Raw genomic sequence first — 56,634 nt, forward strand, 5'->3', positions numbered from 1 at the left:
CGTTAAAACAGAGCTTATGAGCAGCTTAACGTGCGGATAATGCTTTTGTTTTAACTCTAGGAGGGCAGCAAAGTTTTCAATTACTTTTTGGAAGTCATCTTTACCATGCACGGCATTGTAATTTGTAGAATCTAAAGCATTAATAGAAAATTTTATAGAATCTAAGCCATTTTGCAGCAGAGACTCTGCCCTTGTCTTATCCATAAGTGCTCCATTAGAGCTTATATACACATAAGGAATTTTATAGATATTTTTGTAATGCCAAATAATAGCCTCTAGGTCTTTGTTTAATAATACTTCACCTTTAGCACTCAAACCTAATTCATCTGTTTGCACATATTTTAAGACATTATCCATAGATTTTACAAAGTCCTCATAGCTTGTTTTATTTTTTTTGGTGCGTTTGTCTGGGTTTGAGCAAAAATTACACTTATGATTGCAGAAAGTGCAAACATCAAAATTAATCTTTCGTTTTATTTTATCCATACTTTTTCTCCTTAAAGTTTTAAGATTAGCTCAACCATTTTTGGGCTATTTTTGTAAGCATTGCGGGATTATCACTTGCATAAAATTGCAAAGATTTAAGTGAATCGCCTGAAGTGAGGTGCAAGCGGGATTCTAAATATTCTACAATCGCCTCGCCTGAATGGATTAGAATACTTTGGTGTTTAAAATATTTATCAAGCGCGGGGGCGATAAGCGGGAAGTGCGTGCAGCCTAGAATAATAGCCTTAGGAGGATTACTAAGGGAGCTAAAATAGTATTCAAAAATATCCTCTACTATTGCCCCCTCTAGCAGCCCCTCTTCCACGATAGGCACAAAAAGCCCTGTGGCAAGACTTTTGAGATTCCAAAAGCCAATTTTGCGTAATCGCATTTCGTATTCACCGGAATTGATTGTCGCACGTGTGGCGATGATAAGGATTTGAGAATCTGTATTTGAAAGCTTATTTTGTACGGCAAGGACACCGGGCTCAATCACCCCAACAATAGGAATTTTGCTCTTTGCCTGCATTTCGGCTAAAGCGTAAGCACTCACAGTATTGCACGCCACAATAAGAATATCGATATGATGTGGAGCAAAGAAATCAAGGGCTTCAAGGGAAAAGCGCACAATTGTTTGCTTATCTTTGACACCATAAGGCACACGCGCGGTATCGCCATAGTAGATAATCTCATCAAAAAGTTTAGCATTAATGAGGCTTTTTAACACACTTAAGCCGCCAACACCGCTATCAAAGACACCCGCACGCATTAAAATCCTATTCTTGAGAGTTCATCATATTTAAAAACTCTGCATTATCCTGCGTTTGTTTCATTTTTGAGTAAATAAATGTAAGTGCCTCGACATCATCCATCGTGTGCATTACATTACGTAGCATCCATATTTTTGTAAGATTATCTTTGCCAAGGAGTAAATCATCTTTGCGTGTGCCGCTTTTTAATACATCAAAGGCAGGGTAGATTCTGCGGTCAGCGATGGAACGTGCAAGGACGATTTCGCTATTGCCCGTGCCTTTAAATTCTTCAAAAATCACTTCGTCCATTCTTGAGCCTGTTTCAATGAGGGCGGTAGCAATGATAGTAAGGCTGCCGCCTTGCTCGATATTACGTGCTGCACCAAAAAAGCGTTTGGGCTTATGCAGAGCATTTGCATCAACCCCTCCACTTAGCACCTTGCCACTTGATGGCGTAGCGGCATTATAGGCACGAGCTAGACGCGTGATAGAATCTAGCAGTATCACCACATCTTTACCCATTTCTACCTTACGTTTGGCACTTTCAATAACCAAATCTGCCACGCGGATATGGTTTGTCGCTGGCATATCAAAAGTAGAGCTAAAGACTTGTCCTCGCACGCTTCGCTCCATATCTGTAACTTCCTCTGGGCGCTCATCGACTAAAAGCACCATTAGCTCTACTTCAGGGTGATTTTTGGCGATGCCGTGGGCTAATTCCTTCATTAATTCTGTTTTACCCGTGCGCGGAGGAGCGACAATAAGAGCACGCTGCCCCTTGCCAATAGGGCTAAATAAATCTAGCATTCTGCCTGTAACTTTGCTTTGCTCATATTCGAGTTTGAGCTGTTCGTGTGGGAAAAGAGGCGTGAGATTATCAAAAAGCGGACGATTCTTAATCTCTTCAAGCGACATATAATTAATCGCTTCAATCTTTAAAAGTGCATAATATCGCTCTTGGTCTTTAGGGGGGCGCACTTGCCCGGTTACAATATCGCCATTACGTAGGGCGAAACGGCGGATTTGGGATTGCGATACATAGGTGTCATTTTGACTATCTGCGAGACTTTCGGTCAATGCCCGTAAGAATCCATAGCCCTCATTGGTGATTTCTAAAATACCTGAAAAGAGTATATAGCCGCCTTGATTGACTTGGGCTTTGAGAATCTCAAAAATCAAATCCTGTCTACGATAATCGCTAGGATTCTCTACTCCTACCTCTTCGGCAATACTGATAAGCTGTTTAATGCTTTTGGTGCGTAATTCTTCAAGCTGGTAACCTTCCACAGGCGTGTGAGTTCGTTTATTATCTGCCATAAAATTCCTTAGTTCAAATGAAGATTTAAGAAAGTTAAGAAGATAAAATCTGTGCTATAAGATCTTATCTTCTCTAAGAAGTCTTTTGTGAAAAAGTGAAAGTCGATTTTATAGAAAAGTTCCTTGTGTGTCAATATCTTACATGCTTTAAACAATATTGTTTTTAACATTTTTGTTCAAATCAGGGTGAATCTTATATACTTTGTTTTTAATCTTAATCAAAATGCCCGTGTCAATAAGTTGCTTAAATGTCTTTACAATCGTGGGCTTGCTGACATTAAGATGAGCGATAATGTTTTCATAAGAGCCATAAAAGATATTATCCTCATCGCAATTCGCGAGTAAAAATTGAATAATGGCAATTTTTTTGCCTCCTACAAAGGTGGAGATAGCATTAATGAGTAGATTCTTTGAGGCAATCTCATCAGCTTGCAAAAATGGCAAAATAGCCTTATTGAGCGTATGGAGTAATTCTTCAATATTGATAGGCTTTAAGATATAGCCATCTACGCGCAAACGTATCGCATCAAGGAGGTATTTTGTCTCTGTGTGCGCAGTAGTGATGACTACAGGGATATCAGGGTGGGTGCTTGAGTTGTGTATGGCATTAATGAGCTCAATTCCATTCATTTTAGGCATAAGAATATCTGTCAATATTAAATCAATTTTATGTCGTTTAAAAAGATCAAGCGCTTCTTGTCCATTTTTAGCCACAAATAGACGCCCTACATAATCTTCAAGCACCATACTTGTGAGGTTAGCGGTATCTATATCATCTTCTACATAAAGAATAGTAAGTTTATTAAGAGTATCAAATTTCATTATCGCTGCCTTGTGTTGGTATGTGAATGTTAAATTCTGCTCCAAAAAAGTGTTCTTTCCATTGTGTATTTGATACATCAATGCTACCATTAAAATGTCTCTCAATGATTTGCTTTGCCATATATAACCCAACACCTGTGCCTACAGATTTATGCTTAGTGGTAAAATAAGGCTCAAACACCTTTGTCTTGTCCTCTAAGCCAATGCCTCCTGCATTATCCTTGATACAAAGGACAATATTATATCCTACCTTATCTAATAAAATTTCTATATGTGCTTTAAAGTCCTCATTGCTTTGTGCTTTGAGTTTTAGGGCGTCAATGGCGTTATTAATAAGGATTAAAATCACTTGCATAAAAGAGTTTTGATAGCCATTTACACTAAGATTTGCTTTTTTGATTAATACATCAATATATATATGATTTTCTTTAATCTGTTCTTTAAGGAGTTCTAGAGAATCCCAAATGCTTGTAGCAGGTTCAAACACTTCGGTGCTTGTCTCTGGGCGGAAGAAATTGCGGAAATTTTCAATCGTATTTGACATTTCAGTGGCGATTTTCATACCATATTGCGTTTGCTGCAGGACAAATTCATTATCAAGCTTATTTTGCATAGCCTTGCTTTTAAAGCTCTGTATCAGCATCATTAGAGAATTAAGTGGTTGCCGCCATTGATGAGCGATATTTTGTATCATCTCCCCCATAGAGGCAAGTCTAGCCTGTTGATACATAATCAAATCTTTCTTGCGATTCTGCTCTACCTCGTATTCAATGGACTTTTGTAAATTGGCATTAAGTGCTTGAAGCTCTTTTGTCTTAGATTGCACAAGTTGTTCTAAAAGCAAGTGATTGGTATTGATAGAATGCCCGATAGATAGGGCAAGGATAATAATCGTAGCAATCACGATAAACATAAAAATAGCTAAGATAATATAAGTATTTTTGTAAAGAGAATCTGTAATCTTTTTCCCATAAAAAGCAATGTCAAAAGAGAGTAAAACCTGCTCTTTAAGTAAAGAGGGCATCGAGAGGGTATCACTATTGATAAAGGCTCTATCAATAGATTCTATAAGAGCGCTCTCTGCTTGTAAAAGAGTTTGAATCTGCCAATATTCATTAGGCATAAAGGTTTTGGCATACCATCGGCGTAAATGCACAATAGCAGATTCTATATTTCTACTCGTATCGTGAATCTTGTGTTGCTCCCACATTTCAAGCAAATACGGGAGATTCTGCTTATTGCGTGCATCACTTTCTGTAAGGAGCATAAGCGTGTGGATATTGTGATTATGTAGTGAGTTTATATCAAACTCACTTTTTAGCCCCATTAGTGCAAGTATCCCCACACTTGCCACAAGTGCAAATCCTATGACAATAATCCACATTAAAATTGTAGTTTTTGCGCGAAAGGAGATATTATTCATTAAAGAAGACATTATATGTTTCATACAAGCTCTTTTCCATTAGCAATTGCATCGCCTAAAGCACGCAAAAGTAAATCATATTGCAAAAATCGTTCTTTATGTTTCTTAAGGGAATAGCTAATCTGCTCTTGCAGCGTTTTTTGTGAGCTAAGGAGTGTATTATGCTCTTTATGTAGGGTAGCGATATTTTTTTGTGTTTCTTCTAGAGTATTGAGCGTATGAGATTTATCCACTATCAGCTTATTAATCTCACTGCCTAGAGCGATAATCTCTACTTTAGGGGCTTTTTTATCCACAAGTAATCGCAATGTCTTATTTTTATTTTCCAATATATCATTGTAGGTTTGTGCGTCTGCTTCATATCCCTTTTGTCGCAATTTATCTTGTGCGATTTGATTTGTGAGGTTATGAATGCGCTCCTCAAGCTTATTGGCTTGTTTTTGCATACTTTGTATGTCAAATTCTACACTGATTTTATTATGTAAGGCTTCTTTGATGAGTGCTAGTGTCCAAGGTTTGCCATTTTTATCAATAATAAGGGGCTTTGTGTAGATTTTCCCCCCTAGCTCAATCGAACCACCATTATAAAATTCAATAAAGCTAATCGCATTGGCATTATCCTTTATGCAGAGGTCTAGGAGCTCTTTTGCCACTATTTCAAACATCACCCACGAATATTGCTGAACTAATGTCAAGCAATACATACTTTTTGCAATAGAATCAACACGTTTAAGCGGCAGCTTTTCTAAAAATAGTCGTAACTTCTGTATGGCAAAAAACCCAAATCGCTGGTTAAAAAGAATATTATCAATATGTGTGAGGTCAATATCATTTTGCAATATCTGTGAGGTGTTTTGCATAATCACATCTTGAATATTGACTGATTGCAGCATATCATCAATACTTTGTTTATCGGCATTGCTTAGAACATTGATGTGCATTCTATTGTTGATTTGCCGTATTTCATTGCTGATTTGCACCATTTCATTATCAAATTTACGCAGCTTTATATTCCCATCTTTGAAAAATAGCCCATCACGCGGCTGTATGCCAAAGACATTTCTCAAAGCCACTTTTATCATATCTCTTTTTGTGCTTTGATTTTGCAAATCAAGCATAGAATTTACAAAGCTAAATAGCTCATCAAAATCCGCTTTTGAAGGCTCTTGCGTGTAGAGAGTGCTTTTATGCATTTTAAGAAAATCGCAGATTCTCTGCACATAAAGATTATGCGTGTAGTTTTTAATCCGCGTGATGATTTGAAGCTGCTTTTTATCATAATGCACGAAGCAGCCTAAGCCTTTTTGATCATAAAAATGCAAAATCGCTAAGCGAATATCATTTTCCGCGCTAGGATTATCCTGTAAAAGTGTAAAAAGCGCCTTTTCACTCTTCATTTTAGCCTCTGTAATATTCACAGATTCACTAAAATATTTTTGCAGTATTTGCAAGGCTTCATCATAGAGCGTATGGCTATTCATAGGGATTCTTTAGTGTGGAATTGTCTGCTTTTAGCACGGATTGAATCTGCTCTTGTGAGGCATTTTGCAATGTTTGAAATGAGCCAAAATATTCTAAAAGTCGCTTTATCTGTGCCTTGCTGTATTGCTTCTCTCCCATTATTTGCACCTTATTTGTGTCTTTTGTTTTCCTATAGCGATGATAGGTAATAGCATATTTATGCGCCTCATCACGTAGCTTCTGGCAGAATTGTAGTCTTTTGTCATTTGCTTTTAGTTTAAATTCCGCTTGGTTTGTGCGCAATATATCAAGTGCATTGCCCTTTGCCCGATAGGCTTTAGCATTATGTTTCATTTTTGCAATCGCCACCACATCGACATTTGCACCCACACTTTGGAGAATCTCACACGCGATATGAATTTGTGCCTTTCCGCCATCAAGCAGCCATAAATCCGGCGGAGGATTAGATTCAAACTTAGCTGCCCTACGTTCAAGCATTTGCCGCATTTGCGTGTATTCATCGCTACCTTCGAGGGTATATCGCCGATAATGCGATGAGAGAAAGGCATTATTTTCATACACAATCATACCGCCTACATTATGCACCCCGCTATGATGAGAGGTATCAAACACCTCAATTCTGTAGGGCACTCTTTGGAGGGCGCAGAGTTCTTTTAAGGCTATGAGAGTTGGCTCATCGCTATGCTGCTGCTTATGGAGGCGCAATATCTCAAGGGCATTTTGATAGGCAAGGGTAAGAAGCTCTCTTTTCTTGCCTTTTTGGGGCTGGATAATCTTAATATGGCTTTGGGTTTGGCTACTAATGAGCTGCTGCAAATGCACTAAGTCTGCAAATGCAAAATGGGGGATAAGAATCTCATCAGGCATTAGAGGCGTTATATTTTTATAATGATTAAGCAGGGCTTGTGTGTAGAGTTCAGGGAGATTATCATCATAAATATCTTGGTGGAGCAGTGAAAAATCGCTAGAGACAATGCGTCCATTGCGGATAAAGAGCACCATAAGAATGTGCGTATTAAGGCTCTCATCATCTTTAACAAGGGTAAATACATCATAATTTCCGCTTCGTATGTCGATTATGGATTGATTTTTCATCTGTGTGATTTTGCGGATTCTATCGCGGATTTTAGCAGCTTCTTCAAACTGCAAGGAAGTAGAGAGTTTTTGCATTTTTGATTCTAAAATACGTGCGAGTTCTTTTTTATTTTCAAGTAATGCAATGCCCTGCGTGATGAGCTTAGCATATTCTATTGTGGAGATTTTGCCCTCACAGGGGGCGAGACATTTATTAATCGCATAAAACATACAAGCTTTTTTGCCTTTCACACAGGATTTTTTCTGCACAAGCGGTAGCACATCATAAAGGCTATCAAGCAATTCTCTAGCCCCACTTGCAAATGGTCCAAAATACTGAATCTTAGGCGATTTTAGCACTTGTCTTGTGATGTCAAAGCGGGGGTAGGGGAGGGATTTATCAATATAAATATACGGATAGGTTTTATCATCGCGCAGAAGGATATTGTATTTAGGCTTTAGGCTTTTGATAAGGGAGTTTTCAAGTATAAGTGCGTCTTGTTCGTTATTGGTTAAAAGCGTGTGAATCTGCGCTATTTGGGATACCATAAGCGCGATTCTGGGGCTAAGATTGGGCTTTGGGGAGATAGATTCGTTATGAATGCTAAAATAGCTTTTAATGCGATTTTTAAGATGCTTTGCCTTGCCTATATAGAGGAGATTTCCCGCATTATCAAAGTATTGATAAATGCCTGATTGTGTAGGCAAATGCTTTAATGTGAAAAGGAGAGAGGGATTTTCAGGTGGCATTTTGAGCTTCCCATTGTCGCTTAATGCTTAAACGTAAGGCTTCGATTTTGTCATAAATCTCTTTATTGGTGGCGCGATTTTCAAACTCTCCATTGGAATGCTCATAAAAGGCGGGATTGGTGCTTGGTGGTAATGGTGGAGTAAGAATGTGGCTTGGCACATAAGCGTGTATTTTTTGGATAGAACTAAGCCTAGGGAAAAGTGCTTTGTGGCTTTTTAAACTCTCTGTTATGTGTTTATGCTTATAATGATTAAATTCTACGCACAAAGCCTTGTGTTTAAAGGCAAAAAGCAATCGATTATTTTTAATGGTAATAAAGAGAATCTGATCTCTTTCAAGTGGCGTAAGAAAGGTATTTTTAAAGCGCGTGATTTCACTTTGCTGCTGCAGTCTGTGAGCCAGAGATGGAAATTCCCGCCCGATATGGGAGAGTATATGAGCCATAGTAGTTGTTTTCATAGGCATATTTTAGCATATTTAGCGTTTATTTTTGCCATCGTTGGTATGGGGATAAATACCGGTTGTGGCTATAAGGCAGACCCATTTTATAAGCCCTCAAATCAAGTTGATACAAGCTCAAGTGTAAATGCAGCCCAAAATCAAAAGAAAAAAGTGCTTTTTGAAGAGATAGATTCTAAACCCACAGCGAGTTATGAGGCAGATGGGGAGTAGGGTATGAGGCAATATGATGTGATAATTATCGGTGCGGGAGTGGCAGGGCTGTATTGTGCGGCTGCCTTACCTCCGCATTTAAAGGTGTTGATTTTGTGCAAGGCTCAACCTTGGGAGTGTAATACATTCTACGCGCAAGGGGGCATTAGCGTGGCAAGAGATGAGAGCGATATATCCTCACATACGCAAGATACTCTTTCAGCCGGAGCAGAGTTAAATAATAAAGAATGTGTAGAGACGCTTACAAACAATAGCATTTTAGTGCTAAATGAATTGATAGAGGGCGGCTTTATGCTGGATAGAGATGAAAATGGCGCATTACTCTATGCTAAAGAGGGAGGGCATAGTAAGGCTCGTATCGTGCATTCAGGAGGGGACGCCACAGGGAGAAGTCTGCATACATATCTTATAGGCAAACTCCGCGCGAGGCTGTGGAAAAATGCAGAGGTAGTGGATTTACTCATTGAGGAGGATAAATGCTATGGTGTGTGTGTGCAGACAAAGCTAGGCACACATAATCTTTATGCCCATCATATCGTTATTGCAAGTGGAGGCGTGGGAGGATTGTTTAAATACCATACCAACGCCTATACGATTAGTAGCGACCTACACGGAATCATCTTAGAGCATCATCTTGCCTTGCAGGATATGGAAATGTTGCAATTCCACCCTACTGCCTATGTGGATAATCCACAGGCTAGGAAATATCTTATTTCTGAAGCTGTGAGGGGAGAGGGAGGCGTGATAGTCGATGATTTGGGGAAGCGATTTTTGTTTGATTATGATAGTCGTGGAGAGCTTGCCCCGCGTGATATTGTGGCACGTGGGATTATGGATTATTGCGCTAAACATCAAAGAAAGGCATTTTTAGATGTGAGTGCCTTTGATGGTGGATTCAAAAATCGTTTTCCTAATATTTATCGTGATTTAAGCCCTTATCTTAACATTCCTTTTGAGCCTATTCCCATTTCACCGGCTTTTCATTATTCAATGGGCGGTATTGCGGTGGATACAAATGGGCTTGTGAAAGGTATGAGTAATCTCTATGCTGTGGGAGAATGTGCTTGTAATGGTTTGCACGGGGCTAATCGCCTTGCATCTAACTCACTTTTAGAGGGTCTTGTATTTGGAAGGAGTGTCGCACATCATATTGTGGAAAATCCCACACGCACACGTATAGCGCATTTCCCATTATGTGATGAGGTACTTGAAAAAGATGGCGATAGTAAGCTTAAGAATGTGTTGCGTGATATTATGTGGGACAAGGTGGGGACTATCCGCTCTAAAAGTGGCTTAGATTCTGCGTTGGGTGGGATTGAAGTAATGCTGGAATCTAATATCGGGCGTATGCTGCGATTGAGGCTGCTTGTAGCGCGTAAAATCGTGCAATCAGCTTTAAATCGCACTCAAAGCAAGGGCGCACATTATCGAGTGGATTAGAGAATCTATTTATGCCTATGCTCTATTGTGGTTTCACCACCGCGTATCTTATACACTTAAGGTAAAGCCTCTCGTATGCACCTAAAGGACGCACTTATGAATAAAGCTAACGCTTTATTCATAAGTGAGTTTTAAGGTATAGAATCGCCAATCTAATCCCCACCCCCTCCGCAAGGGAGGAGGAAGCAATTATAGCCCCCCCCCTCGTGGGGAGGGGAAATAGCTATTAAAATCTTAAAAAGTTTAAAATTACACATATCCTACAAGTGAGGCATAACCTTGAGCGGTGGAAGGGCAGTCAAAACTGAAACTCTCCTTATAATTTAGGAACAATGGGATATAGATTCTCTATTCAAATTTCTTTCTTTTTTATAAAGGGGAAGGATTGAAAAAGTCGGTTCGAGGATATACCTCACTTGCTAGGAGAAAGATAGACTAGAGAATCTAACCCTTAAAAACTAACTTGATGAATAAGACAACGTCTTAGTCATAAGTGCGTCCTTTTGTCCTCAAGGGCTATCGCCCTTTGCGAGATTAAATCCCTTCGGGATTGAATGGTGCGAAGCAGATTTTATATCTGCAAAGCAAGACCCTTTGCAAGTGTGGATTAGCACTTCGTGCGAATACGGCGATTACATCGCAACAGCAAGGGCATAATAGACTAGAGAATCTCTACCTTAGAAGCTAACTTGATAACCAACCAAAGTGCGGTTTGGTGGAAGAGCAGTAGCGTAGGCATATAAATTAGTGCTTGATACAATGGCTTACAAATTTTGAAAAATTATCGATGATTAATCCTCCTTTGCGGAATCCCAAGCCACAAGATTCATAAGCAAAAAATACATTAGGTTGATAATATGCGCCATTATGGCTATTTAGCTCATAAAAGGCTTGATAGACACTTTTATGATTGCCATATATGCCACTCTTAGATTCTATAATACCGCCATTGGTATCTAAAATATCGATATTTGCACCTTCACGCCCAAATGCCCTTTTGCAGACTTGCTTAGTATTTGCCAAAGGTGTGTAAGAAGCAGGAAGTAATAAGGGGTGATTAGGAAACAAATCCCATAGAATCTTTAGCATTGCCTTGCTTTGAAAGAGTAGCGTATAAGCGGGGTTTAAAAAAATCGTATTATGATTTTGCATCATCTCACTCATTAAAAGCACAAGTTCAGGCTCATCAATAGCGATATTCTCCCATGGAATGAGCTTGAATAAAAATTCATAATTTACACCATTGTGGCTTAAACCCTCTGTGGGCGAGAAATGCACTTCATCAATAGGTGCAAAATCGCACGTAAAGCCAGATTCTCTAGCGAGATACTCTAAAAATCGCGTAGTAGTGAGATCTTCATTAGAGCTTGTGATACAAGAGAATAGAATCTTCCAGCCCTCATAGAGTTCATCAAATCGTGAAGTATCTGCCTCTAGCGTGATAAGACGTTTGAAATTTTCACTTAAGGCATTATGGATATTGTTAAATTGTGCTTCCTCATTAAGGTTATTGTATTTGAGTAAAGCCCATTGCACCAATGCACTTTCATAAAGCATAGTGGGCGTATCGGCGTTAAATTCAAGGAGCTTGATAGGCTTACCATCAAGTCCGCCGCTTAAATCAAATCGCCCATATAAGTGCCAATGTATATCTTCCTCCCAACTTTGCTTAATCGCACCAATGAGGCTTGGAGGAATATCAAGCTCGAAGAATAAATCATTTTCTATCACATATTCTCCGGCTTCTACAAACATATCATAAAGCGTATTTCCCGCCTCATAGTATGCCTCCGCCTCCGCCTCGCTAATGTGTATGAGCTCATCGCTTAGGTAAGAGGTATTATCCATATCGGTATGCCAAGTAAGCCCCATAGATTCTAGGGCATTTTTATCGGGCAGCGAAAGGCTAGTGATAGTCATCATATCTCCTTTATTTTTGTTTTTGTGAATGTGTTTTTTCAGCCGCCCGCGCTTCCCATACTTGTGCTAGGCTTAGAGGCATTGCCTGTATTGCCAAAGAATCCAGTTTTACCCGCGCTAGAGCCGCTCCTACTTGTCGTGGTGGATTTGTTAGTAAAGCTATTTTTACTTCGCTCATAAGCTTGAGGGGATTTGTAGTTGCGCTGCGCGTTAGCTTGATAGTTTGGGTTATTGAATAATTTATTGCCAATATAGCTCCCTAGAATCGCCCCTGCCGCACTCGCTAGAATCGCCCCACCAAGTCCTAATCCTCCGCCATTAGGATTAGTAAGCTCACTCTGCCCGGCATTAATTGCTATCTCCTCTTGTTTAATAAGTCCATCAATCTCGGCTTGAGAGAGCATTCTCTCCTGTCCATTAATATCTTTAAGCATTACGCGGGTTTGCTCACTAGGGTATTCTTCAAGCACTTTATAAGTGCCATCGGGCTGCTCTTCGATAACTACAAACGCACCATTTTTTTGACTATTTTGCAAGGTGGTGTTAAGCTCATTATCATTCTGATTACACGCATTGAGAGCAAAAACTGCCATCACGCCAAGCCCCCCAACCATCGCATAATTCTTAATTGTGTGGATATGTTTCATTGCTTTGCTCCTCTGTTTAAATGTTTAAAATTGTATCAAATCTTTGCCATTTTTTTATGGTGTAAATGGATATATAAATGCAGGACATCAAGACTTGCTGGTGTGATACCGCTAATCTCACTTGCTTCAAAAAGGCTTTTGGGGGTGAAAGTTTTCAGTTTTTCAATCACTTCAAGGCTTAGCCCCGGGATATTGTCAAAGATAAAATCCCTTGGAATCTCCACTTGCAGCATTTGCTCCATTTGTGCGATTTGCGCCTTTTGTTTGTGAATGTAGTCAAAATATTTAGATTCTATAAAAATTTGCATAAGTGCATAATCGCTCATTTCCTCTATATGCGGGATTTGACATTGCTTAAGCAATTCACGTAAAGTGTGTAAGGGCAGCTCCTCCCTACCAATGATATGTATAAGACGTGTTTTATCGCTAATGGGAGGGAGGTTTAGGGCTTGTAGCATAGTGAGATTTTCCATACTTGGCGTGATGTATCGATTTTGCAAATGCTCTAAAGTCTGCTCTATATGTGCCTTATCACGCATTATTTGCTTGTAATATGAATCTTCAATCAACCCAAAGGAATGCGCATAATGGCAAAGACGTAAAGGGGCATTATCCTCTCGCAAAAGGAGGCGGTATTCTGCACGTGAGGTAAAGAGACGATAAGGCTCTTTCGTGCCTTTTGTTACTAAGTCATCAATCATCACGCCAATGTAGCTTTCACTTCTTGAAAGACAAAAGGATTCACCCTTAAGCGAGAGTGCGGCATTAATACCCGCCATAATGCCTTGTGCTGCAGCTTCCTCATAGCCTGTTGTGCCATTGATTTGCCCGGCTAGAAAGAGATTAGCGCATTTTTTTGTCTCTAATGTATGATAAAGCTCGGTTGGTTCTACATAATCATATTCAATCGCATAGCCATATCGCGTAATACGGGCGTTTTCTAAGCCCTTAATCGTGTGGATTAGCTGCTCTTGCACATCAATTGGTAAAGAAGTAGAAAGTCCATTAATGTAGTATTCTACTGCTTCGCGTGTTTGTGGCTCTAGGAATAGCTGATGACGTTCTTTATCAGCAAAGCGATTGACTTTATCCTCGATACTTGGGCAATATCGTGGTCCCACACCCTCAATTTGCCCTGTGAAAAGTGGCGCACGATGGAAATTTTCACGTATAATGCGATGTGTGTTTTCATTGGTATAAGTAACAAAGCAGGGGAACTGCACGGGGGCAAAGGAGTGCGTCCTATGACTAAAATGCGGTGGATTGCTATCACCATTATGCACCTCAAGTGCGCTAAAATCAATGCTCCGCCCATCAATCCTCGCGCAAGTGCCTGTTTTTAACCGCCCCACCTTTAAGTCCATTTCTTTAAGCGATGTGCTTAAATGTTCTGCGCTCATCTCGCCAAAACGTCCATTGCTTAGCTTAGTCTCCCCGATATGCACTAAGCCCTTAAGAAATGTGCCGGTGGTGAGGATAATCTTTTTTGCAAAATAGGTTTTGCCAATGTTTGTTTTCACACCCTTTGCGATGTATCGCCCTTGTGAATCTTGCTCATAGATGAGGCTTTGGGCGCTTTCTTGCGAGAGGGTGAGATTAGGTGTGTGAAGAGCAATATCTTTAGCGATAATACTATATCTATCCATATCAATTTGTGCTCTAGTGCCACGCACAGCAGGACCTTTTGAGGCATTTAAGATTCTAAACTGAATCCCGCATTTATCGGTAATTTCTCCCATAACGCCCCCAAGCGCGTCTATCTCTTTGACGAGATGTCCCTTGCCTAGTCCGCCTACTGCTGGGTTACAACTTGCAAGGGCGAGATTCTGTATAAGGAGGGTGATAAGATGCGTTTTTGCGCCCATTTTTGCACTTGCGATACCTGCTTCTAATCCCGCGTGTCCGCCCCCAATGACTAAGACATCATATTCCATACCCTGCACTCCTTATTTGCTTTTGATATTGTAATTTTAAGAAAAGTGTTAAAAATCCCATAAGAGTGTTTTAGGAGAAAAACGAGCGCATTTTATTATTATTTGGTTATTTTTTTGCTACTATGACGGGGATAAAATAAAGGATAACCGATGAAAGAGAAAGCCTTGCGTTCCATTGGAGCATTTGCAAATATCAGTGAGGGGAGTTTAGAATCTTTAGAGGCTATCACGAAATTACGATATATCGAAAAAAATGGCATTTTGCATTATGAAGGCGAGTATATAGAATCTGCTTATTTTTTAGCACGAGGCAAGGTTGAAGTATATGAAATGGATAAGAATGATAATGAATTATTTTTGTGCTATGTGGATTCGCATTTAAGTGATGGTAGGCTTATTAATGCGTTTGGGACATTTGCCCCCTATGAAGCAAATGCAAGTGTGCGCGGGGTGGAGCCAAGCGAGATAGTTTTGCTTGATTTGCAGCAGCTCCATCAGCTTGTAACGAAAAATATTGAAATCAGTAATGCTATATTAAGCGAAGTAATGAATCGAATGATTACTTTTAAGAATTTTATTAATTTTAATGAGATTTATGATAGCACATCGCGTGTAGCATATATCCTTGGCACAAGTTTAAAGTATTTTAATCAAGTGCAGCGGCAAACAATCGCTCACGAGCTAAATATCAAGCTAGAAACGCTTAGCAGAATCTTGCAAAAAATGATGACACAGGGTTTGATTGCTAAAGATGAACACGGCGATGTGTATATTAAAGACAAACAAGCTTTTGAAGCACTCTATGGAGGTATAAAATCTTGTGATGTATCTTAAGACTTAGATTGTGCTAGAAGTTAGGATTTTCTAGCATATAAAATGCTTTCTTGAGATTAATTGTATTATTTTTAAGTGTAGATTCTATAATATCTGTGATGTGCTCTGTGGTTTTCCCTTCACCAAATGGGTGAGAGTGTGTCATCTGTGATAGAAAGGCATTATTTGTTACATAAGTAATAGTGTTTAAGATAGTCTGTGTGTATTGCTGTGGTTCTTGTTGGTTTGGTGTGATAGATACAACAGATTGAGGCATAAAACGACCTTTTTGTCTATCTCCTATATTTATCGTTGGTATGCCTAGAATCGGCGCTTCACTCAAGCCACTTGAGCTATTGCCAATCACAAAAGCAGCAAATTTAAGGCTTGAGAGATACATCACTCTGCCTAAACTCGCGCAAAGCGTAATTTTATCAGGATATTTTTTCGCATATTCTTCAAGAATAAGATTAATGCTATGCCCTTCTGCGTCGGCATTTGCTTTTGTGGCAAGGATATTAAAATTGCTTTGAAGTAGGCTTTGTAAGATAAGTGTTATTTCTTTAGATGGATTTGTGTTATCTAGGGTTGTAGAATGAAAAGTAAGGACGCAAAATCTATCTAAAAACGCTTTTTTTACCTGAATTTTTTGCGCTAAATTTGTTTTGCTCATAAAGGGGGCATTGTGGATATTTTCTACTGCTAGAGAACCTACGTTAAATACCCTTTGTGGATCCTCTCCTAATTGAATAATACGTTTAGCATAGAAATGAGTGCTAGGAAAGTGCAGATAACTCATTTTAGTGATACAATGCCGCATATACTCATCATTTGCACCTTGCGTGCTTTCTCCACCACTGATATGAGCAATAGGAATATTAAGATTAGCAGCACTTATAGCTACTCCAAATGCTTCATATCTATCTCCTAAAAGTATAACCATATCGGGTCTATTTTTTGAAAAATATTTGCTAAAGTTTATAATGGTATTTGCTAGAGTATGCGCTGTGTTAAGGGCATTTGTGTTGTCATTATGCAAGATAGGGATTTTTTTATTTATAGAAAATCCATCATTTTCTATTTCTTGATAAGTATTTCCAAGAGATGGGCTTAAATGTGCTCCGGTAACAATAAGATGGAGTTTCAAATATTGATGATTTTGTATCGCTTTTGCAAGAGGGTAGAGCAGCCCCCATTCTGCACGTGTACCTGTAACAATAGCTATGGTTTGAGAAACATTAGCATTTTTCTTTGAGGAGCATAAAGGCTTCAGCGTAGAGAGGAGTTTCACTTATGCCCCCCCCCCGCTACATATTTTTGCATCTTTTAAGCTAGAATCATCTGCACCGCGAGTGCTTCCGCGATAGATGGCTAAAGATTCTATATTTTTCAGGGAACGTGGAAAAGGGGAAAGTCCAACTTCGCTTTCATATAAGGACATAATGGCACATTTTTGTTTGAAAAACTCACTTATATCTACAAATACATTTGGCACAAAGCTTTGTATGTTTAAAGCAGGGGCAAATTCACTTTCACTTAATGTTTCCATCATTAAGATTTTTTCTATACTTGGATAGCGGAATGACTTTGTGCAGGCAAAAGCACATTCAAAAATAATGCGGTGGTCACTATGCACATCGTATGCAAAGGGGAGATAAAGAATCTGTGGAGAGATGTGCAAAAAGATTTTAGAGAATTGAGCAATAATCATACTTTTTGGATATTCATCGCATTTGGTTGTTTTTAAGCCTAGCCTATGGACACTATCAAAATTATATGCGGCACTTACAGCTTTTATTTCTTGCTCTCTTTTGGCAATTGTTTGAGGGGTGAATCCCTCCTCTTCAAATATATCAGTGCAAAAAATGCAATGGATTCTATCACCTTGTGCCTTGTGCTTTAAAAGTGTCCCACCAGCGCCCAATGTCTCATCATCGGGGTGAGTGGCAATCACTACAATATCTTTAGCAGAGCTGTGTTTTAACATACCACTTCCTTTGTGTCGTGTCTATATTTTTGACAAAATGAACAATGCGCTCACACGCATTTTCATCACCATAGGGATTGGGGAGATTGGCTATTTGTGTGCGGTAAGATTCATCAAAACACGCCTTTTGTAAAGCTTGTATAATGTCTTGCTTTTTATGCGGGACAAAGCATACATTTCCTGCATTGAGACGTCCCTTTTGACGATTGCCAATATTAACAACAGGGAGCTTGTAAAATGGGGCTTCTAAGATTCCCATACTTGAATTACCAGCAAGTGCAAGTGTATGACGGATAAGACTTATAAAGAATTCACGCGGGAGGGTTTTAAAGAATCTGATATGAGAATATTTCTGCTCTGCTTCTTGTATAGCTTCTAGAATTTTATAACTGCCCGGGTCTGTGTTAGGGTAAATACCTACGACTTTAAGGTTATGTGCTGTGGCAAATTCTGCGCAGGATTCTATGGCAACTTGCATTTGAGAATAGGCATCATATACCTCCGAGCTTAGTGGGTGTTTAAGTAGCACGATGTAGTTAGATGTAGCTATATCAAAATGTAAAAAATCGCTTAATTCTTTGCGTGATAAATGCGGAGTGTTGGCAATATTAGCATAAGAGGTATTACCACTGCATACAATCCTCCATTCATCTTCACCAATTTTAAGCAGATTCTGTGCGTATTGCTCGGTGGTAGTGCAATGAATATGGGCTAATTTAGAACAAGCAAAGCGGATAGGATCATCAGCATTCCCATATACGGGGTCGCCTCCACCACAATGAATCGTAAGAATATCCATATAATTGCCAACTACACAAGTAGCAATACTTTCCTCCCTATCGCCTAGTACGAGTAGAAAATCAGGCTTTTCTCTTTCGGCTGTTTGCGTAAGGGCAGTGATGAGCAATCCCACCCCCTTACTTCTTTGGGTAAGTCTATCAGTGCTTAAAAGACAATCAATCTTATCGGCTATGCGGAATCCATCGGATTCTATTTTTTTATATGTATTGCCGTGTATATCACTTAAATGAGCGTTAGCTACGGCTATGCACACATCAAAGCCCTCTTTTTCAAAAGCTTTTAAAATGGGATATAAAATATCATATTCGCTACGGATTCCACTGACTGCTAAAATTTTTTTCATATTTGCAACTCCCGTAATTCCTTAAAGTTTGTAATACTTAAGGAAGCATAATCACACGGGATAAGTCTCCCATATCTGCGTTTGAGCCATATGCTATATATGCCTGCATTATTTGCCCCTTTGATGTCTGTTGTTGGATTATCCCCTATGAAAGCACAAGATTGAGGACTAAGCTGCAAGATTTCTAGAATCCTGTGAAACGCGCTTATATGTGGCTTCTCATACTCTTTCCCATAAGCCCTAGCATAGACAATAGGAATGTTTTTAAGCCCTAATAGGCTAATCTTATGAGACTGCGCTTTTATATCGCCATTTGTTAAAATGCCATATTTGATATTTTTTGTTTGAAGCAGATTCAAAAAATCTTTAGCGTCATCATAGAGTTGCAAAGAGGTTGGCATACTTTGGTAGAGTGAAAATAATTCTTCTTGCTTCTGTGAGGTATAAAAATCAAAGCTTTTGAGCCAATCGCCAAAAATATCTTTTGAGTGCAGACGAAAATTATCATCAAGAATAGTATTAATAAGCTGTATATCGCACCCATAGCGGTGGCAAAAGCTTTCACAAATGGCTTTTAGAAAGATATTTTCATCATAGAGTGTATTGTCTAAATCACAAATGAAAGCTTCAAAGCGCATTACTATCCTTTTAGTGAGTTTGACATCATAGCATATTTTCCCACCATTGAGTAAAATAGCGATAGAATCTGTATTGCTTATCTTTGTAGAGATTTTTGTCTATATGTATGTTTTCACCTAATGCAAGTTTTAAAGCAAAGTAGGGAAAATTTAGCCCAAAGTATGTATCTACCCCGCTACTAGCACCTAGTCTTGGATTTAAATCAAAAAGCACAAGAGAGGCGTTTTCATTATGCGCTAGTTCCATATTATTTGTGTAATCTAATGAAAAAGTTTGAATGATATGAGAACAAAGCTCTTCTAGAGACTCATTATAGCGGACATAGCCACGATATGTTTGAGAGGCATTACCCCATTCACGTATATGCTCCATTGTAATGATATTCTTACCTTTTTGACAAAGTGAATAAGCCGAAACAAAGGGTTCTTGTAAATATTCCATAATGATAAGGTCATCAAAAGATCTTTTATCTTTTAAGATAGATTCAAAAAAGCTCAGAGGCATTTCATTGGCTGGCTTAATGCTAAAAACCTCTTTTTGAAGTAATGAATCACTTAAGATATATACGCCCCTGCCACCTCTCCCTAATCGTGGTTTGATAACACATTTTTTATGCGGATAGCCGAGTGAAAAAATAGCCTTCAAGAAGTCTTCAAAAGTAGATACAAGATGATATTTAGGCGCATATTGTGGAAGCTCTTTTTTGAGATTCTCATATGCGGCAAGCTTATCATAAGCAATAACTAAATCCTCATATTCTCCTACCATAATAGGAATATCAAAATGCTTTTTGTATTGAGAAAGTGCGAGATTATCATCATTGCCACAGGGTATAATGACATCAATTTGATATTTTTTAACCATACTTAGCATAAAATCAATAAATCCTTTTGTATCTTTTGCGCTATCTGGAGATTGCTCAAATATATCTACAAACTTTCTTCCACAAGCTCCGCTAAAGCTATCGCTTCCGTATAAAAATACTTCTCTTTCACCATTGTTTCTTAGAGCTAATAGACAATCAGGGCTGGTTAATCCCCCTATGGTGGTAATGAAAATTCTTAGTTTATTCATTGAATGCCTCCTTGAGTTTTGAAGTGATAAAGCGCACATCTTTAAGCTTAATACCCATATGTATGGGGAGTGATATATGATTTTCTATGGTGGGTTGAGTAGAGGGGACATAAGATACTAAAGGGTGATTTGCTAAAAGTGGCTGTTTATGCAAAAGTGGTTTATAGGGTGCGTCTGCATAAATATGATAGGATTTAAGATATTTGATGATATTATCTGGGCTATGCTTATGGAGGAAAATAATAAAACGCCAAAAACTATGCCTAAAGCCCGATGGAATTGCCTGTGGGCTGATAGTTTTATTTTTGATAAAAGTATGCAGATATTGTTTGTATGCAAGGCTAAGTTTTTGACGATAGGCAAGTTGAGATTCTAAAGCTGCTAATCCGCTAAGCCCCATAATAGCGCTAAATTCAGGCAATCTATAATTACTACCAAGTGTGATAAACTGCTCTTGTTCCTCATAGGGTTTTAATCCGCGATTAGCTAATGAGCGACAAGTAAAGGCAAAATCTTTGTTTTTGCACACTATCATTCCTCCCTCGCCACAGGTAAGAATCTTGGTGCTATAAAAGCTAAACACAGCGATATCACCAATGCTCCCTGCCTTGTGTGATTTGCCTTTAGAATCTATGGCGATTGCGCCGTGTGCGTGGGAGCAGTCTTCAATAAGTGTAATATGCCTTTGCTTGCATAATGTGGCAATGGCAAAAATATCAGGGCTAATAAGCCCGGCAAAATGCACGATAACTATGGCTTTAGTCTGTGGGGTGATGGCGGATTCTATGGTGTGTGCGCTTAGCATAAAGTCTTTATCTACATCGACTAGTCTAAGTCTAATGTTATTTGCCAACACACTGCTTGCATTGGCAAAAAATGTCTGTGTTGGCACGATAACTTCATCATTATGTTTTAGCTCTAATGCCTTAAAGACGACATCTAATGCGCTTGTGCAGGAATTTGTAGCAATGGCATTATTTGCCTTGCAATATGCGGCAAATTCATTTTCAAAGCGCACTACAGCCTCTCCCATAGAAAGTTTAGAATCCCCTCTAAGCATAGAGCGTGTCTCTTTAAGAATATGATGAATTTGTCTTTGGGTAAAGTATGGACACGCGCTAAAATATTTTTTCATAGTATACCTCCTTGTAATATGATGTCTTTTGCATAAGATTCTAATCCCGCCTGTATGCTAGGGGGAGTGAAGTGGAGTAGCTGCTGTGCTTTGGTAGTATCAAGGATTGCATTAAAGGGATTTGGCGATGGCTTGGGGCTTAGGATAAGCTTAGAGCGTGAATGAAGGGATTCTATAAGTTGTTGTGCTATAAAGGCTGTATTTTGAGAATCTTTACTCCCTATCACAAATGCTTCATATTGTTGTAGATTTTGAGCTTGTGCTGCGGATATAAGAGCCTTGATAGCGTCATTAATATATAAAATATTGCGTAAAACTTGACCATTATTGAAAAGCACAATATCTTTATTTTGCCACGCATTTTTAGCAAACTCATAGACGACACCACCAAGGTGATTGACCCCAAAAAGAGCAGGAAAGCGCAATGTAATGGCTTGAAGCTGATTTGATTTAAATGTAGCGATTTCTAAGAGTTTTTCACAAGTATATTTGGCAAGTGAGTAATAACTCATAGGAGAGATAGGGGAGCGTTCTGTAATAATATAATTCTGTTTAGAATCTGGCTGTGCAAATACTGAGGCGGTTGATGAAAAAATGATTTTTGGAATATGGCGAGTGATGGTAAAATCAATAAGGTTAATTGTAGCGTTAATCGTATATTCAGTATATTCAGTATATTCAAGACTAGCGTATTCTACCATAGAAGCGAGATGAAAGGCAAGAGAAAACTCATAATTTTTTAGTGAATCTTTATCAAGATTCTTTAGTTCTAGTTGCTCATATTTGAAGTTTTTATGAGCGAGTGTATCGGCACTTAAGAAACCTCTTTCTTTGGGGCTTAAATTCGCATTATAGGGATTTTTCCTCCCTATACCTAGCACCTTATAGCCTTGAGTTAAGAGGGCTTCACAAAGGCTTGAGCCAACAAAGCCGCTTGCTCCTGTTACTAAGATGTATTGCATATTCTCTCCTTGCTTATAGCAAGGAGAGATCTAGAAGTAGATTTCTTTATAGCTCCTTGCCATTTTTAGCCCATATCGAATAGGTTTTGGTGTAATGGTGCGATGATAGACAAACATTTCTATCATCGCCTCCACCCAATTTTCACTTGCTGCAAAGCTTAGGGCTGAACCACCACCTAATCGGGGATTAACCTCGATAAATATGGGTTTATTTTCCTTGGTAATAAATGCTTGTATATTGATAGCCCCTATAAAATGGATATGTGAGGCTATGTATTGAATGTGAGATTCTAAGCACTTGACATCACACACCTCGCCTTTAGTGGATTTACCTCCTTGCACACCAATACGGCGACGAGGAATGATATATATGGCTTCACCTTGTGCATTAAAGAGGCAATCGATAGTGTATTCTTCACCAATGATATGCTCTTGTGTGATAAATGAGAGAGAATCTTCATCATTATCCCCCCCCCCCGTTAAAAAATCTATCTATTTGTGCTAGCTCGATTCCACTACCTCCACGTCCAAAACGGGGTTTTAAGACACCATAATGTTTATAAAGGCTGCTTTTGGGTGTGGGGATTCCTATCTGGCAAAAAAATTGATATGTTTGCCATTTATCTAAGAATGTTTGTATTGTATGAGGTGCAGAGATGATAACTAGGATTCCATATTGTGCAAAATGTGCTTTTTGCTCACTCCAGCCTAAAAGACTTTCATCAAGTGTGGGAATGACTATATCGATATGATGAGCGCGGCATAGATGGAGTGTTTTATCACATAAATGAGGGTCGCTTACTTTTGGCATAATGATAAAATCATCGCATTCTATAAAGGCAGTATTGAAGCTATCAATATCACTTCCGCATACGATATGCCCTGCATTTTTGATTGCTTCTATCATATATGAGCTTGTGAGGCAGCCACTTGCTTCAATTAAGATTTTCAAAGGTTTTTTATTGCTCATATTCTGCCTTTTTACATACGATGTAATAGCGGCTTTGAATACTGCCATCGATAAGATTTACTGATGATTTCTTTTCACCCCAAATGATTTCAAAAGTGCTTTTTTTAAATAATCTTTGTATTTTGGGATAATCAAAAAAGCTTTGTATAGTGCCTTTTTCGTGGGATTCTTGCACTTCTATTTCATCAGTAAAGGTAGATTCTTGTATATTGCTAAAGCCACTTGTAGAATCTTCCCCAATGAGCGAGCAAAAAAAGTAGGTTTTACTCACATAGGCAATTTGACTTACTAAATTTTGTGCTAAATCAAAAGGGAGGGAATCTAGCACCCCATAGCTTATAGTAAAGTCAAAAGTATTATGTTTAAAAGGTATATGCTCTCCGTCATACACTCTGAAATCAATATCTAAATTTGCATTTTGTGCTAAGCGTTTAGCTTGAGAGATAGCATATTCACTAATATCAATACCACAGGTTTCTATCCCAAATTCACTCATTAACATACTCTGCCTCCCAATACCACAGCCAAAATCAAGTGCTTTGATAGGATAAAGTGCATTATCCCCCCCCCCCCCACAGCTTCTATAAGCTTATCACCTTGCGTAATACCAATGCCAGAGCGGTAAAAATCTCCACGATATATCACATCGCTAAAGCGATGAGAATCTATTCTCTTGCGTATAAAGCGATTGAGAAAGCGCACTACCTCTTCGTGTGGGTAAAAAATCGCATTTTCTCCTCGTGCGTAGCTTTCATTCCATTGTGTAACTTTCATATCTTTCATTTTTGCTCCTTAGGTAGATTGATAAAGATGTTGCAAAAGATTTGGTGTGATTTTTGCAGTTGTGGTAAGGTGTATGGATAGATTTGAAAAAAAGAGGGCAAAGAAATGTATCGCCTTGCTAATGATTGCTGAATGTGAAAATACGTTTTGTAGGCGGCTGTTTGTGTCATTTCTGCTCCTTTTACTTATTTTGAGGAGCAGGGGGAGGGATTAGAAGTAGCTACCCTCCTTTGGCAATGGATTCAATTCGTGTTTGGTAAGTAGAAGCCCTTTGTCATAGGCTTTGACTAAAATGCCTTGAGAATCCACTTTGAGAATCTTGCCCGATTCGATATGAGGTAGGTCTATTTCTATGATTTTTGCTTCCCATACTTTATAATATGTATCATTATAAAGTACTTCTGCTCCAACATAGGGTTTGCTTAAAGCACGGATAAGGTTATAAATACCCAATGCGCTCATTCTAAAATCGATTATGCCATCACGCATACCTCGCTTTCGCCAAAGATTGGCATAGGTATGCTCTTGAGGGGTTGCCATTGAGGAAATGATGGAGCGATATGTGTATAGCCCCCCCCCCCACAATATTTTTTGCTTTTAAAGCAAGAATCTTTGTAGTGAAGTCATAGATTTGCTGCTGGGCTATTTTTTCTACTTTCTCACATACACTTGCGGCATTATCTGTAAAGGCAATATCAAAAGGCACTTGCGAGATAATATCTCCGCTATCAGCACCTTTATCCATTAGAAAGAAGCTTGAAGCACTTTTATCCAATCCTAAGGCTAATGCCCAAATGATAGGGTGGCGTCCGCGATTATGAGGTAGGGCGGTGGGGTGATAACCGATGATAGGATAGGAGGTTAAAAACTTTTCTTTAATAAGTGAGCTCCAGCCTAGGCAATATATCACATCAGGAGCACAAGATTCTATAAAATCAAATATATGCGGGGCATTAATATCAGGCGCATAGATATAGGGGATATGATTTTCCTCACATAATGGAGCAAGATTACAAAAATCAGCATTAAACGAGGATTCTGCTTTTGTTGCTACGCCTACGATGTGTATATCAGTAGTAGCTGACATATCAATGAGTGTTTGAAGTGATGTGTGAGAGAATGCTACACAACCAATAAAAAAGATATTCAAGCCCTATCCTTTATTCCTTGCTCTTATGTGTGATTATAGCACAAGGTTTTAAAATTCTATATCGTAAAAGGCTTTTTTCAAGATACCCTCAAGCGGATAGCTTTTAAGAATCTCTATTGTTTTTTCACTCGCACCGCCTTCTCCGTAAGGATTTTTGACATTTTTAAGTATGGCTTTAAAGCTTGGAGAGATGGCGTGTTTGATACAAGAGAGGATTTCATCTGTATCAGGAGCACACGAAAGCACAGAATCTGCCTTAATACGCCCTTTTTGCCTATCTCCTATATCGATTGTAGCGACTTTGAAGCTTGGTGCTTCTCCTAAGCCACTAGAGCTATTACCTATCAGGGCATCAACATAGCACATTGTGCTTAAGTATCGTAATTGCCCCATAGAGGTAAAGGCGATTGAATGCGGATGAGAATGGATAAAATTATCAATCATTTCATTGATGATACGTCCATCTGTATCGGCATTTGATTTAGTGAAGATAAAGCCTACTTGGTGGGTTTGAGCGAATATCTCAAGTGCGTTTAGAAGGGCTTGAAATTGTTCTTGGGAGGAATTATTTTCAAGGGTAACAGGGTGAAAGGTGATGAGAAAATTATAAGTGGCAAATTGAAATTGTAATGATTCCTCTAAAGCGGGTTTATCTAGTAAGTTTAATACCTTAATACTATCAATGCCAAAGCCACCGACATTAAATACTCTATTTGGACTTTCACCAAGTTGAATTACTCGTTTTCTATACGCTTCTGTGGCGACAAAATGCAAATGACTCATTTTAGTAATGCTATGTCTAATGGCTTCATCAATCAATCCTTGTGTCGCCTCTCCGCCGTGCAAGTGAGCCACAGGGATACGGCATATCATCGCACTCGCTACACAGGCAAATATTTCATATCGATCACCAAGCACAACGATAATATCAGGTTTTAATTCTTCATAAGTCTCGCAAATGGAGATTTGGGCTAATCCCATTGACTTACAAATGCCAGTGGGTGTATCTGCGCTAAGGATAATCTCGCATTTTTTATCAATGGGGAGATTAATATCGCGGTAAGTTAAGCCAAATTCTGTGCTTAGGTGCATACCTGTGGCGATAAGCTGGAGTTGTAATTCATTGTCGGCATAAATTTTATGCGCAAGAGGAGCGAGCAGCCCCCATTCTGCACGTGTGCCTGTGATGATACAAATTTTACGCATATTATTCCTTTGAGGAGAAATATGCGCATTATAGCAAAACTCTCTATGTAGAAGGCAGAGTTGGGGTGTGCGTAGGCGGGAAGACAACTACATCATAACGTTCTTTTGCCTTTTGCGCAAATTTTTGGGGTGCAAAAATATTAAGCATATATAATTTGCCCATTGAGAGAAAGCCTCTAAATCGAGTGTAATCCTGCACAAACATTCTGTGTATGACATAAATGCTTCCATAGACATTAATATCGCCTTTGTATTGTGTGCAATTATAGGTAGGGCTTTTGTGGCAATACTCTGTGGCTTCTGTCTCTGCTTGAATTTCCATACTGATAAATTTATCACTTTTATTGAATATTTTTTTATAAATACCATTGAGCTGGTAGAAGCTCTCTCCGCAAATATCTTTATTACCACACATATCGCCATATACTCTAAAAGTATCGTGTTGCAAAAATGTGGGATTTTCTTTAAGATGTTCGAAAATACCTACTTGTCTTATATAGGCTGTAAAAACTTGATTGAGAGCGTTGATATTGACATTAATAGCACAGAGGATAAGTATAAGCAAAATGCCTGTTTTGAGCTTTTGACTTTTGCAAAGTATATTGAGTAAAAAGACAATCACAATCCCGGCACCCAAAGATTCTAAAATGCTAAATCTATCCTCTGCATTTAGAAATTCATTATATTTATATACAACAACATAGCTAAACATACCACACCATAGGATAAGTAGCCCCAATCCTACGCCCACTATATCGCGCATATAGATTCTATTATGTTTATAAGCATAGTAAAAAGACACAGGAATGAGAAGGAGTAAAAAGAAGCTTATAGCTCCTAAGAGTATATAGCTCATTTCTCCAAAGTGGAGTATAGAAAAAATAGGTGTTTTGATAATAGCTTTAAAGAAGGCGTCTAAATGCACTTCATTGTAGCCCTCATACATACCATAAGGCTTAAAATAGAGTTGTTTTAAAACATAAAATACAATAGGTAAGATAATAAAATCAATATGCTTTATGCTCCATTGGCAGAATGCCTTGAGCGAGATATAAGCGCGACTTACATATATCATATATGCAAGAGGCAGAGCAAAATATACAAGCAAAGAGTTCATAGTAAAAGAGACAAAGAAGCATAATAGGGCAGCTATACGAAGCAAGAAATGGCTATTTCTCATATAAAGGCTTAAGATATAAAACCCTAGCCAAAAGAGTATATAGCATAATGTATAAGGGGAGTTGATAAGAATATTGCGTGAGATAATATTAAAAGGCAAGAGCAAAAAGAGTAGGGTAATAAAGACAATCTCTATGGGGGTTAGAATTTCTAATCTTTGAGAGATTTTATATACCAATAAGCCACATATAAAAAAGCCCACAAATGTAAAAAAGCGGAAAAGCGGGATACCATAGGGCTGCAAAGAGATAAAAATCCATTCAAAATAGCCATACCATATATTAGCATTTTGCTTAAATTGAAGATTCATCTCATCAAAGCTAAATCCACCAATAAGCCCCCAATCGTCCCAATAGTATCCCTTAGTATTTAAAAGCATAAGGAAAAAGGCTATAAAATAAGGGATAAAAAGTAGTATGAAGTCGTGTTTAAGCTTACCTGTAGGGGTAAAAAATGCGCAGAATCTATCACATATAGAAGAGTTTTGTGAGGCAGTATTAAGCGGGGAATTTACATTATCCCCACCCCCCATTGTCTTTATAGTTTCCATAATTATCCTTTAGAGCTCTATCATTTCATCAGGAGCGAAATCACGGATAGCTTTTTTGCCAACTACATTATCCCATTCCATCGGAGAGATACCGCCCGCGGGACGTTTAGCATAGAGATTTACCTCGCTTAGAATCTCACCTTTTTTAATCGCACAATTTGCGACAATAGATTTACGCGCAATAGGCTTATTTTTTGCTTCACTTGGGCTTGTTCTTTTGATACCATCACCAAGGGCAAGTTCTATTTCACGTATGCCTTGCACCATTGCCTTAAGCTCGTGTGGCTCAAGGCTTGCCTTGTGGTCAGGACCCTCCATATTTTTATCAAGAGTGAAATGCTTTTCTATTATCGTTGCTCCCATACCGACAGCGGCTAGAGGGATTGAAATACCCGGTGTGTGATCAGAATAGCCAACGGGCAAATGAAAGGCATTGTGTAGGGTATTCATTGCTTTGAGATTGACATCACAAAATGGTGTGGGGTATTCAGTATTGCACTGCAAAAGTGTGATATTTTCACGTTTGGTGCCACATTGTGTTAATACATCAATAGCAAACTCTATTTCTCCTAGATTCGCCATACCTGTAGAGAGGATTACTTTTTTATTTAAAGCACCTATGCGGCGGAGATATGGGAGATTTGTGATTTCTCCACTTGGAATCTTAAAGGTTTGTAATCCAAGCTTATGCAGTAAATCTATACTTTTGATATCAAAAGGTGTAGAGAGAAATGTTATCCCCTTTTTATCACAATACTCCATAAGGGGCTGCCACGCGCTATCATCAAGCACGAGTTTTTGTATCATTTCAAGTTGAGATTGCTCTGCATTACCGGTATTTTCTATTTGATATTCTGCTTTTTGCGCAAAGCGACTTACGACATTTTCAGCCTTGGCTGTTTGGAATTTTACAATATCCGCTCCAGCTTCTGCTGCTACGTCAATAAGCTGTTTTGCAAGAGCCATATCACCATTATGATTTACTCCCGCTTCAGCAATAATGGTAACTTTTGTCATATTTATCCTTTTAGCTTGTCCTTAAAATAAAAAGGAGCGATTCTATCTTGTTTGAACTTTAAGTATCATTAATGGCAAAGAGTATAGTATCTTCTGCTAGAGGATTGCGATTACGCAAATAGAGCTTATAGTGCGGATTAAGCGAAAGTATAAATTGTGGCAAGGTGATAAAGTCCTCACGTCTGTGATACATACAAATAGCAAGTTTTGGACGATAGGTAGTAATCGTTTCTTTTGCGCCTTTGAGGGCGTTTAGCTCCCCTCCTTCTATATCCATTTTGATAAAACTTACAGGTTTAGAGTTGTTCTTATGCCCCCCCCCCCATATTCATACTATTTGTTTTTAAAATATTATCAATACTATCATATTCTAAAGCTATGCCATTATTTTCACTAATGCGCGACGTGCCAGAATTCTCCTCTGCAAAATAGATAATTTCTTTTGTATGAGAAGCACCTTTGGGTATTACTTCACAACGTAGGTGCTTGGTGTTTTCTATGAGTTGTGGCACAAGCTTTGAATCTGGCTCAAGGGCATAGATTTTTTCATATTCAGGGACATAGCGGACAAATTCTAAGCAAGTATCGCCATCATAAGCTCCGCAATCTATCATTATCTCATTTTGACCAAGCCCTAAAATATCACTAAAAAGCCCTTTTTGTCTTGTGTACGTGTAAGTGTGGCGTAATTATTATAGATTCTATCTTGCAAGTAGCCTATCATCACTTCTTTGCTTAAATCATCGCTTAAAAGATTATATGTGCTTTCAAATTCACTAAGATGGGATTTAAAAAAGGATTCAAATCCATTCGTGCAGCCGCTAATATAGCTCACATCACGAAAGGTATTCATAAAATATAAATGTTTGAAGCCATAGCTTTTTAAAAGCTGTGCTTTTGCCTTTACATCTGCCATAGCAATGATGATACATATATCTTTGCTTCCACTCCATTCTTCAATGGCTAAAATGGGCTTGCCTTTGTATGAATCTTGCTTGATAAAGGCTTTATTAGCAATGTGTCCTTTTATCTCAAGCCCCTCTTTATCGCAAAAATCTCTTACCATAGAGCCTAGAGAATGCCCTCCGTGTGTGCCACCAAAAAGATAAATATCTTTCTTTTGTGCCTTTAGTTGTGAGAGAATTGCATACGTATCGGGGTAAGTTTGTGTGCATATCATTTTTTCTAGCATAATTGCTCCTTTAGAGTTGAGTTTAATAAGATTGTCTCTTTATCTAAGACATTGTGTGAATCTATCTTGTAGATGGGCTTTGCTGGATTGCCATAATAGTAATGCCAAGCCTTAAATTTACGCCCCATATTAAGACTCATAGGTCCCAAACTCGCTCCTATACAAAAATGGCTTTGAGGTAAAATAAGACTATGACTTCCAATATGGCAATGCCGCTCTAGCTGGATATGTGAGGCTCTTACATTACGCAAGGTAAAAGGCACACAAGGACCTACAAGATAGCCTCCGGCAAAATCATCAGTAGTAGCAAAAATCTTACTATAACTACTCATACCGCAAAAATCCCCCATACTTACACTTGAATCTTTGCCATTTCCTCCTGTGATACTCGCATAAGCCCCAATATGCAAGAATCTTCCTAGGTGTATCGCTCCGCTTAAGATAACAAAATCATCAATACACACATAATCGCCAATGCTTATGAGGCTAGGGGTGTAGATTTGTGCTAGGCGAGAGATAAGGACGCATTTACCTAGGCTTTTAAAGCCAAAGGATTCTAATTCGCTTTGTGTGTAATGCCCATTGTTTCGCTGTGATTCCATAAGGGTAGTTTGCGTATGTGCTGCTTTCATAAGCTGCCCCCTCCATCAATTATAATATTTTGTCCAGTTATCCAAGTAGAATCTTCACTAAGGAGGAAGCATACTAAGGGCGTGATTTGCGATGGCTTACCAATGCCTAGCGGGTAAGACTTATCCATAGATTCTATATAATCTTTGTCATATATGCTACTCCAATTTTCTATCATTTCTGTCATTGTAAAGCCCGGACTTATGGCATTGATTCGATATTTAGGTGCGATCTCAAGAGCTAAGCTCCGCACACTTGCATTCACTCCTGCCTTAGACGCACTATAATTACATAAGCCCTTTTGTGCCTTGATACTTGCATTTGAGCTTATCCATATAAAACTCGCCCCTATATTGCTTTTTGCCCTCCTATCAAGTAAGCCTTTTATGAGCTGCAAATTGCCAAAATAGTTAATATTAAAAATTTCGAGCGCGTTCTCCACAGATAGCACCGCACCATCAAAGCTACCATATTCTTTAGCGAGATTTAAAGCCTATTTGTCCAACTCATAAAATTGACTAATATCCTTACTGATGGGGGATAAAAAGATGAGGATTGATAGCCTTTTTGCGCTTAGATTCTAATTTAGCGCTATCTCTCCCTATGGCAATGATTTTAGCACCAAGCGCATTAAGACTTAAGGCTATATCTGCGCCTATACCGCTACTGCCTCCACTTACCAAAAAGCATTTGTTTGCAAAACATTGAGGTTTAAAGATATGGCTATGCAAGATACTTGCTTGAGAATCTTGTGTAATTCATATTAATCCTCTAATTTATCTTTAGCAAGGGCTAAGAGGTCGGCTACATTTTTGCATTCTTTGAGGGCATTGCTTGTGAGGCTTATATGAAAGAGATGTTCGTATAAAGAGATAAGAGAGATGATAGCTAGGCTATCCCATTCCTCAAGTGAATCTAAGCTCATTTCAGGGCTTAAAGCCTCATCTCTTTGCATTGCATCGCTTAAGTGTGTTAAAAACTCTTGTGTAGTCATAATGTTCTCCTTGTGATGATTTATAAACAGCTATATAAGCCCACCTTTTGGGCTTTAAATCCACTTTTTAGGCTAATGATGGCATTTCTCCACGCTAGTCCCGCGCCAAACCCGGCTAAATGCACTTTAAGGTGAGAATCTAAGCCATTACTTGCTATTTCGTCTAATGTATCGCAAATAGTAGCAGGGACAGAGCAGCCGCTAAGATTGCCATATTTGTTTGTCGTGGTATTGGGGACTTTATCTTGAGGGAGCTTTAGAGTTCGGGCAATATTATCTACGATATATTTATTTGCTTGATGAAAGAAGAAGTAGTCTATGTCTTTAATGCTATACCCTGCATATTCAAAAAGTGAGTTAAAAGCTTTTGGTTCGCAGCTAATAGCAAAGCTAAAGATTGCCGCTCCATCCATATAGAGCTGCTTTAAATTTCTGCTTTCACTTATATCCCATACTTTAGATTCAGAGATAATCTCTCGTGTAGGCTTCCTACTCGCTCCATCTGGTATGATAAGTTTATAGAATCTGCTCCCATCACTTCCTAGCTCGAAATAGGCTTCTTGTGCTTCCTCTGTGTAGGTGAGCAGACTAGCACTCACTCCATCACCAATTACAGGAGCAAGATTAGAATCAAGGGGATTGACATAATGGCTTAGAGTATCACCACATAGAAGCAAGACATTTCGTGCAGCGCGTGATTGTATAAGGCTATGAGCGATATATAGCCCATAGATGTATCCCGCACAAGCTTGGTTTATATCAAAACACAGGCATTGTGTGCTTAGCCCTAGCTTTCCTTGGAGATAGCACGCACTTGCTGGGAGGATATAATCAGGCGTTTGGGTTACAAAAATGAGTGCATCAATATCTTTTTTAGCCATTTGCAAAGATTCTAAAAGTTGTATTGCTGCTAACTCGCCTATATCACTTGCAGTAATATGCGGCGGAGCGATATGGCGTGTTTGTAAGCCAATCACTTTTTTGATACGTTCTAAGGCTTTAATATCACCCTTATAGATAGTGTGAAGCTCGGAATCTATATTGATTACCTGATCTGGCACAAGTGTGTGGATTCCTATTAAAGAGACATTGCTAAAAGAGGCTTTCATACTGCCTCCTTTAAAGGGGTAGGGCAAGATACTGCAGAGGGCATTACCCTCCTTTGGGATAAGGAGTAGGTAGGGTAAATTAGAGTTTCTCTATCCCCCCCCCCCATTACATTCTTACTTGCTGCTATATCACGTAAAAATTGTGATTCTAGGGTTTGAATTTGCTTTGAATCGAGATTTTTCAGTAATCGTGCCGGTGAGCCAAAGTAATATCCATAGGCTTTAAGCGTAGTATCGCACACGAGACTTTGGGGTCCTAGGTTTGCCCCTATATTAAAAATCGTGCGTGGTAAAATAAGCGATATAGCCCCGATATGATTATGCCCGGGTAAATGGATATGACTAGCAATGATATGGCGATACTTTGCATCAACACAGGAATTTGATAGCACACTCCCGCTTAAATCATCACTTACACTTAAGATTCTGCTTCCTAATGAAAGGGAGCAAAAATCCCCCATACTCACACTTGAATCTCTGCCATTCCCTCCTGTAATGTTTGTATGTGCGGAAATATGGATAAATTGTCCTAAGCTTATAGCACCGCTTAAAATGGCAAAATCATCAATGCGGACACAATTACCAATACTCATACGTTCTGGCGCGTAGATTCTAGCTAAGCGAGAGATAAGCACATTATCACCTAAATATTTAAAGCCAAAAGATTCTAATTCCTTGCGTGTATAAAAGCTCGTATTGTATTGCGCTTTCATAATAGGGTTACTAAAAGATTCCATTGTAGCTACTCCTTATATGAGATGAATATGAAGCCCTTGCATATCGGGCTTAGTGATGGGTATGGAGATAATCTGTGCAGCCATAGGCTGTAAGTGTGTGTAATGCTCCTCGCTAAGATGTGCAAGTTGTGAAAGGGTTTGTAAAAATGGCGCATTGCGTTCACCCTTTTGATAATGTAAAAATACAGAATGGCTTGTAGATTCTCTCTTCTTAGAATCTTTAATGCTAGGACTTAGATTTTCTGCGATGAGGTAGAAGGCATAATTTAACATTAGAGTTTCTAAACGTCTCCCAAGTGCGCGACAGCTCACAACAATATCAATAATATGTATTTCTTTTTGTGCTTCTTTATACTCACCTATAATAATGCCAATAATCCCGCTATCGCTTAATCTATCGCTCATAGCGATACTTAGCACACAGAAATGTTTAGAATCTAGCCATTCTTGCACTTGAGGCAGTGTAGGTCGTGTGTATGAAGCGATAAACTGATTGGTTTTATTCATAAGCTCATAGATGCGTTGTGCGTGCTGTGTGTTATTAAGAGAAAAGCTAAGCGTGATAGCAAGATTCTCAAAGTATGTTTTTGTGTCAAGAGATTGCAAATTTTTGCGCTCAGTATTTGCTGCTATGTCATTAGCTCGTAAGCTATCTTCTTTATTTGTGTGGAGTTTAGTCATTTGAGGGAATAAAAAAAGTTTCCATAGCACATTTTGTGGGCTTAGGGCGTGAATATGTTTTGCCCCTATGTGCTTTATCGATTCAATCTCGGCAATATTATCATCAATAAAGAGTAGGGAATCTACCCCAATATTGAAGCTTTGAGCGATGTCTAAAAGATTTTCATATTTTGGCTTCCAATTTACCTGCGTGCTATCAAAATCATTCCACGACAAAGGGAAATCTTTTCGTGTGGAGAAAAGCTTATGTGCGTCTTTAGATTCATTTTTTGAGCATAGGGCGATGAGAAAGCCTTGCTTTTTGTATTCTAAAAGCTGCTTTTGTAGGGCAATATGTGATGATGTGAGTTGTAAAGAGTTGATACCATCTTCGCCTAAGATTCCACCATAAAGCGTATTGTCTAAATCGCAAACAATTGCCTTAAGAGTAGGCAGTGTGAGAGCGGGTATAAGCTTTAAGCCTAGAATCTGCGCTATGGCAAGACTTCTATAATTGCTTAATCGTGTGCCACTTATGCTTTCTTTGGCTTCATCAATGAGATTCTGATCTGGGGTGATGAACTGCTCTCTTTGGGTATAGAGGGCATAAAGAGAGAAGCAAAAAATATGCTGATTTTGCAGGGAGTGTATATCGTGTGAGTATTGAGATTCTAAGAGAGTGGCAAAAGTGCTATCATCAAGCAGGGCTATCATAATAGGAGCTTTAGTCAGGGTGCGTAATGCAAGGGAGCGTTCTTTAATGAAGTGCATAAAGGCTACATTATCTAAGTTGTAGCGGGTTTTATCAATATAGATGATTTCAAGGTCGGCATTGTGGGATTGAGATGCAAGAGATGAAAAACTAAGGCTATCATCATAATCGCTATAATGAAAATGTGCTTTTAAACCCGCATAATGTAAAAATGGTACGATAACGCTTTGTATTGGCTCAAAGGCGTGATTTCTATGGATATTGATATGTATGGATTGCAATGTTTCTAGCGGGATATGCTTGGCTAAAGAAAGGAGGGCAGTGCGCTTAAGCTCCATACTAAAATATCATATTGTGTCATTTGCATTATGTATCCTTTGGTTCAACAAGCTCTATTAAAAGGCGATTGGGGAGCATAATAAAGCAAAGTTTTGCGAAATATTCTGCTTCCATAGGGGGAATAAGCAAACGGGATTTACCATAAGCGATAGGTTTTTGCATAGCCTTAGGGAGGGTATTATTTATTTGCATATACCCCCCCCCCCCCACAGCATTACTACTAGCTGCTTTTTCATAAGATTCTATGCTGTGAGTGTGGGAATCTAAAGCATTATGAGATGAGAAATCATAATTAAGAATGCTTTGCATATCTAATTCTATGTTATGTGTCTCAAAGGCGATATGATAGAGCTTGTTATGCGTTTTGAGATAGTTATCAAGTCTTTTGCTGCTCTCTAAGTTTTCTAAGAGTTCAAATCTCCATTGAAATGCTAAAGAGGATTTGCAAGGATGAAGCGTCATAAATACGCCACGCACACCTTGTCTCTCATCACTAAAGGTAGCTTCTTGCGTGAATCCAAGTGATTGAAATATGCGCTTTTCGCTTTCAAGACTTTTTGTCGCTACACCAATGTGATGGATAGGGAGGTTAAGTAGAGGCAGTGATTGCATTAAAGGAGTTCCTTTACTTTATCAATCAATGCTTCTTGTGTGTTTAAGTCTGGCAAATCATCTGCCCCAAAAGCTATGCCAAACTCCTCTTCAATACTCATAATAATATCAATATGAGCAAGAGAAGTCCATTGCTCGCAATTTTGCATACTAATGGAGGTTTGCTCATTTATGGGCACTTCAAGTATGCTCTTTAAAATGGCATAGATTCTTTCATTTACGTTTTGCATAAAAACTCCTTGTGAAAAGATGAAGCTGGGTATAAAAAAATATGAGGTAGAGAAAAAGAAGGAAATAAGAGAGGGGAAAGAGTGTTACTGCCCCCCCCCCGCTAATTGCTGCGTATTTAAAAATCTATCGCCAAGCCTTGGTGTATAAGAAGATTCATAACGTGTAAGCGCGAGGGTAGAATCTTGTGTCTTTACAATAAGCGTTGGCATATCCTTTGAGTGTGCTATAACTCCTACGATAGCCCCGGGAGTAGCGATATATGAGGGGGCATTCTCTATAAGATGGGATTTAAAAATACGGATATTGATAATCTCATCTTGCTTTTTTATTTGGGCTAATGCCCCTAAATCTGGTGTATTAAGTGCGCGAATAAAGTTAAAAATATCTCTTGAAGGCTGATTCCATATAATCCACTTATCTCCTTTACACCTAGCGGGGCAGTAAAATCCAACTTGATGTATAGAATCTTGTGGAGTGGGCGAAGCAGTGCCATTATACAAAAGCATAAGTGCGTCAAATAATACTTCCGCACATTGTATATGAGCCGTATGCAAAAGAGTAGAATAATCATCTAAATCGCTGATAGGATAGCTACGTTGTAAAATAATATCTCCTGTATCAATGTCACTATCGATATAATGCACACTAATGCCAAATTCTTTTTCATCATTGATGAGCGCCCAATTTAAGATATTTCTCCCGCGATAGAATGGCAATTTGCCCGCGTGGCAATTGATAGTTTTAAGAGGAGGCAGAGAAATCAAAGGTTCTTTAAAAATTTGATTAAAACTCATTGAGACGAAAATATCACAGCAAAAAGGGGCGATTTGCTCCATAAAATCGTGTGAATTGATATTTTGCGTTTTGATATAGGGAATATGATATGTAAGTGCTAGATTTTCTAAGATGGTATCAGTGCTATTAAATCGAGGAACAATAAAGCAAATTTCAAAATATGGAGAGAGAATAAGCTTTTTAAGGGCGTTGTGCGCCCAGATTCCATCGGCAAAATATCCAATCTTAAGGGGAGTTAGCTCACGCATACTTCCTCCTCTTGGTAGGATAAAGCTTTACACGAGGAATATGTAAAAAAATATACTCTATCCCCCCCCCCCGCAGCTTTATGGCTGATGGTGTGTTAAATCGATAAGAGAGAAAAAAAGGCAGATGTTTTGTATCTGCACTTAGGTTTTGATAGGCGAGTTTGTCATAAATGTATCCTCCGATGTAAAAGGGACGAATCGAAGTGGCAAATTGCTTTTTAAAGGTAAAAAGCGAATCTGCGCTATCCTTGCTCCTCCCTCCTCCTAGGATACAAGTTTGAAGCCCTTTGCTATAAGCGATTTCAAAAAAAGCTTCAAAAAGCGCTCCCATCGCATTAAGATTGCTATCTAGGCTTAAAGGGGCATTCGCTCCTAAATGATAATAGCCACATAATTTATCAAACAAGAAAATTCCCATTGCCACAACCTCATTTTTATATCGTGCTTCAAGCATAATAGATTCTGGCATATCAAGCAGGGACTGAAAATAAGAGGGGCTAAAGAAATAGAAACTATCTGCGTTGTTGCGCTGCATAGTTTGAGTATAGAGAGTAATAAAAGTGTGTATATCACCACTTTGTCTAATATCAAGTAATGCTTGACTTTTGCGCAATTTGCCTTTTAGACGTGAGGAGTAATGCGCCCAACGTGTTTGTAAATGGGTGCTTACGATAACAATATCTTTTTCTTTAGTGAAAAAATCAAGCAATGGCGCAAAATATCGCGTGAGGGGAAGAAATGGGTGGAAACGTATAAATTCAGCGATAATGCCTAGTTCGTGTGCTTTTTGAGTTTGTGCTTTAAGCGCAGTGCTAAGAAATACTAAAGAAGAGGAATTACTCATATAGCCGCCATAACCATAAGGAGAGCTCATATCATAATAGGGTGTATGAGGGATAGGCTCTATAATGGCGGTGTTTGAGAAATACTGATTGTTTTGTGTGAAAGAGAATGTAAAAGGTTTTTTATGAGTATCAAGTAGAGATGACACATAAGCTTGAGAATGAAAGATAGGCGCTTGAGATATGTCTAGCTCTAAGGGAGTATCTTGAGGAGAGCTAAGGTTAAGGGGTATTTTAGAATCTTTCATATCCCCCCCCCCCGTTAGTTGCAAGAATCCTTCTTTTCGTTTGCAAAGTATGTGATTATCATAATGCAGCACTACATCATTGATAGCGGCTTGTTGGAAAGTGGATTCTAAAAAATCATTTTTGATGAGCATTGCTTCTATGAAGTGCAAAGATGGATTGTGCGCTAAATGCGTCATTTGATTAGGTTTAGCAAAAGCTTTTACGTTATTTATAATCTCTTGTGTGCTTTGGGTAGAAAAATTAAGTGATAAATCATCATCTTGTCGCGTGTAGTATGCTATGTTAGGCTTAGAATCTATATGGAGGGCATTTAAGGGCTTAAAGTCTCTTTTTAATGCGAGTAAAAATGCCTCTTTTTCGGCTAAAAAGCACATTTGATAGAGTAGGGATAATGGCGTGTTGAAGTCATTATATACAGGCACTTGCGAGATGACTGCTCCAGAATCAATCTCATCTGTCATAATATGGCAAGTAGCTCCACTTGGCTGTTTGTAGAGAATCGCGCCATTAATAGGATTCTTGCCCTTAAGATTGGGGAGAAGTGATGGGTGGCAATTCACAAAAGTATGATGTGGCTTAGCAAGTTGTGAAATAGGCAGAATATAGGGGCAGCCATTGCTTACAAGAATATCAAACTGAATAGATTCTATAAGTGATAAGAGCTCTTTTTTGTTAGAAAATTCATAATAGCAGGTTTTGTAAGGGGGGCTTAATGTTTGCTGCAATATTTGGGCTGCATAGCTTTTAGCTTGAATACATATTGTGAGGTTTAGGGTGTGTTCAAGCATAGCTTGTAATACCTCAAGGCGATTGCCTACAAAGAGAAAGTGCTTTGAGCGGATATTTTCTATCATTGAGTTATTTCCCTGTCTTTAGACCCTCGATGATAAAAAGACCATTAAGGAGTGTCCCCTCATCTAGAGTTTGCACCTCGTAGCTGCGCGTGATGTGGTAATTTGCTCCATTATAAAGTGTCTCTATATCTTCTTTTGTGCTGAATCTTACAATGCCGGTATCTGCATAGCAGTCTTGTGTAGGCTTACATAAATGATAGCCCAAGTCCTTATCTTCATCTAAACCAAATGTGCCAATAGATGGTGTAAGTGAAAAGAATCTTCCTCCTATTTTGAGCTTTTCTATGGCTTTGTGGATAATTTTCTGCGTTTTTTCAAAGTCATTACAACAGAGTGAAGCACTATCAATCCAAGCGTCAAAACTTTGAGGCTTAAAATTATCAAGTGCATAGAGGTAGTCTCCACATTGCATTGAATCTAAATAGGGCATTAAGCTCTCGCTTTCAAAACGTCTTATACACTGATTGATACCATTTTGTGCCCATTCTATACCACTTACGCTAAAGCCTTCCCTTGCCATATACCATATATTCGCCCCACCGCCAATGCCAAGCTTTAGGATTTTTATATCCTTACGATTTGGCACTTTGTAAAAATGTTTTGCAATAAAGCGGATAAGCGGCTCACTCGGGTATTTACCCCATTCTTTATTTTTAAACATTTCTTCCCACAGTGTTTGATTTTGCTGAATAGATAATTCATTCATACGGCTTTCCTTTGAGTTTGATAAGCAAAAGAAGCGAAATAAGATGTATTATGAGAAAAGAAAAAAGAAGTAGTATGATAGAGAGGGTTAGAATGATGGGTAAAAATAGAAAAAATGTTTAACTTATCCCCCCCCCCCGTTAGAAAAAATACCTTTTTTGTTTGTGAGATAATGAGATTCTAGAGGATTGTGATAGAGGAGCGAATAAGGAGGGATAGTAGTATTATGGGCTAAAATCATATTGCTTCCTAAAAAGCTCCCCTCACCAATATGACAACTACCATTTACAACGCTTGCCGTAGAGAGATGGCAAAAGTCATCTATATTGCAATCGTGCTCAACAAGGGCTTTTGAATTAATGATACAAGCCTTGCCGATAGAAGCATTAGAGTTAATAAGCGCGTGGTGCATAATGATACTGCCTTCCTTGATAGTTACATTTCTTGCCACATAGGCAAATGGCGAAATAATAGATGGCAGATGATAGCCAATTCTTTTAAGCTTTTGGTAAATGCGTAGGCGAGGGGAGGGTGTCTTAATCTGTCCGATGGCGATAAAGGCATACTGAATCGTACTAAAAAGTGTTTGTAAATCATCATCACTGCCAAGTATAGGATAGCCGAGCAAATGCGTAGAGCCATTTTGCAAGGCATTTTTATCGATGATTCCACAGATATGATATTTATTTTCCTGCTCGATAACATCAATACAAGCCCTTGCGTGTCCGCCACCACCGATGATGAGTATATAGGGTTTGTGAGGCATTTTAAGGCTTTGTGTGGATTCTAACACTACTAGGGAGATTTACAATACTTGCTTGTAGGGCTTTAGCATTTGTTAAATCATCGCTTTGACAATGTCTATATGCGCTGCATTCATTATTAAGCTTCCATATAGGACGTGCCATAATCCCCACCGCATTGCTCTGCTCTAAAAATTCATCACGCATTTTTTGAGAGGGAAGCCTTATGGCATTGAGCCAAAAGTTTGGTTGTGTGGAATCTCGAGCAGAAATAAACTCAATATTAGCTATGGAGCTAAAAAAAGATTTGTATGCTTGTGCAATATTATTTTTATCTGCTAAAAATGCAGGGAGTTGCTCTATTTGCGCTACACATAAAGCTGCGTTGAGATTTGGCAAACGATAGTTAAAGCCTAGCTCATCATGATTGTATTCATAGGGGTGGGGGATTTTAGCCGTTGTGGTGAGGTGTTTAAGACGTTTGGCAAGAGGTTCATCTTGTGTAAGAATCGCCCCACCACCACCACAAGTAATTGTCTTATTACCATTAAAGCTTAGGATTCCGCAGATTCCAATCACTCCTGTGTGGATTTTGTGTTGATTGTCTATAATATAGCTGCCTAAGCTTTCTGCAGCATCTTCAATAAGCAAAATATTCCACTCATCACAGATTGCTTTAATCTCTTGTATTCTTGCTGGGTGTCCAAAGGTGTGCATAGGCACGCAGGCTTTGAGAATCTTGCCACTTTTTTTATTGATAGTAGTCCCATCTTGTTGTTTGAAGGCATATTTTTGAAGAAAAGATTGAAGCGCAATGGGGGAGAGGCTCATACTCTCCATATCGACATCTATATACACAGGAGTAGCCCCCGTGTAAGCTATGGCATTGCTTGTAGCGATAAAGCTAAGAGGTTGGGTGATAACCTCACAAGTAGCATTTGCTCCTAGTGCATAAAGTGAAGCGTGTAAGGCTGATGTGCCATTAGTCGTAGCGATAGCATATTTGCTTCCACAAAAGGCAGCGATTTGCTCTTCAAAAGCATTTACAAATGCCCCTACACTTGATACGAAGCCACTTTCTATACATTCCATCAAATATTGCTTTTCATTCCCTTTAAAACGTGGCTCGTGGAGGGGGATAAAGCCTTCTGGCATAGTATAAAGCTCACGAATAAAGGCAAAAATATCTTTGAATGCTTGATTGCTCATTTTTGCAGAATCCTTATAAGTGATGTGTGGTATATATTGTAACACAATTTTTTAAGCTTTCACTCCCCCTGCTTCACATACGACTTCAACAAACGTAAAACTCTATATAATCGTGGATAAAAATAAGCAATCTGTGTATTGAAACTTATCTTTTGCATATAAGGTTCTAAAGGTTTTAATAAATCTCGTATATATTTTGGGTCAGATTCAAAACATATCCCTCCAAAGGCATATATAGCCCTCACTTGTAAAAATGCAATAAGCTTATCTCTAAGCTTTTTTTCATATTCGCTAAGATTTTTAGGAAAAGTATCTATAAAAGCTAAAAGCCCTAAACAAATATAGGTGCAAGAGTAGGCAAAATGATAATGTTTGATTTTGTAACGATTACAAAAAGTATAGGCAATATCGCTCATATAGTTTGGATATGGTTTGAGAGGGGTGTTTGTCTGTAAATTATGCTCGCTCGTAGAATATGTATGAAAACGATAGATACATAAAGGTTTTGTAGCGATTTTAATCTTTTGAGCCTTAGCAAATAAAATCATACCAAACAAAGCATCTTCACTTTGAATTTGCGGACTAAAAGCGCAAATAATCAAGAAGGCGAATATGAAACATTCCTTGATGCACCCACGAAAATCCTTCATAATGCTGCCATACATCAAGTGGGCTATATATTTTATCTATAGCTTCTGCTTGTGAAATATGTAAAGATTCTAAAAGTGAAGGATAGCTTAGAGATTCTATCCCGTCTTCATAGACATATTCTGTATCGTGCCATATCATATCACATTTACCAATGTGCTCTATACATAAAGCTATGCAATCTAATGTAAGCATATCATCAGCATCTACAAAATGAATATGTTTTATATCAGTAGGGGGATAAGAAGAATGAGAGAAGATAATACAGGAGTTGATACTATAATCAATAGGCTTAAGAGAATTTACATTATTCTTATGCCCCCCCCCCCATACATTCTAATGGCTTACCTGTAAGGTAGTTGATATTATTTGCACTTAAGGCATTATCTTTTAAAGAAGCTTTGAATACATAATAGCTTTGGTCTTGTATAAGGGGAGTAAGATAAAAGCCATCACTTATATATTCTATTCCTACATTTCTTGCACTTCCTTGTCCTCCATTACTCTTACATATAAAAGTGTAATGCGAGAATCTTTATAAAAATATTCCTTAGCTATTTCACAGCTTTTATCACTACTCCCATCATCTATTAAAATGATTTCTAGATTTGCATAGCTTTGATTTATTATAGAATCCAAGCAATCTTTTAAATATTCTTCTACATTATAGATTGGCACTATAATAGCGACTTTGTGGTTTGTATGCATAAGGGGATCCTTTGGCTATAAAAAGTTATCATTTGGGATTATAGCAGGTTTTATACCTTGTAATAGCTCATCAATACAGATATTATATGAGATAGCACGGCAATTTTCGCATTCACCTTTGGCAAATTTTTCGTGCAGACGTGCCATAAGGGCACTATGATTTGGAGCATTCCATAAGTCTTTGAATCTTGTTTGATTGAGATTCCCTAGAGAATATGTTTTATTACCAATAAGGGGTTGGCATAAATATACCTCACCATCATAGTTGATAAAGGCATTACTTCGCATTGCTATTGCATTGCAAATGATACTTTTTTGGAGTTTGGGGAGGTAGGAGCTACTATAATGTTTGATACCATTATTTTTTACGTTGATTAGATTTTGTCGTTGCGGGATTGATATTTGCTAAGCCTCTTTCAATTTGCTTTAATACATTATCCTTTTGCTCTTGGGTTAGGTCAATACGTCGTTTTTCATAATCCACCGCGGGGATAAAGATGATATAATCAAATCGCTTTTCCATAGCCTTTTGGTAAGTATTAAAAATTTCTTTATAGTTGATAGAGTTGATAACGCAACGCGCTCCTACGATGAGCTTAGAATCTTTGGTTTTGAGTTTGCTTGGGAGTTCAAATTACCCGGAGAAGTGATTTGAGCCGACAATTGCTTTGTATTGTTCCTCTTTTGTGGAATATACTGATACTGCGATGTAGTTAAATTGCCCTAAAAGTGGATAATGCTCAGGCTTTATGGCGACAGAATTTGTGATGAGTGCTACTTCAATATTTGCTTCAATAAGACTTTGTGCGTATGTATCCCATTTGCTTAATGTGGTTGGCTCTCCTCCACCAGAGAGATATACTGCTTTTGTACCTAGCTCTTTTAAGTCAGCGATGGTTTGGGTGATGATTTCGTGGCTTAGGCGGGATTTGTTTTGTCTTCTTTGTCCATAACTACAATGTATGCAGTTATAATTACAGCTTGCACACCAGTGAAATTCTACTGCAATAGGAGGAAGAGTATTTACTATCCCCCCCCATAGCAACTTTTGTGCTAATATACTCATAATGTGGAAGTATTTTTGCAGGATTTAAAAGTATAGAGAGATTAACTTGATTTTGTGATGAAAGCATAGAAACTCCTTTTTAGATATTGTAGATATTGGTTTTATATTTGGCAAGATTAGCGGGATTGCTAAACCAAGCAATAGTTTCCTCTAGCCCCTCTTTTAATGTATAAGCAGGGCTAAAGCCTGTAAGCTCTTTTATTTTAGCATTATCGCACCATAGACGGAATACCTCGCTTTTTTGTGGGCGTATTCTTTGAGAATCTGTAATAAACTCTATATCACTTTTCATTATCTCTTTGATGAGTAGCAATGTATCGTGTATGCTTATTTCGCTATTAGAGCCGATGTTTATAGTCTCTCCTATGGTGTTTTGTGCTAAAGAGAGTGCGATGAAACCACGACAGGTATCCTTGACATAGTTAAAATCGCGTGTTGGTGTGGTATCACCAAGCTTGATACTTTTAGCCCCACTGGCTATTTGAGTAATGATTGTTGGAATAACAGCCCTTGCACTTTGCCTAGGTCCATAAGTATTAAAAGGACGGGCGATTGTAAGTGGTAGAGAAAAGGCATTGTGAAAGCTCATAGCAATAGCGTCAGCCCCAATTTTGGTAGCTGAATATGGGCTTTGAGGTTGCAATGGGTGTTTTTCATCTATAGGAACATAGAGAGCTGTGCCATATACTTCGCTTGTGCTAGTGTGTATTATGCGTTTGACTTGAGATTCTAATGCAGCTTGGCAAATATTAAGAGTGCCTTTGATATTTGTATCGACATAGCTATCTGGTGCAGTATATGAATAAGGGATAGCAATAAGTGCTGCAAGATGAAAGATTATATCAATATCTTTACAGATATGTTTGCAAAAATGAGGGTCTCTTATATCCCCGCTAAGCACCTCAACAGAATCAAGGCATTCTATATCCTCAAGCCAACCCCACGAATTAAAGGAATTATAAAGGCTAAGGGCTTTTATATGGGCTTGATAAAATGGAGAGGTAGAATCTTGTGTTTGCTCATAAATAGCTTGTGTGAGATGTGAGCCGATAAAGCCATCAGCCCCAGTGATAAGTATTTGCATTGTTTTATCCTTACTTTAAAATAATCCATTGACTTGCTCGATGAAGTCCATCGCATCGACATTTGTGCCATTAATTACAATGCCAAAATGTAAATGCGCTCCACTTGCACGCCCTGTATCACCACTTTTAGCGATGATTTGCCCACGTTTGATTATATCTCCTTGCTTGACATTAAAATCGCTTAAATGAAAATATACGCTTACAAGTCCTTCTCCGTGGTCAATAGCAATGGTTTTACCTGAAAGATAGCGATCTTGCACGAGCGCTACTTTGCCATCATTACTTGCTTTAATGTCTGTGCCAATTTGAGCGCGGAAGTCTGTGCCTCCGTGATAGCTTTTAATCGTATTATTAAACACCCGCGCACTTCCATAAGGGCTAGTGATAACAGAATCTAGAGGTGCGATAAAGGGTTTATCCCATAATCTGCCCTTAGTGATAGCGCGATACACTTTCAGCATATCATTTCTTTCTTTCTCAATGCGATTTGCTACCTCTTGTGAATAGCTCACTTTATTCTGTGCTACGGTGATTTGCTCCTTTTTATATGGCTTTTGCAAAATGGTGATTTTTGCGACATTTTTGTTGTCGCTTTTGATAAATTTCACATCTTTGTCATAATAGCTAATCGGCACAAATGCGATAAACTCATCTGCTTTGCTCGGGTGGCTCATAAAATAGAGCAATTTTTTATCATAGGTGAGCGATGCAGGCTTATTCGCGTGATAAATAAAAGCCGTGCCATTATATGCGGTATTTTCAGCCAAAGACTCTTTAGCAGACACAAAAGACGCTATTCCCAAAAACAAAGCAATAAAAAGATATGTAAAAACCAAATGCATAACACCCCTTTAATAGAGTAAAAATTATTATGATAGATTATAGCAATTCAAAGCTTAGATTAAAGAATTTTAAGCTAAAATCGCGCTTTTGTTTCAATGCAAAAATACTTCAATTCATAAGGAAATGCAATGTATGCAATATTTAAGAATGGAGGCAAACAATACAAGGTCAGCGTTGGGAGCATTGTGCTGCTTGACAAAATGAGCCTTGAGCCAAAGTCAAAGGTTGAATTGAACGAAGTTTTAGCTATTGTCGATGGAGATAATGCACAGATTGGCACTCCGCTTGTGAAGGGTGCTAAGATTGAGGCGGAAATTATCAACGAGGGCAGGGGCAAAAAGGTCGTTACATTCAAAAAACGTAGAAGAAAAGACAGCAAGACAAAACGAGGCTTTAGACGCGATTTTACTCGTGTGAAGATTCTAAATATTATAGCAAAATAGCAAGGAGCGATTATGGCACATAAGAAAGGTCAGGGAAGCACTCAAAATAACCGCGATTCAGCCGGACGCCGTTTAGGTGTAAAAAAATTTGGCTCACAATTTGTTCGAGCGGGTAATATTATCATCCGCCAAAGAGGCACAAAAGTGCATCCGGGCGATAATGTAGGCTTAGGCAAGGATCATACCATTTATGCCTTGATTGATGGGATAGTGAAATTTCAGCAAAAAGATAAAAATCGCAAAAAAGTTTCTGTTATCCCCGCTTCGTAAGAAATGGTATTTAGGCTGGGGCGTATCTTTAACCCTAGCCTTATTTCCTTTTTCTTTCACTCCCCTTACCCCCTGCTTCACATACGACTTCAACAAACGTAAAACTCTATATAATCGTGGATAAAAATAAGCAATCTGTGTATTGAAACTTATCTTTTGCATATAAGGTTCTAAAGGTTTTAATAAATCTCGTATATATTTTGGGTCAGATTCAAAACATATCCCTCCAAAGGCATATATAGCACTACTCCCATCATCTATTAAAATGATTTCTAGATTTGCATAGCTTTGATTTATTATAGAATCCAAGCAATCTTTTAAATATTCTTCTACATTATAGATTGGCACTATAATAGCGACTTTGTGGTTTGTATGCATAGGGGGTCCTTAATCAAAATGTAGCGTATTGTATTCAATCCAAAATATTATTAGTGGATTCGTGCTAGTATTGTGAGTTTAATGCGAGGGTAGATAATGTTTGTAGATAGTGTAGATATTTTTATCGCTTCGGGTAAGGGTGGAGCGGGTGCAGTGAGCTTCCGTAGGGAAAAGTTTGTCATACATGGCGGTCCTGATGGCGGCGATGGCGGCGATGGCGGCGATGTGTATGTGGAGGTAGATAATAATACTGATACACTTTCAAAGTTCCGTGGTGCGCGGCATTATAAGGCGAAAAATGGGCAGCCCGGTCAGGGAAAACGTTGCAGTGGGAAAAGAGGCACGGATATTACGATTAAAGTGCCGCTTGGCACACAGATTCTTAACCATGAGAGCAAAGAGCTAATTGTTGATATGGATACTTTCCCTAAACGTGTGCGTTTGCTTAAGGGTGGCAAGGGTGGCTTGGGCAATGCGCATTTTAAAAACGCCACAAATCAAGCTCCTACTTACGCGCAAAGTGGTTTAGAGGGGGAGGAGAGGCATATACGATTAGAACTTAAGCTGATTGCTGATGTGGGGTTGGTAGGATTCCCAAATGTGGGGAAATCTACGCTTATTTCCGTGCTATCAAATGCAAAGCCAGAGGTGGCAAATTATGAATTTACCACGCTTGTGCCACATCTTGGCGTGGTTAGCATTGATGAATATAATGCGTTTGTAATGGCGGATATTCCGGGTATTATCGAGGGGGCAAGTGAGGGTAGGGGGCTAGGTATTGCATTTTTGAAGCATATTGAGCGCACGGGATTCTTACTTTTTGTGCTAGATGCGATGCGGGAGCAAAGTCTTAAGGAACAATGGGAGATTCTCTCTTTGGAGTTAAAAAAATTTTCTTCAATATTGGCTCAAAGAGCCTTTGGCATAGTGCTTTCAAAGAGTGATATACAGCATTTGGGCGAGGAGTTTAGAGATAAATTTTGTAAAGAATATGAGGAATTGCAGATATTTTTAGCCCATATAGGTAATCCGCAAAGCTTCCTCCTACCTATTTCGAGTTTGCAAAAGATGGGACTAAAAGAGCTTAAGTTTTACATTATGGAAGCGCTCAAAGATACAAAAAGAGGGATTCTAGCTTGATATAACGTTTTGGAATTTATTTTTAAGTAAAGATTAAAATCCCTTGAATTTAGCCTGTTAGAAGTATTTAGCGTGTATTAGGTTGTTTGTGAAATATCTTCTTTATATTTCTTTTTCTCTTTTGTATAGGGTAAAGAGCATTCTGTAGTAGGAAAATGAGAGCTAAAAGAAGAGCTCTTGTTCGCTTGTGTTGTGAGGGAAGGCTAAGAGCAATCTACATTCTATAAATGAGATACTGAATGAATACTGATGGAATTTTAGAGGTTTTTCGTGGGAATTTGTTTCAAATGCGTTTTTTGTATGACGCAATTACTATAAGTCTAGTGCTTTTGAGAGTTTTAGTAAGGATGAGGATAGATAAAAAATTGTTACACTTTGAATAAGGTGTAACAAAACCCCCTATTTTTAAGCAAAAATAGGGGGGGGGGGGGGGTAGAATGTTTAGGTATTTCGTTAAGAAATAGCCTATAGCAAAGGGAATGTGATGAAAAAAACATTATGTAAGTTCGGTTTTTGGCTTTGAGTTTAGCAGCCTCTATGGCTTCTGTAGCAATGGCAGAGGAGAGCGGTGCATTTTTTGGTGCGGGTATAGGGCACGGGTCGGCTTCTGCTAAAATTACCTCAAATGGCGTGATTATCGATGGTGATGGTAAAAGATATGGCGCGGGATTAAGCTTTGATGTTCTTGCTGGGTATAAGCAATTTTTCACTCAAAACTTTGGATTACGCTATTATGCAAATTTTACCTATGCGAGTTTTACAACTTATGAACGTTCAGGTGAAACTAATGCAATGAATGAATTATGGTGTGAATATTGATGCACTTTATAATTTTATCGATACAGGATATTCTAGTCTTGGAGCATTTTTGGGTGTAGGCGTAGGAGCAAATACTTGGAGCGGTGTGGTTGTAGATGAAATTGAAAACGTTGGGTTAAGCCCTAATAAAACGGGGCTTGATGTGTCTTTAAATGTCGGTTTGCGTAGTGTGATACATAAAAGACTGAGTTTAGAAGCCATCATAAGGGTGCCTCTCTTGTTGCACACGTTGTATTCAGGCAATGTTGAAAATAGCAAGATGGAGTTCGTAGGCTCTCGTGCCTATAATGTCGGCGCGAGGTATATTATTAACTTTTAATCAAGTATTTTCTATTTAAAGATGTCCCGTCCATAGTGGTATTTATGACGGGATATTTAATGAATCTTGATAGCTGTGCCATATACGAGCACTTCTGAAGTATTGCTCATCACCGATGAAGTAGCGTAGCGAACGCCAATAATGGCATTTGCCCCAAGATTACGCGCTTCCTCAATCATACGCGTGGTGGCTATATGCCTAGCATCATTAAGCATTTCAGTATAGCCTTTAATCTCCCCGCCTACAATGCCCTTAAGCCCTGCCATAATATCACGTCCTATGTGCTTTGATTGCACCATAGAGCCTTTGACAAGCCCGAGTGTTTGATAATTCTGTGAGGGTAGATAATCAACGCTATAAAGATTCATAACAATTCTTTATCCCATCTGTGTGATTTTCGTGCGTATGTGAAGCTCTTTGAGCTGCTCCTCACTTACAGGGCTTGGAGCGTTTGTAAGCGGACAAGTCGCCCTCTGCGTTTTGGGGAAGGCAATTACGTCACGTATGCTTTGTGCTTGAGTGATAAGCATAATAAGTCTATCAAAGCCAATAGCAATCCCCCCGTGAGGTGGCGCACCATAGCGCAGGGCTTCAAGCAAAAAGCCAAACTTTTCCTGTGCCTCTGCTTCATCTATCCCAAGCAGCTTAAAAACTTGTGTCTGTATAGAATCTTTATGGATTCTAATGCTCCCACCACCTAACTCAACGCCATTTAGCACGACATCATAGGCAATAGATTCTATCTCTTCCACATCATCTTTATTCAAATCCTTTGGCATAGTGAAAGGGTGGTGCAATGCCTTTGTCCTGTCATCCTCCTTTTCAAACATAGGAAAATCCACTACCCATAGAAATTTACGCAATTTTTCATCGATAAGCCCCATATCCGCACCGATTTTAAGCCGTAATCGCCCCATATAGTCCCACACGACTTTTTTCGCCCCCGCACCAAAGAATATAATATCCCCTATTTCCGCACCTACGCGCTTTAGTAGTGCGTTTAGGGCTTCTTGGCTAATAAACTTTACCAATGGTCCCTTACACTCATCAGGTTTCACTTGGATATATGCTAATCCCTTAGCACCAAATTTACGCACGAACTCCTCTGCCTCTCCCAAAGTCTTGCGTGAAAAGAAGTTATCCCCACCCTTGACACAAAGGGCTTTGATACGATTTTGCTTAGAATCTTTAGCGATATTTTGAAAGATAGGATTGCTTGATTCTATAAACAAATCTCCCACTTCTATAAGTGGTAACTCAAAGCGCAAATCGGGCTTATCGCTCCCATAAGATTCCATTGCCTCCGCATAAGGCATACGCATAAAGGGCGTTTGTATCTGCTCTCCACAAGCGGCAAAAATATCCTTAAGGAGCGTTTCTGCCATTGTGATGATGTCATTTTCCTCGCAAAAGCTCATTTCAATGTCAATTTGCGTAAATTCTGGCTGCCTATCCGCTCTCAAATCCTCATCTCTAAAGCAACGCGCGATTTGAAAATATCTATCAAAGCCGCTTACCATAAGGAGCTGCTTAAACAGCTGCGGACTTTGAGGCAGGGCATAAAACGCCCCCTGATGCACACGTGAAGGCACGAGATAGTCTCTTGCACCCTCTGGTGTAGCCTGCGTGAGTATAGGTGTCTCCACTTCTAAAAAGCCCATTTTGTGCAGACTATTCCGTGCGGCAATGGCGACATTAGAGCGGGTTTGAAAGATATGATAAGCCTTGCTTGAGCGCAAATCTAAATAGCGATATTTGAGCCTTAGCTCCTCATTCACGCTTTCATCGCCGATAGCTATGGGAGGGGTAGGGGATTTATTTTCTATCACAAGTGAGGAAAGCACGATTTCAATCTTGCCTGTTTTGAGCTTTGAATTCTCTAATCCTTCCCCTCTAGCTCGTATTTTGCCTCGTGCGATAAGCACATATTCATCACGCACACTTGAAGCGATATGATGTGTCTCACTGCTTGGGTCGCACACAAGCTGAACAATACCGCTTTTATCGCGCAAATCGATAAATACCACACCCCCGTGGTCGCGATATGTGTTACACCAGCCGCATACTTGCACCTCGGTGCCTATATGCTCCTCTCCTAAATCTGCGCATAAATGAGTTCTTAACATACTTTACCCTTGTAAAATGAAATAGAGGATTTTAATGCAATTTTAAAGATTAATGCCTACAAGAATTTGACGTAATGCTTGTTCTACTTCTATAGGATTTGATTTGGTAATAAAGCCATCAGCATTAAGCCGCTCTGCCATTTGGTGATTACTATCACTACTCATTGAAGAGTTAATAATCACAGGGATATGACAAGTTGCAGGTGTTTCTTTGATACGTTTTAATACTTCAAAGCCTGATACAATAGGCATTTCCAAATCCGTAATAACCGCACCGATATTTGCAGCCACACCCGGATTATGCAAATAATCAAGCAAAGCCTTGCCGTTAGGAAAGCTAAAGTATCTTAAATCGAGTTTTTCGATGATTTTTTGTAAAGATTTTGCCGCAGATTTAGAATCTTCAGCCAATAGCACGACTTTATCACTTGAAATTGCCGCAATATCATTGAGTTCGAGCTCATTTGCAGCATTGACAGAGGGGAAGGCTTCAGTGAGCATTCGTTCTACATCTAAGACTTGTATCACAGAGCCATCATCATATTTTGTTGTCGCTGTAATTTTAGAATCTCCATCAATACCAAATTCCGAGCCAACATTTATATCACTCCAACTTTTATGGATAATGCGCTTCACACCCATAATTTTAAGTCCTACCGTGCTATTAGAAAAGCTACAAATAATCACTAAGCTTTTTTTAGTATCAAGCGAAAATTCCCGCAAGTCTTTATCAGGGTGTTCTTTGCTATAATATAGCCATCGACGCATATCTACAAGCGGTATAGTCTCATCACGCACGGTAAGATAGCCTAGCACGATACCGCTATTGTCTCCCGCTGTTTCAGTAAGCTCATTATCATAATAAATAATTTCACGTATCTTAAATACATTCATTGCATAAAGCTGATTTGTCCTATCTTTTTCTTCTTCTAATGTGAAGCACAAAAATTGCACTTCATTATTGAGATGTAATGAAGTGGTTTTGTCTATTTCATTTTGCTTTTTTGCCAATATCTGCCTCCAAAACTTAAAAATTATAACATTTAAAAATGATATAATTCTATCGCAAAATACATAAATTTTAAGCACTAAACCCAAATTTTAAAGGGAAAACTCTTATGACAAGTGAAGAATACCACACTCAAGTGCAGATTCTAAAGAAAATGGCTTATCATTATTATGTGCTTGATGAGCCAATAGCTACTGATGAGCAATATGATAAGCTTTATCACCAAATCCTAGTATTTGAAAAAAGCAATCCTCACCTTATTGATTTCACCTCTCCTACCCAGCGCGTGGGTGATACACCCTTAGAATCTTTTAGTAAAAATAGTCATATCCAGCGTATGTGGAGCTTAGAAGATGTGTTTAATACTGATGAGCTAGATGAATGGCTACAAAGAATCTACAAAGTCTATCCTCACGCGACTTTCACTTGCTCACCTAAGTTTGATGGTGCGAGTTTGAATCTACTTTATTCACAGGGCAAACTCATAAGTGCGACTACGCGAGGAAATGGCATAGAGGGAGAATTGGTAACGCAAAATGCAAAAACGATACAAAGCATTCCGCTTGAAATCGACTTTATGGGGGATATTGAGATACGTGGGGAGGTAGTCATTGCTAAAGATGATTTTGAATCTATCAATGCAGAGCGATTAAAAGACAATCAAAGTCTTTTTGCCAATCCTCGAAACGCTGCTGCAGGGAGTTTAAGACAGCTAGATTCTAGAATCACTGCTCAACGTAAATTACGCTTTATGCCTTGGGGTATTGGGGCGGGACTAGAGCATTTTGCAAGTTTTTATGACGCTTTGCAAAGCATTATAGGCTTTGGCTTCATACCTGTGCCGTTTTTGAAGCATTGCAAAGATAAGGTGGATATACAGGACATATATAACCTTCTCCTTTCTCAACGCAATAGTTATGCGATTATGCTTGATGGTATGGTTATTATGCTTGATGATATAGCCTCCCAACACCAGCTAGGTTGGACGATTAAAGCCCCGCGATTTGCTTGTGCGTATAAATTCCCTGCGATTGAAAAAAGCTCCAAGATTTTATCTGTGAGTTTGCAAGTAGGGCGCACGGGAATTATCACGCCTGTGGCAGAGCTTATGCCTGTGGAGATTGAGGGGGCGATGATTGCACGTGCGACTTTGCATAATTTTAGCGAGATTGAGCGCAAGGATATTATGATTGGCGATGAAGTGATTATTATCCGCAGTGGCGATGTGATACCGAAAATCATTAAGCCCCTTGTAGGTTTGCGTGATGGCACACAAAAGGCTATTGTTAAACCTACGCATTGCCCTGTGTGCGGTGAGGAACTCCTTGTCGAAGAGGTTTTTATCAAATGTCAAAATCTTAGCTGTGAGGCACGCGTGATAGAATCTATTATTCATTTTGCATCCAAAAAGGCACTAAATATCGATGGTTTGGGTGAAAAAATCGTGATTCAACTCTATGAAAATGCGCTTGTGCGGAATATCAAAGATATTTATACCTTGAATACTACGCAGCTTTTAGCTCTTGAGGGTTGGCAAGACAAACGCGCACAAAACCTCATTAATGCGATACAAGATACTATAGGTGTGGAATTGTGGCGGTTTATCAATGCACTTGGGATTGAACATATTGGCGAAGGAGCGAGCAAGAAACTCGCGCAAAAATTTGGCTTAGAGACTTTTAACATATCTTTAGAAGATGTGATGAGTCTTGATGGCTTCGGGGAGGAGATGGCGTATTCCCTTATTGAGTTTAACCGAGCAAACAAGGCACTTATTGAGCAATTACTTGCCATCATTCAGCCACGTATAGAGATTTTACAAATTGATAGTAGCCATATTTTTTATGGTAAAACTATCGTGCTTACAGGCACACTTTCCCAACCACGCGATACTATCAGCGCACTTTTAGAATCTAAAGGCGCAAAGATTGTCTCAAGCGTGAGTAAAAAGACGGACTTTGTCGTTTATGGAGAAAAAGCAGGGAGCAAACTAGAGAAAGCACAAGATTTAGGCATAAAGACATTAAACGAAGCAGAGCTTTTCACCCTTCTTACGGAAGAATGAGTTAATTAAGATAAGGTGATGAGTTTTGTAAAATAAATTTAAGAGATTTTATTTATTTGCGAGTAAAAAATGCCAAGCAGAAAGGCATTTGTTTTGTAGTATTTAGACTAGCCTTATATACTAAAATCATAATAGCTCAAAGTAAGCATAATCCGCGATGTGTCAAATCGCTCATCAAGCAGCTTTTTGCTCTTGTAGTTAAAGCCCTGTTGATACCCTATACTTAATCCATATCCACGCGCTATATCAAAAAACAGCTCCGCCCTCACCAATCCACCATAGATATTATATTGCTCATCAACATCAGGCATTGCCAAATTACTCATCTCAAAGCCGCCGCCGACTAAGCATATTACACGTCCATTGAAAAATCTATATCCCATTTGTCCGCCCAAAGAAAAGGCATAAAATCCATTTTTGTTTTCCGATCCTGCACTTCCATCAATCCACGCATTCAAAAGAAAGGCTTTAGAATTGCCTAGCATAACACCTCGCTTTAAACCAAAAATCACCGCATTACGCGCACTCTCGTAGTCTTGTAGCATAGTTCTATTGCCTGATGTGTGCCAAATCTTAGAATGCACCCCACCAATGCTTAAACTCCCAAAAGTGTGATTATCCGCAGGGATAGGTACAGTGGAGAAGTCTAAGCCCTGTACTTGCAGACATAGCATTCCTATTGCAAGCACAAGTTTCACTGCATATCGCACAAACACGATTCTACCCCCAAATACTGCCTGTATAAGGCTGGCTTCTATCAATATCGTCATATCGCTTTTTGCCTTTGCTTTTTGCCTTGCTATCTCTAGCATTGCCTTGTGGCTTTCTCGTGCGATGTGGCTTTGTGCTATGGGGTTTTTTCCCACTTCTTTTTTGCCCCCCTGCCTCATTCACGGATTCAAGCTGCGCGATTTGCTCTTTACTAAATCCAATCTTTGCGTTGCTGTTTTTTTCTAAATGCAGTGAAATGAGTTTCAAACAGAGCTGTGTTGTGTCTATCTTGTCTTTAAGCTTTTCATAAATCATCACTGATTTATCGCTTACCTTTGTTTGAGATAGCTCCTGTGAAAAGGCGTCATCGCTATATTCTTGTGTAATCTCACAAAGCGTAAGCTTTGCCTTTGTCATTTTCTTAATCTTGCTTAGCTCTTTATATTCAAGCGGCGTAGCAAGGGTAATAGCTACTCCCTTTTTCCCTGCACGTCCTGTGCGCCCAATGCGATGGACATAGCTTTCAGGGTTAAGCGGGATATGATAATTAAATACGTGGCTCACATCGCTAATATCTATCCCACGTGATGCTACATCGGTAGCGACAAGCAATTCGATTTTGTTTTCCTTAAAGGCTTTCATACTCTCTCGTCGCTCCCATTGCTCCATATCTCCGTGCAATGCCATCGCCTTAAAGCCACGATTAATAAGCCTTGTCGCTAATGCGTCTGCTTCTTTTTTCATACGTGTAAAAATAATGCTCTTTGTGGGATTTTGTGTTTCTATCAAGCGCACTACCGCCTCATCACGCTCT

At 38.9% G+C, this 56,634-nt stretch carries 66 protein-coding genes and 2 pseudogenes (1 of these 68 only partly in view); 9 read left to right on the forward strand and 59 right to left on the reverse strand.

Annotated elements, in window-relative coordinates:
• The 8 genes from QZ289_RS05940 to QZ289_RS05975 all read right to left on the reverse strand — a co-directional run.
• Window positions 1-486: radical SAM protein (locus tag QZ289_RS05940; RefSeq protein ID WP_295700374.1), on the reverse strand; the 486-nt coding region annotated here is incomplete at its 3' end.
• A gap of 25 nt (window positions 487-511) precedes the next feature.
• Window positions 512-1,255, reverse strand: coding sequence for a glutamate racemase (murI, locus tag QZ289_RS05945; RefSeq protein WP_295700377.1), 744 nt, complete (start codon window positions 1,253-1,255; stop codon window positions 512-514).
• A 7-nt stretch (window positions 1,256-1,262) separates the two neighbouring features.
• Window positions 1,263-2,555 (reverse strand): transcription termination factor Rho, encoded by a 1,293-nt coding sequence (gene rho, locus QZ289_RS05950; protein WP_295700380.1) that lies wholly within the window; start codon window positions 2,553-2,555, stop codon window positions 1,263-1,265.
• A gap of 147 nt (window positions 2,556-2,702) precedes the next feature.
• A complete protein-coding gene (locus QZ289_RS05955) occupies window positions 2,703-3,377 on the reverse strand; it encodes a response regulator (protein ID WP_295700382.1) in 675 nt (224 codons plus the stop codon).
• Entirely contained in the window at window positions 3,367-4,824 is a 1,458-nt protein-coding gene (locus QZ289_RS05960; protein WP_295700384.1) for a sensor histidine kinase, read from the reverse strand. The genes QZ289_RS05955 and QZ289_RS05960 overlap by 11 nt, the downstream gene beginning before the upstream one ends.
• Complete coding sequence (locus tag QZ289_RS05965; RefSeq protein ID WP_295700387.1) at window positions 4,821-6,281, reverse strand: hypothetical protein; 1,461 nt, start codon at window positions 6,279-6,281, stop codon at window positions 4,821-4,823. Before QZ289_RS05965 ends, QZ289_RS05960 begins: the two co-directional genes overlap by 4 nt.
• Window positions 6,274-8,106, reverse strand: coding sequence for an excinuclease ABC subunit UvrC (uvrC, locus tag QZ289_RS05970; RefSeq protein WP_295700389.1), 1,833 nt, complete (start codon window positions 8,104-8,106; stop codon window positions 6,274-6,276). Before uvrC ends, QZ289_RS05965 begins: the two co-directional genes overlap by 8 nt.
• Window positions 8,096-8,551, reverse strand: a complete 456-nt coding sequence (locus QZ289_RS05975) for a hypothetical protein (RefSeq protein WP_295700392.1) — start codon at window positions 8,549-8,551, stop codon at window positions 8,096-8,098. Before QZ289_RS05975 ends, uvrC begins: the two co-directional genes overlap by 11 nt.
• On the opposite strand from QZ289_RS05975, the gene QZ289_RS05980 reads away from it, so the two are divergent.
• Together QZ289_RS05980 and nadB are read left to right on the forward strand one after the other, a co-directional pair.
• Window positions 8,543-8,779, forward strand: coding sequence for a hypothetical protein (locus tag QZ289_RS05980; RefSeq protein WP_295700394.1), 237 nt, complete (start codon window positions 8,543-8,545; stop codon window positions 8,777-8,779). The genes QZ289_RS05975 and QZ289_RS05980 overlap by 9 nt on opposite strands.
• 3 nt (window positions 8,780-8,782) lie before the next feature.
• Window positions 8,783-10,219 (forward strand): L-aspartate oxidase, encoded by a 1,437-nt coding sequence (gene nadB / locus QZ289_RS05985; RefSeq protein ID WP_295700396.1) that lies wholly within the window; start codon window positions 8,783-8,785, stop codon window positions 10,217-10,219.
• A 744-nt stretch (window positions 10,220-10,963) separates the two neighbouring features.
• On the opposite strand, the gene QZ289_RS05990 is transcribed toward nadB, so the two are convergent.
• From QZ289_RS05990 to mnmG, 3 genes are read right to left on the reverse strand one after another with little or no spacing between them, the layout of a single operon-like run.
• Window positions 10,964-12,139 (reverse strand): glutathionylspermidine synthase family protein, encoded by a 1,176-nt coding sequence (locus QZ289_RS05990; protein WP_295700399.1) that lies wholly within the window; start codon window positions 12,137-12,139, stop codon window positions 10,964-10,966.
• A 38-nt stretch (window positions 12,140-12,177) separates the two neighbouring features.
• Window positions 12,178-12,786, reverse strand: a complete 609-nt coding sequence (locus QZ289_RS05995) for a UPF0323 family lipoprotein (protein ID WP_295700402.1) — start codon at window positions 12,784-12,786, stop codon at window positions 12,178-12,180.
• Window positions 12,787-12,821: 35 nt separating this feature from the next.
• Entirely contained in the window at window positions 12,822-14,720 is a 1,899-nt protein-coding gene (mnmG, locus tag QZ289_RS06000) for a tRNA uridine-5-carboxymethylaminomethyl(34) synthesis enzyme MnmG (RefSeq protein ID WP_295700405.1), read from the reverse strand.
• A gap of 150 nt (window positions 14,721-14,870) precedes the next feature.
• On the opposite strand from mnmG, the gene QZ289_RS06005 reads away from it, so the two are divergent.
• A complete protein-coding gene (locus QZ289_RS06005; protein WP_295700408.1) occupies window positions 14,871-15,554 on the forward strand; it encodes a Crp/Fnr family transcriptional regulator in 684 nt (227 codons plus the stop codon).
• Between the two features lie 13 nt (window positions 15,555-15,567).
• Here QZ289_RS06005 and neuC (QZ289_RS06010) read toward each other — a convergent pair whose 3' ends face one another.
• The 42 genes and pseudogenes from neuC (QZ289_RS06010) to QZ289_RS06215 form a co-directional block, all read right to left on the reverse strand.
• Entirely contained in the window at window positions 15,568-16,824 is a 1,257-nt protein-coding gene (gene neuC / locus QZ289_RS06010; RefSeq protein ID WP_295700411.1) for a UDP-N-acetylglucosamine 2-epimerase, read from the reverse strand.
• Complete coding sequence (locus tag QZ289_RS06015; protein WP_295700414.1) at window positions 16,825-17,520, reverse strand: PIG-L deacetylase family protein; 696 nt, start codon at window positions 17,518-17,520, stop codon at window positions 16,825-16,827.
• Window positions 17,498-18,664: a UDP-N-acetylglucosamine 2-epimerase gene (gene neuC / locus QZ289_RS06020; protein ID WP_295700416.1), complete on the reverse strand. Its 1,167-nt coding sequence runs from the start codon at window positions 18,662-18,664 to the stop codon at window positions 17,498-17,500. The genes QZ289_RS06015 and neuC (QZ289_RS06020) overlap by 23 nt, the downstream gene beginning before the upstream one ends.
• The gene (locus tag QZ289_RS06025; RefSeq protein WP_295700419.1) at window positions 18,661-19,302 is read right to left on the reverse strand and encodes an HAD family hydrolase; all 642 of its coding nucleotides are present in this window, start codon (window positions 19,300-19,302) and stop codon (window positions 18,661-18,663) included. The genes neuC (QZ289_RS06020) and QZ289_RS06025 overlap by 4 nt, the downstream gene beginning before the upstream one ends.
• 25 nt (window positions 19,303-19,327) lie before the next feature.
• On the reverse strand, window positions 19,328-20,377 hold the full coding sequence (locus QZ289_RS06030; RefSeq protein ID WP_295700421.1) for an ATP-grasp domain-containing protein: 1,050 nt from the start codon (window positions 20,375-20,377) through the stop codon (window positions 19,328-19,330).
• Window positions 20,370-21,512, reverse strand: coding sequence for a DegT/DnrJ/EryC1/StrS aminotransferase family protein (locus QZ289_RS06035; RefSeq protein WP_295700424.1), 1,143 nt, complete (start codon window positions 21,510-21,512; stop codon window positions 20,370-20,372). The genes QZ289_RS06030 and QZ289_RS06035 overlap by 8 nt, the downstream gene beginning before the upstream one ends.
• The gene (locus QZ289_RS06040) at window positions 21,509-22,474 is read right to left on the reverse strand and encodes an NAD(P)-dependent oxidoreductase (RefSeq protein ID WP_295700427.1); all 966 of its coding nucleotides are present in this window, start codon (window positions 22,472-22,474) and stop codon (window positions 21,509-21,511) included. Before QZ289_RS06040 ends, QZ289_RS06035 begins: the two co-directional genes overlap by 4 nt.
• A 30-nt stretch (window positions 22,475-22,504) precedes the next feature.
• Entirely contained in the window at window positions 22,505-22,966 is a 462-nt protein-coding gene (locus tag QZ289_RS06045; RefSeq protein WP_367260720.1) for an ATP-grasp domain-containing protein, read from the reverse strand.
• Window positions 22,938-23,444 (reverse strand): hypothetical protein, encoded by a 507-nt coding sequence (locus tag QZ289_RS06050; protein WP_295700430.1) that lies wholly within the window; start codon window positions 23,442-23,444, stop codon window positions 22,938-22,940. Before QZ289_RS06050 ends, QZ289_RS06045 begins: the two co-directional genes overlap by 29 nt.
• A complete protein-coding gene (locus tag QZ289_RS06055) occupies window positions 23,434-23,946 on the reverse strand; it encodes a class I SAM-dependent methyltransferase (RefSeq protein ID WP_295700432.1) in 513 nt (170 codons plus the stop codon). Before QZ289_RS06055 ends, QZ289_RS06050 begins: the two co-directional genes overlap by 11 nt.
• Window positions 23,940-24,227: a hypothetical protein gene (locus QZ289_RS06060; RefSeq protein ID WP_295700435.1), complete on the reverse strand. Its 288-nt coding sequence runs from the start codon at window positions 24,225-24,227 to the stop codon at window positions 23,940-23,942. Before QZ289_RS06060 ends, QZ289_RS06055 begins: the two co-directional genes overlap by 7 nt.
• The gene (locus QZ289_RS06065; protein ID WP_295700436.1) at window positions 24,224-24,397 is read right to left on the reverse strand and encodes a hypothetical protein; all 174 of its coding nucleotides are present in this window, start codon (window positions 24,395-24,397) and stop codon (window positions 24,224-24,226) included. The genes QZ289_RS06060 and QZ289_RS06065 overlap by 4 nt, the downstream gene beginning before the upstream one ends.
• 40 nt (window positions 24,398-24,437) lie before the next feature.
• Window positions 24,438-24,716: a hypothetical protein gene (locus QZ289_RS06070; RefSeq protein WP_295700439.1), complete on the reverse strand. Its 279-nt coding sequence runs from the start codon at window positions 24,714-24,716 to the stop codon at window positions 24,438-24,440.
• The gene (locus tag QZ289_RS06075; protein ID WP_295700441.1) at window positions 24,709-25,377 is read right to left on the reverse strand and encodes a formyltransferase family protein; all 669 of its coding nucleotides are present in this window, start codon (window positions 25,375-25,377) and stop codon (window positions 24,709-24,711) included. The genes QZ289_RS06070 and QZ289_RS06075 overlap by 8 nt, the downstream gene beginning before the upstream one ends.
• A 48-nt stretch (window positions 25,378-25,425) precedes the next feature.
• The gene (neuC, locus tag QZ289_RS06080; protein ID WP_295700444.1) at window positions 25,426-26,583 is read right to left on the reverse strand and encodes a UDP-N-acetylglucosamine 2-epimerase; all 1,158 of its coding nucleotides are present in this window, start codon (window positions 26,581-26,583) and stop codon (window positions 25,426-25,428) included.
• Window positions 26,584-26,626: 43 nt separating this feature from the next.
• Window positions 26,627-28,312: a hypothetical protein gene (locus tag QZ289_RS06085; protein ID WP_295700447.1), complete on the reverse strand. Its 1,686-nt coding sequence runs from the start codon at window positions 28,310-28,312 to the stop codon at window positions 26,627-26,629.
• A gap of 9 nt (window positions 28,313-28,321) precedes the next feature.
• Window positions 28,322-29,329 (reverse strand): N-acetylneuraminate synthase, encoded by a 1,008-nt coding sequence (gene neuB, locus QZ289_RS06090; RefSeq protein WP_295700450.1) that lies wholly within the window; start codon window positions 29,327-29,329, stop codon window positions 28,322-28,324.
• 58 nt (window positions 29,330-29,387) lie between these two features.
• Entirely contained in the window at window positions 29,388-29,657 is a 270-nt protein-coding gene (locus tag QZ289_RS06095; RefSeq protein WP_295700608.1) for an FkbM family methyltransferase, read from the reverse strand.
• Entirely contained in the window at window positions 29,638-29,943 is a 306-nt protein-coding gene (locus tag QZ289_RS06100) for a hypothetical protein (protein ID WP_295700453.1), read from the reverse strand. Before QZ289_RS06100 ends, QZ289_RS06095 begins: the two co-directional genes overlap by 20 nt.
• A gap of 20 nt (window positions 29,944-29,963) precedes the next feature.
• Window positions 29,964-30,521, reverse strand: coding sequence for a hypothetical protein (locus QZ289_RS06105; RefSeq protein ID WP_295700456.1), 558 nt, complete (start codon window positions 30,519-30,521; stop codon window positions 29,964-29,966).
• Window positions 30,515-31,153 (reverse strand): galactoside O-acetyltransferase, encoded by a 639-nt coding sequence (locus tag QZ289_RS06110; protein ID WP_295700459.1) that lies wholly within the window; start codon window positions 31,151-31,153, stop codon window positions 30,515-30,517. Before QZ289_RS06110 ends, QZ289_RS06105 begins: the two co-directional genes overlap by 7 nt.
• On the reverse strand, window positions 31,150-31,593 hold the full coding sequence (locus QZ289_RS06115) for an SDR family NAD(P)-dependent oxidoreductase (protein WP_295700462.1): 444 nt from the start codon (window positions 31,591-31,593) through the stop codon (window positions 31,150-31,152). Before QZ289_RS06115 ends, QZ289_RS06110 begins: the two co-directional genes overlap by 4 nt.
• A gap of 85 nt (window positions 31,594-31,678) precedes the next feature.
• Entirely contained in the window at window positions 31,679-31,882 is a 204-nt protein-coding gene (locus tag QZ289_RS06120; protein ID WP_295700464.1) for a hypothetical protein, read from the reverse strand.
• 32 nt (window positions 31,883-31,914) lie between these two features.
• Window positions 31,915-32,145 (reverse strand): acyl carrier protein, encoded by a 231-nt coding sequence (locus QZ289_RS06125; RefSeq protein ID WP_295700466.1) that lies wholly within the window; start codon window positions 32,143-32,145, stop codon window positions 31,915-31,917.
• Window positions 32,146-32,165: 20 nt separating this feature from the next.
• Window positions 32,166-33,254, reverse strand: a complete 1,089-nt coding sequence (locus QZ289_RS06130) for a 3-oxoacyl-[acyl-carrier-protein] synthase III C-terminal domain-containing protein (protein ID WP_295700468.1) — start codon at window positions 33,252-33,254, stop codon at window positions 32,166-32,168.
• On the reverse strand, window positions 33,251-33,991 hold the full coding sequence (locus tag QZ289_RS06135; protein ID WP_295700471.1) for a galactoside O-acetyltransferase: 741 nt from the start codon (window positions 33,989-33,991) through the stop codon (window positions 33,251-33,253). The genes QZ289_RS06130 and QZ289_RS06135 overlap by 4 nt, the downstream gene beginning before the upstream one ends.
• A 12-nt stretch (window positions 33,992-34,003) precedes the next feature.
• Complete coding sequence (locus tag QZ289_RS06140) at window positions 34,004-35,701, reverse strand: HAD-IIIC family phosphatase (protein WP_295700475.1); 1,698 nt, start codon at window positions 35,699-35,701, stop codon at window positions 34,004-34,006.
• A gap of 28 nt (window positions 35,702-35,729) precedes the next feature.
• A complete protein-coding gene (locus tag QZ289_RS06145) occupies window positions 35,730-36,314 on the reverse strand; it encodes a VOC family protein (RefSeq protein WP_295700478.1) in 585 nt (194 codons plus the stop codon).
• Entirely contained in the window at window positions 36,314-36,544 is a 231-nt protein-coding gene (locus QZ289_RS06150; RefSeq protein WP_295700481.1) for an acyl carrier protein, read from the reverse strand. The genes QZ289_RS06145 and QZ289_RS06150 overlap by 1 nt, the downstream gene beginning before the upstream one ends.
• Window positions 36,545-36,628: 84 nt before the next feature.
• A complete protein-coding gene (locus tag QZ289_RS06155) occupies window positions 36,629-37,588 on the reverse strand; it encodes a formyltransferase family protein (RefSeq protein ID WP_295700484.1) in 960 nt (319 codons plus the stop codon).
• Window positions 37,581-39,533, reverse strand: coding sequence for a formyltransferase family protein (locus QZ289_RS06160; RefSeq protein WP_295700487.1), 1,953 nt, complete (start codon window positions 39,531-39,533; stop codon window positions 37,581-37,583). The genes QZ289_RS06155 and QZ289_RS06160 overlap by 8 nt, the downstream gene beginning before the upstream one ends.
• 4 nt (window positions 39,534-39,537) lie before the next feature.
• Window positions 39,538-40,239 (reverse strand): bifunctional 2-polyprenyl-6-hydroxyphenol methylase/3-demethylubiquinol 3-O-methyltransferase UbiG, encoded by a 702-nt coding sequence (locus tag QZ289_RS06165; protein ID WP_295700488.1) that lies wholly within the window; start codon window positions 40,237-40,239, stop codon window positions 39,538-39,540.
• A gap of 123 nt (window positions 40,240-40,362) precedes the next feature.
• Window positions 40,363-41,004, reverse strand: coding sequence for a NeuD/PglB/VioB family sugar acetyltransferase (locus QZ289_RS06170; protein ID WP_295700491.1), 642 nt, complete (start codon window positions 41,002-41,004; stop codon window positions 40,363-40,365).
• A 1-nt stretch (window position 41,005) separates the two neighbouring features.
• Window positions 41,006-42,190 (reverse strand): LegC family aminotransferase, encoded by a 1,185-nt coding sequence (locus QZ289_RS06175; RefSeq protein WP_295700494.1) that lies wholly within the window; start codon window positions 42,188-42,190, stop codon window positions 41,006-41,008.
• A 59-nt stretch (window positions 42,191-42,249) separates the two neighbouring features.
• Window positions 42,250-42,738: a hypothetical protein gene (locus QZ289_RS06180; protein WP_295700496.1), complete on the reverse strand. Its 489-nt coding sequence runs from the start codon at window positions 42,736-42,738 to the stop codon at window positions 42,250-42,252.
• A gap of 34 nt (window positions 42,739-42,772) precedes the next feature.
• Window positions 42,773-43,033 carry a hypothetical protein gene (locus QZ289_RS06185; protein ID WP_295700498.1) on the reverse strand — a complete coding sequence of 87 codons (261 nt, stop codon included), beginning with the start codon at window positions 43,031-43,033 and terminating at the stop codon, window positions 42,773-42,775.
• A gap of 259 nt (window positions 43,034-43,292) precedes the next feature.
• A pseudogene (locus tag QZ289_RS06190) lies at window positions 43,293-43,546 on the reverse strand (glycosyltransferase family 2 protein); the annotation flags it as partial.
• A 15-nt stretch (window positions 43,547-43,561) separates the two neighbouring features.
• Window positions 43,562-43,834, reverse strand: coding sequence for an SPASM domain-containing protein (locus QZ289_RS06195; RefSeq protein WP_295700499.1), 273 nt, complete (start codon window positions 43,832-43,834; stop codon window positions 43,562-43,564).
• Between the two features lie 70 nt (window positions 43,835-43,904).
• Complete coding sequence (locus QZ289_RS06200) at window positions 43,905-44,069, reverse strand: hypothetical protein (RefSeq protein WP_295700502.1); 165 nt, start codon at window positions 44,067-44,069, stop codon at window positions 43,905-43,907.
• 111 nt (window positions 44,070-44,180) lie between these two features.
• Window positions 44,181-44,612: a radical SAM protein gene (locus QZ289_RS06205; RefSeq protein WP_295700504.1), complete on the reverse strand. Its 432-nt coding sequence runs from the start codon at window positions 44,610-44,612 to the stop codon at window positions 44,181-44,183.
• Window positions 44,613-44,691: 79 nt separating this feature from the next.
• A complete protein-coding gene (locus QZ289_RS06210; RefSeq protein ID WP_295700506.1) occupies window positions 44,692-45,696 on the reverse strand; it encodes an NAD-dependent 4,6-dehydratase LegB in 1,005 nt (334 codons plus the stop codon).
• Between the two features lie 15 nt (window positions 45,697-45,711).
• Window positions 45,712-46,539: a M23 family metallopeptidase gene (locus tag QZ289_RS06215; protein WP_295700509.1), complete on the reverse strand. Its 828-nt coding sequence runs from the start codon at window positions 46,537-46,539 to the stop codon at window positions 45,712-45,714.
• 129 nt (window positions 46,540-46,668) lie between these two features.
• On the opposite strand from QZ289_RS06215, the gene rplU reads away from it, so the two are divergent.
• Together rplU and rpmA are read left to right on the forward strand one after the other, a co-directional pair.
• Complete coding sequence (rplU, locus tag QZ289_RS06220) at window positions 46,669-46,983, forward strand: 50S ribosomal protein L21 (RefSeq protein ID WP_295700511.1); 315 nt, start codon at window positions 46,669-46,671, stop codon at window positions 46,981-46,983.
• 12 nt (window positions 46,984-46,995) lie between these two features.
• Window positions 46,996-47,253: a 50S ribosomal protein L27 gene (gene rpmA / locus QZ289_RS06225; RefSeq protein ID WP_034589087.1), complete on the forward strand. Its 258-nt coding sequence runs from the start codon at window positions 46,996-46,998 to the stop codon at window positions 47,251-47,253.
• Window positions 47,254-47,496: 243 nt separating this feature from the next.
• Here rpmA and QZ289_RS06230 read toward each other — a convergent pair.
• Window positions 47,497-47,631, reverse strand: a pseudogene (locus tag QZ289_RS06230) (glycosyltransferase family 2 protein); the annotation flags it as partial.
• Window positions 47,632-47,727: 96 nt separating this feature from the next.
• On the opposite strand from QZ289_RS06230, the gene obgE reads away from it, so the two are divergent.
• The 3 genes from obgE to QZ289_RS06245 all read left to right on the forward strand — a co-directional run bounded on the left by obgE (window position 47,728) and on the right by QZ289_RS06245 (window position 49,909).
• Window positions 47,728-48,771: a GTPase ObgE gene (obgE, locus tag QZ289_RS06235; RefSeq protein ID WP_295700519.1), complete on the forward strand. Its 1,044-nt coding sequence runs from the start codon at window positions 47,728-47,730 to the stop codon at window positions 48,769-48,771.
• A 537-nt stretch (window positions 48,772-49,308) separates the two neighbouring features.
• The gene (locus tag QZ289_RS06240; RefSeq protein WP_295700521.1) at window positions 49,309-49,590 is read left to right on the forward strand and encodes an outer membrane beta-barrel protein; all 282 of its coding nucleotides are present in this window, start codon (window positions 49,309-49,311) and stop codon (window positions 49,588-49,590) included.
• Entirely contained in the window at window positions 49,568-49,909 is a 342-nt protein-coding gene (locus QZ289_RS06245) for an outer membrane beta-barrel protein (protein WP_295700525.1), read from the forward strand. The genes QZ289_RS06240 and QZ289_RS06245 overlap by 23 nt, the downstream gene beginning before the upstream one ends.
• 56 nt (window positions 49,910-49,965) lie before the next feature.
• Here QZ289_RS06245 and QZ289_RS06250 read toward each other — a convergent pair whose 3' ends face one another.
• The 3 genes from QZ289_RS06250 to QZ289_RS06260 are packed head-to-tail and all read right to left on the reverse strand — an operon-like array spanning window position 49,966 to window position 53,046.
• Window positions 49,966-50,277 carry a YbjQ family protein gene (locus QZ289_RS06250; RefSeq protein WP_295700528.1) on the reverse strand — a complete coding sequence of 104 codons (312 nt, stop codon included), beginning with the start codon at window positions 50,275-50,277 and terminating at the stop codon, window positions 49,966-49,968.
• A 9-nt stretch (window positions 50,278-50,286) separates the two neighbouring features.
• Window positions 50,287-52,035 (reverse strand): aspartate--tRNA ligase, encoded by a 1,749-nt coding sequence (gene aspS / locus QZ289_RS06255; RefSeq protein ID WP_295700531.1) that lies wholly within the window; start codon window positions 52,033-52,035, stop codon window positions 50,287-50,289.
• A gap of 42 nt (window positions 52,036-52,077) precedes the next feature.
• The gene (locus QZ289_RS06260) at window positions 52,078-53,046 is read right to left on the reverse strand and encodes a chemotaxis protein (RefSeq protein ID WP_295700534.1); all 969 of its coding nucleotides are present in this window, start codon (window positions 53,044-53,046) and stop codon (window positions 52,078-52,080) included.
• 107 nt (window positions 53,047-53,153) lie between these two features.
• Here QZ289_RS06260 and ligA point away from each other — a divergent pair, with 107 nt between their 5' ends.
• Entirely contained in the window at window positions 53,154-55,109 is a 1,956-nt protein-coding gene (gene ligA / locus QZ289_RS06265) for an NAD-dependent DNA ligase LigA (RefSeq protein ID WP_295700535.1), read from the forward strand.
• A 113-nt stretch (window positions 55,110-55,222) separates the two neighbouring features.
• Here the strand turns inward: ligA and QZ289_RS06270 are convergent, their stop codons facing one another.
• Window positions 55,223-55,921, reverse strand: a complete 699-nt coding sequence (locus QZ289_RS06270) for a hypothetical protein (protein WP_295700538.1) — start codon at window positions 55,919-55,921, stop codon at window positions 55,223-55,225.
• A protein-coding gene (locus tag QZ289_RS06275; protein WP_295700540.1) for a DEAD/DEAH box helicase crosses the window boundary here: on the reverse strand, window positions 55,830-56,634 show its 3' portion. Its footprint extends 803 nt past the window's final position; only the last 805 of its 1,608 coding nucleotides appear in the window; its start codon lies beyond the right edge, outside the window; the stop codon is at window positions 55,830-55,832. Before QZ289_RS06275 ends, QZ289_RS06270 begins: the two co-directional genes overlap by 92 nt.

The organism is uncultured Helicobacter sp. (assembly GCF_910577135.1).
GTDB classification, from domain to species: Bacteria; Campylobacterota; Campylobacteria; order Campylobacterales; family Helicobacteraceae; genus Helicobacter_C; species Helicobacter_C mastomyrinus.

Coding starts and splice junctions, on each gene's coding strand:
- QZ289_RS06025 (WP_295700419.1), bottom strand. CDS start 19,302: ATGCGCTTTGAAGCTTTCATTTGTGATTTAGACAATACACTCTATGAT.
- QZ289_RS06210 (WP_295700506.1), bottom strand. CDS start 45,696: ATGCAAATACTTATCACTGGGGCTGATGGCTTTATCGGCTCACATCTC.
- QZ289_RS06055 (WP_295700432.1), bottom strand. CDS start 23,946: ATGTTAATGAGTGAATTTGGGATAGAAACCTGTGGTATTGATATTAGT.
- neuB (WP_295700450.1), bottom strand. CDS start 29,329: ATGACAAAAGTTACCATTATTGCTGAAGCGGGAGTAAATCATAATGGT.
- QZ289_RS06040 (WP_295700427.1), bottom strand. CDS start 22,474: ATGCAATACATCTTAGTAACAGGAGCAAGCGGCTTTGTTGGCTCAAGC.
- ligA (WP_295700535.1), top strand. CDS start 53,154: ATGACAAGTGAAGAATACCACACTCAAGTGCAGATTCTAAAGAAAATG.
- QZ289_RS05960 (WP_295700384.1), bottom strand. CDS start 4,824: ATGAAACATATAATGTCTTCTTTAATGAATAATATCTCCTTTCGCGCA.
- neuC (WP_295700444.1), bottom strand. CDS start 26,583: ATGCGTAAAATTTGTATCATCACAGGCACACGTGCAGAATGGGGGCTG.
- nadB (WP_295700396.1), top strand. CDS start 8,783: ATGAGGCAATATGATGTGATAATTATCGGTGCGGGAGTGGCAGGGCTG.
- QZ289_RS06105 (WP_295700456.1), bottom strand. CDS start 30,521: ATGCTAGAAAAAATGATATGCACACAAACTTACCCCGATACGTATGCA.
- QZ289_RS06125 (WP_295700466.1), bottom strand. CDS start 32,145: ATGACTACACAAGAGTTTTTAACACACTTAAGCGATGCAATGCAAAGA.
- QZ289_RS06030 (WP_295700421.1), bottom strand. CDS start 20,377: ATGAATAAACTAAGAATTTTCATTACCACCATAGGGGGATTAACCAGC.
- uvrC (WP_295700389.1), bottom strand. CDS start 8,106: ATGCCACCTGAAAATCCCTCTCTCCTTTTCACATTAAAGCATTTGCCT.
- neuC (WP_295700416.1), bottom strand. CDS start 18,664: ATGAAAAAAATTTTAGCAGTCAGTGGAATCCGTAGCGAATATGATATT.
- QZ289_RS06135 (WP_295700471.1), bottom strand. CDS start 33,991: ATGGAATCTTTTAGTAACCCTATTATGAAAGCGCAATACAATACGAGC.
- QZ289_RS05990 (WP_295700399.1), bottom strand. CDS start 12,139: ATGACTATCACTAGCCTTTCGCTGCCCGATAAAAATGCCCTAGAATCT.
- QZ289_RS06270 (WP_295700538.1), bottom strand. CDS start 55,921: ATGCTAGAGATAGCAAGGCAAAAAGCAAAGGCAAAAAGCGATATGACG.
- QZ289_RS06200 (WP_295700502.1), bottom strand. CDS start 44,069: ATGGAAAAGCGATTTGATTATATCATCTTTATCCCCGCGGTGGATTAT.
- rpmA (WP_034589087.1), top strand. CDS start 46,996: ATGGCACATAAGAAAGGTCAGGGAAGCACTCAAAATAACCGCGATTCA.
- QZ289_RS06085 (WP_295700447.1), bottom strand. CDS start 28,312: ATGGAAACTATAAAGACAATGGGGGGTGGGGATAATGTAAATTCCCCG.
- QZ289_RS06150 (WP_295700481.1), bottom strand. CDS start 36,544: ATGCAAAACGTAAATGAAAGAATCTATGCCATTTTAAAGAGCATACTT.
- QZ289_RS06070 (WP_295700439.1), bottom strand. CDS start 24,716: ATGCGTGATGGCATAATCGATTTTAGAATGAGCGCATTGGGTATTTAT.
- QZ289_RS06185 (WP_295700498.1), bottom strand. CDS start 43,033: ATGCTTACATTAGATTGCATAGCTTTATGTATAGAGCACATTGGTAAA.
- QZ289_RS05965 (WP_295700387.1), bottom strand. CDS start 6,281: ATGAATAGCCATACGCTCTATGATGAAGCCTTGCAAATACTGCAAAAA.
- QZ289_RS06050 (WP_295700430.1), bottom strand. CDS start 23,444: ATGAGCAATAAAAAACCTTTGAAAATCTTAATTGAAGCAAGTGGCTGC.
- QZ289_RS06060 (WP_295700435.1), bottom strand. CDS start 24,227: ATGAAAGATATGAAAGTTACACAATGGAATGAAAGCTACGCACGAGGA.
- QZ289_RS06065 (WP_295700436.1), bottom strand. CDS start 24,397: ATGACACAAACAGCCGCCTACAAAACGTATTTTCACATTCAGCAATCA.
- QZ289_RS06145 (WP_295700478.1), bottom strand. CDS start 36,314: ATGCAATCACTGCCTCTACTTAACCTCCCTATCCATCACATTGGTGTA.
- obgE (WP_295700519.1), top strand. CDS start 47,728: ATGTTTGTAGATAGTGTAGATATTTTTATCGCTTCGGGTAAGGGTGGA.
- QZ289_RS06175 (WP_295700494.1), bottom strand. CDS start 42,190: ATGAGCAATCAAGCATTCAAAGATATTTTTGCCTTTATTCGTGAGCTT.
- QZ289_RS05975 (WP_295700392.1), bottom strand. CDS start 8,551: ATGGCTCATATACTCTCCCATATCGGGCGGGAATTTCCATCTCTGGCT.
- QZ289_RS06110 (WP_295700459.1), bottom strand. CDS start 31,153: ATGAAAGCAGCACATACGCAAACTACCCTTATGGAATCACAGCGAAAC.
- QZ289_RS06240 (WP_295700521.1), top strand. CDS start 49,309: ATGGCTTCTGTAGCAATGGCAGAGGAGAGCGGTGCATTTTTTGGTGCG.
- QZ289_RS06160 (WP_295700487.1), bottom strand. CDS start 39,533: ATGATAGAAAATATCCGCTCAAAGCACTTTCTCTTTGTAGGCAATCGC.
- QZ289_RS06165 (WP_295700488.1), bottom strand. CDS start 40,239: ATGAATGAATTATCTATTCAGCAAAATCAAACACTGTGGGAAGAAATG.
- QZ289_RS05980 (WP_295700394.1), top strand. CDS start 8,543: ATGAGCCATAGTAGTTGTTTTCATAGGCATATTTTAGCATATTTAGCG.
- QZ289_RS06180 (WP_295700496.1), bottom strand. CDS start 42,738: ATGATTTTATTTGCTAAGGCTCAAAAGATTAAAATCGCTACAAAACCT.
- QZ289_RS06015 (WP_295700414.1), bottom strand. CDS start 17,520: ATGTTAAAACACAGCTCTGCTAAAGATATTGTAGTGATTGCCACTCAC.
- QZ289_RS06170 (WP_295700491.1), bottom strand. CDS start 41,004: ATGCCTCACAAACCCTATATACTCATCATCGGTGGTGGCGGACACGCA.
- murI (WP_295700377.1), bottom strand. CDS start 1,255: ATGCGTGCGGGTGTCTTTGATAGCGGTGTTGGCGGCTTAAGTGTGTTA.
- QZ289_RS06035 (WP_295700424.1), bottom strand. CDS start 21,512: ATGAAAAAATATTTTAGCGCGTGTCCATACTTTACCCAAAGACAAATT.
- QZ289_RS06005 (WP_295700408.1), top strand. CDS start 14,871: ATGAAAGAGAAAGCCTTGCGTTCCATTGGAGCATTTGCAAATATCAGT.
- QZ289_RS05995 (WP_295700402.1), bottom strand. CDS start 12,786: ATGAAACATATCCACACAATTAAGAATTATGCGATGGTTGGGGGGCTT.
- QZ289_RS05955 (WP_295700382.1), bottom strand. CDS start 3,377: ATGAAATTTGATACTCTTAATAAACTTACTATTCTTTATGTAGAAGAT.
- aspS (WP_295700531.1), bottom strand. CDS start 52,035: ATGTTAAGAACTCATTTATGCGCAGATTTAGGAGAGGAGCATATAGGC.
- QZ289_RS06140 (WP_295700475.1), bottom strand. CDS start 35,701: ATGGAGCTTAAGCGCACTGCCCTCCTTTCTTTAGCCAAGCATATCCCG.
- QZ289_RS06130 (WP_295700468.1), bottom strand. CDS start 33,254: ATGAAAGCCTCTTTTAGCAATGTCTCTTTAATAGGAATCCACACACTT.
- rplU (WP_295700511.1), top strand. CDS start 46,669: ATGTATGCAATATTTAAGAATGGAGGCAAACAATACAAGGTCAGCGTT.
- QZ289_RS06205 (WP_295700504.1), bottom strand. CDS start 44,612: ATGAGTATATTAGCACAAAAGTTGCTATGGGGGGGGATAGTAAATACT.
- QZ289_RS06195 (WP_295700499.1), bottom strand. CDS start 43,834: ATGCGAAGTAATGCCTTTATCAACTATGATGGTGAGGTATATTTATGC.
- QZ289_RS06155 (WP_295700484.1), bottom strand. CDS start 37,588: ATGCGTGAGCTAACTCCCCTTAAGATTGGATATTTTGCCGATGGAATC.
- QZ289_RS06245 (WP_295700525.1), top strand. CDS start 49,568: ATGAATTATGGTGTGAATATTGATGCACTTTATAATTTTATCGATACA.
- mnmG (WP_295700405.1), bottom strand. CDS start 14,720: ATGGAATATGATGTCTTAGTCATTGGGGGCGGACACGCGGGATTAGAA.
- QZ289_RS06100 (WP_295700453.1), bottom strand. CDS start 29,943: ATGATAGATTGCGGAGCTTATGATGGCGATACTTGCTTAGAATTTGTC.
- QZ289_RS06250 (WP_295700528.1), bottom strand. CDS start 50,277: ATGAATCTTTATAGCGTTGATTATCTACCCTCACAGAATTATCAAACA.
- QZ289_RS06215 (WP_295700509.1), bottom strand. CDS start 46,539: ATGCATTTGGTTTTTACATATCTTTTTATTGCTTTGTTTTTGGGAATA.
- rho (WP_295700380.1), bottom strand. CDS start 2,555: ATGGCAGATAATAAACGAACTCACACGCCTGTGGAAGGTTACCAGCTT.